The 55,901-nt window shown below is 68.9% G+C and carries 53 protein-coding genes and 1 pseudogene; 27 read left to right on the plus strand and 27 right to left on the minus strand.

Annotated features, from left to right (window positions below; genetic code table 11):
* The coding region (locus MVA01S_RS03410) for an NTP transferase domain-containing protein (protein WP_435405973.1) at positions 1 to 277 on the minus strand (277 nt) is incomplete at its 3' end.
* A gap of 314 nt (positions 278 to 591) precedes the next feature.
* On the opposite strand from MVA01S_RS03410, the gene MVA01S_RS03415 reads away from it, so the two are divergent.
* Positions 592 to 1,026 carry an STAS domain-containing protein gene (locus MVA01S_RS03415; protein WP_040540570.1) on the plus strand — a complete coding sequence of 145 codons (435 nt, stop codon included), beginning with the start codon at positions 592 to 594 and terminating at the stop codon, positions 1,024 to 1,026.
* Here the strand turns inward: MVA01S_RS03415 and MVA01S_RS03420 are convergent.
* A complete protein-coding gene (locus MVA01S_RS03420) occupies positions 997 to 1,785 on the minus strand; it encodes an RNA polymerase sigma factor SigF (RefSeq protein ID WP_040540469.1) in 789 nt (262 codons plus the stop codon). The genes MVA01S_RS03415 and MVA01S_RS03420 overlap by 30 nt on opposite strands.
* The gene (locus MVA01S_RS03425) at positions 1,782 to 2,216 is read right to left on the minus strand and encodes an ATP-binding protein (protein ID WP_003929359.1); all 435 of its coding nucleotides are present in this window, start codon (positions 2,214 to 2,216) and stop codon (positions 1,782 to 1,784) included. Before MVA01S_RS03425 ends, MVA01S_RS03420 begins: the two co-directional genes overlap by 4 nt.
* Before the next feature lie 109 nt (positions 2,217 to 2,325).
* On the opposite strand from MVA01S_RS03425, the gene MVA01S_RS31840 reads away from it, so the two are divergent.
* Positions 2,326 to 2,454 carry a hypothetical protein gene (locus tag MVA01S_RS31840; protein ID WP_003929358.1) on the plus strand — a complete coding sequence of 43 codons (129 nt, stop codon included), beginning with the start codon at positions 2,326 to 2,328 and terminating at the stop codon, positions 2,452 to 2,454.
* 266 nt (positions 2,455 to 2,720) lie between these two features.
* Complete coding sequence (gene mbp1, locus MVA01S_RS03430) at positions 2,721 to 2,957, plus strand: microaggregate-binding protein 1 (RefSeq protein ID WP_003929357.1); 237 nt, start codon at positions 2,721 to 2,723, stop codon at positions 2,955 to 2,957.
* A 150-nt stretch (positions 2,958 to 3,107) separates the two neighbouring features.
* Here the strand turns inward: mbp1 and usfY are convergent, their stop codons facing one another.
* Positions 3,108 to 3,416 carry a protein UsfY gene (gene usfY / locus MVA01S_RS03435; protein ID WP_003929356.1) on the minus strand — a complete coding sequence of 103 codons (309 nt, stop codon included), beginning with the start codon at positions 3,414 to 3,416 and terminating at the stop codon, positions 3,108 to 3,110.
* A gap of 32 nt (positions 3,417 to 3,448) precedes the next feature.
* Positions 3,449 to 3,823 (minus strand): hypothetical protein, encoded by a 375-nt coding sequence (locus tag MVA01S_RS03440; protein WP_003929355.1) that lies wholly within the window; start codon positions 3,821 to 3,823, stop codon positions 3,449 to 3,451.
* Positions 3,824 to 3,935: 112 nt separating this feature from the next.
* Here MVA01S_RS03440 and MVA01S_RS03445 point away from each other — a divergent pair, with 112 nt between their 5' ends.
* A complete protein-coding gene (locus MVA01S_RS03445; protein WP_003929354.1) occupies positions 3,936 to 4,490 on the plus strand; it encodes a restriction endonuclease in 555 nt (184 codons plus the stop codon).
* Here MVA01S_RS03445 and lat read toward each other — a convergent pair.
* Both lat and MVA01S_RS03455 read right to left on the minus strand, forming a co-directional pair.
* Positions 4,477 to 5,862: an L-lysine 6-transaminase gene (gene lat / locus MVA01S_RS03450; RefSeq protein ID WP_003929353.1), complete on the minus strand. Its 1,386-nt coding sequence runs from the start codon at positions 5,860 to 5,862 to the stop codon at positions 4,477 to 4,479. The genes MVA01S_RS03445 and lat overlap by 14 nt on opposite strands.
* A 53-nt stretch (positions 5,863 to 5,915) precedes the next feature.
* On the minus strand, positions 5,916 to 6,383 hold the full coding sequence (locus tag MVA01S_RS03455) for an Lrp/AsnC family transcriptional regulator (protein ID WP_003929352.1): 468 nt from the start codon (positions 6,381 to 6,383) through the stop codon (positions 5,916 to 5,918).
* A 90-nt stretch (positions 6,384 to 6,473) separates the two neighbouring features.
* On the opposite strand from MVA01S_RS03455, the gene amaB reads away from it, so the two are divergent.
* Both amaB and MVA01S_RS03465 read left to right on the plus strand, forming a co-directional pair.
* Positions 6,474 to 8,018 (plus strand): L-piperidine-6-carboxylate dehydrogenase, encoded by a 1,545-nt coding sequence (gene amaB, locus MVA01S_RS03460; RefSeq protein ID WP_003929351.1) that lies wholly within the window; start codon positions 6,474 to 6,476, stop codon positions 8,016 to 8,018.
* A 98-nt stretch (positions 8,019 to 8,116) separates the two neighbouring features.
* Positions 8,117 to 8,926 (plus strand): SDR family NAD(P)-dependent oxidoreductase, encoded by an 810-nt coding sequence (locus tag MVA01S_RS03465; RefSeq protein ID WP_003929350.1) that lies wholly within the window; start codon positions 8,117 to 8,119, stop codon positions 8,924 to 8,926.
* A gap of 5 nt (positions 8,927 to 8,931) precedes the next feature.
* On the opposite strand, the gene MVA01S_RS03470 is transcribed toward MVA01S_RS03465, so the two are convergent.
* A complete protein-coding gene (locus MVA01S_RS03470; RefSeq protein ID WP_003929349.1) occupies positions 8,932 to 10,305 on the minus strand; it encodes a cytochrome P450 in 1,374 nt (457 codons plus the stop codon).
* A gap of 49 nt (positions 10,306 to 10,354) precedes the next feature.
* Here MVA01S_RS03470 and MVA01S_RS03475 point away from each other — a divergent pair, with 49 nt between their 5' ends.
* Entirely contained in the window at positions 10,355 to 11,002 is a 648-nt protein-coding gene (locus tag MVA01S_RS03475) for a TetR/AcrR family transcriptional regulator (protein ID WP_003929348.1), read from the plus strand.
* Positions 11,003 to 11,004: 2 nt separating this feature from the next.
* On the opposite strand, the gene MVA01S_RS03480 is transcribed toward MVA01S_RS03475, so the two are convergent.
* The 3 genes from MVA01S_RS03480 to MVA01S_RS30170 are packed head-to-tail and all read right to left on the minus strand — an operon-like array spanning position 11,005 to position 12,087.
* Positions 11,005 to 11,301: a heme-binding protein gene (locus MVA01S_RS03480; RefSeq protein ID WP_051015229.1), complete on the minus strand. Its 297-nt coding sequence runs from the start codon at positions 11,299 to 11,301 to the stop codon at positions 11,005 to 11,007.
* 52 nt (positions 11,302 to 11,353) lie between these two features.
* Positions 11,354 to 11,710, minus strand: a complete 357-nt coding sequence (locus MVA01S_RS03485) for a heme-binding protein (RefSeq protein ID WP_040540473.1) — start codon at positions 11,708 to 11,710, stop codon at positions 11,354 to 11,356.
* Positions 11,711 to 11,727: 17 nt separating this feature from the next.
* Positions 11,728 to 12,087: a hypothetical protein gene (locus MVA01S_RS30170; RefSeq protein WP_081528988.1), complete on the minus strand. Its 360-nt coding sequence runs from the start codon at positions 12,085 to 12,087 to the stop codon at positions 11,728 to 11,730.
* A gap of 214 nt (positions 12,088 to 12,301) precedes the next feature.
* On the opposite strand from MVA01S_RS30170, the gene MVA01S_RS03490 reads away from it, so the two are divergent.
* From MVA01S_RS03490 to MVA01S_RS03500, 3 genes are read left to right on the plus strand one after another with little or no spacing between them, the layout of a single operon-like run.
* Positions 12,302 to 12,862, plus strand: a complete 561-nt coding sequence (locus MVA01S_RS03490; RefSeq protein WP_003929345.1) for a hypothetical protein — start codon at positions 12,302 to 12,304, stop codon at positions 12,860 to 12,862.
* 27 nt (positions 12,863 to 12,889) lie between these two features.
* Positions 12,890 to 14,221, plus strand: a complete 1,332-nt coding sequence (locus tag MVA01S_RS03495) for a Dyp-type peroxidase (protein ID WP_003929344.1) — start codon at positions 12,890 to 12,892, stop codon at positions 14,219 to 14,221.
* On the plus strand, positions 14,221 to 15,234 hold the full coding sequence (locus MVA01S_RS03500) for a hypothetical protein (protein ID WP_040540474.1): 1,014 nt from the start codon (positions 14,221 to 14,223) through the stop codon (positions 15,232 to 15,234). Before MVA01S_RS03495 ends, MVA01S_RS03500 begins: the two co-directional genes overlap by 1 nt.
* A gap of 1 nt (position 15,235) precedes the next feature.
* Here MVA01S_RS03500 and MVA01S_RS03505 read toward each other — a convergent pair whose 3' ends face one another.
* Positions 15,236 to 17,437 (minus strand): winged helix-turn-helix domain-containing protein, encoded by a 2,202-nt coding sequence (locus MVA01S_RS03505; RefSeq protein WP_003929342.1) that lies wholly within the window; start codon positions 17,435 to 17,437, stop codon positions 15,236 to 15,238.
* 97 nt (positions 17,438 to 17,534) lie between these two features.
* Between MVA01S_RS03505 and MVA01S_RS03510 the strand changes: the two genes are divergently transcribed.
* Together MVA01S_RS03510 and nei2 are read left to right on the plus strand one after the other, a co-directional pair.
* Positions 17,535 to 22,073: an ATP-dependent helicase gene (locus MVA01S_RS03510; protein ID WP_003929341.1), complete on the plus strand. Its 4,539-nt coding sequence runs from the start codon at positions 17,535 to 17,537 to the stop codon at positions 22,071 to 22,073.
* Positions 22,073 to 22,825 carry an endonuclease VIII Nei2 gene (gene nei2, locus MVA01S_RS03515; RefSeq protein ID WP_003929340.1) on the plus strand — a complete coding sequence of 251 codons (753 nt, stop codon included), beginning with the start codon at positions 22,073 to 22,075 and terminating at the stop codon, positions 22,823 to 22,825. Before MVA01S_RS03510 ends, nei2 begins: the two co-directional genes overlap by 1 nt.
* Positions 22,826 to 22,922: 97 nt before the next feature.
* Here the strand turns inward: nei2 and MVA01S_RS31845 are convergent, their stop codons facing one another.
* Entirely contained in the window at positions 22,923 to 23,045 is a 123-nt protein-coding gene (locus MVA01S_RS31845; protein WP_255251671.1) for a hypothetical protein, read from the minus strand.
* A gap of 23 nt (positions 23,046 to 23,068) precedes the next feature.
* On the opposite strand from MVA01S_RS31845, the gene MVA01S_RS03520 reads away from it, so the two are divergent.
* From MVA01S_RS03520 to MVA01S_RS32285, 5 genes and pseudogenes are all read left to right on the plus strand, one after another.
* Positions 23,069 to 25,291, plus strand: a complete 2,223-nt coding sequence (locus MVA01S_RS03520) for an amidase family protein (RefSeq protein WP_237024346.1) — start codon at positions 23,069 to 23,071, stop codon at positions 25,289 to 25,291.
* Positions 25,288 to 26,100: a 5-oxoprolinase subunit PxpA gene (locus MVA01S_RS03525; RefSeq protein ID WP_003929338.1), complete on the plus strand. Its 813-nt coding sequence runs from the start codon at positions 25,288 to 25,290 to the stop codon at positions 26,098 to 26,100. Before MVA01S_RS03520 ends, MVA01S_RS03525 begins: the two co-directional genes overlap by 4 nt.
* Positions 26,097 to 27,452: a cytosine permease gene (locus tag MVA01S_RS03530; protein WP_003929337.1), complete on the plus strand. Its 1,356-nt coding sequence runs from the start codon at positions 26,097 to 26,099 to the stop codon at positions 27,450 to 27,452. Before MVA01S_RS03525 ends, MVA01S_RS03530 begins: the two co-directional genes overlap by 4 nt.
* Positions 27,449 to 28,450, plus strand: a complete 1,002-nt coding sequence (locus MVA01S_RS03535) for a formamidase (protein WP_003929336.1) — start codon at positions 27,449 to 27,451, stop codon at positions 28,448 to 28,450. The genes MVA01S_RS03530 and MVA01S_RS03535 overlap by 4 nt, the downstream gene beginning before the upstream one ends.
* Positions 28,451 to 28,454: 4 nt before the next feature.
* Positions 28,455 to 28,695: pseudogene (locus MVA01S_RS32285) on the plus strand (biotin carboxylase); the annotation flags it as partial.
* 48 nt (positions 28,696 to 28,743) lie between these two features.
* Here MVA01S_RS32285 and MVA01S_RS03540 read toward each other — a convergent pair.
* Positions 28,744 to 29,166, minus strand: a complete 423-nt coding sequence (locus MVA01S_RS03540) for an MTB12 C-terminal domain-containing protein (RefSeq protein ID WP_003929335.1) — start codon at positions 29,164 to 29,166, stop codon at positions 28,744 to 28,746.
* Positions 29,167 to 29,455: 289 nt separating this feature from the next.
* Here MVA01S_RS03540 and MVA01S_RS03545 point away from each other — a divergent pair, with 289 nt between their 5' ends.
* Positions 29,456 to 30,136 (plus strand): DUF5995 family protein, encoded by a 681-nt coding sequence (locus MVA01S_RS03545; RefSeq protein ID WP_003929334.1) that lies wholly within the window; start codon positions 29,456 to 29,458, stop codon positions 30,134 to 30,136.
* 84 nt (positions 30,137 to 30,220) lie between these two features.
* On the opposite strand, the gene MVA01S_RS03550 is transcribed toward MVA01S_RS03545, so the two are convergent.
* On the minus strand, positions 30,221 to 31,348 hold the full coding sequence (locus tag MVA01S_RS03550; protein ID WP_003929333.1) for a fatty acid desaturase family protein: 1,128 nt from the start codon (positions 31,346 to 31,348) through the stop codon (positions 30,221 to 30,223).
* Positions 31,349 to 31,430: 82 nt separating this feature from the next.
* A complete protein-coding gene (locus MVA01S_RS03555; RefSeq protein ID WP_040540478.1) occupies positions 31,431 to 32,471 on the minus strand; it encodes a flavin reductase family protein in 1,041 nt (346 codons plus the stop codon).
* A 69-nt stretch (positions 32,472 to 32,540) separates the two neighbouring features.
* On the opposite strand from MVA01S_RS03555, the gene MVA01S_RS03560 reads away from it, so the two are divergent.
* A complete protein-coding gene (locus MVA01S_RS03560; protein WP_040540480.1) occupies positions 32,541 to 33,215 on the plus strand; it encodes a TetR family transcriptional regulator in 675 nt (224 codons plus the stop codon).
* 10 nt (positions 33,216 to 33,225) lie between these two features.
* Positions 33,226 to 34,005, plus strand: coding sequence for an enoyl-CoA hydratase/isomerase family protein (locus tag MVA01S_RS03565; protein ID WP_003929330.1), 780 nt, complete (start codon positions 33,226 to 33,228; stop codon positions 34,003 to 34,005).
* Positions 34,006 to 34,089: 84 nt separating this feature from the next.
* Here the strand turns inward: MVA01S_RS03565 and MVA01S_RS03570 are convergent, their stop codons facing one another.
* From MVA01S_RS03570 to MVA01S_RS03585, 4 genes are all read right to left on the minus strand, one after another.
* A complete protein-coding gene (locus tag MVA01S_RS03570) occupies positions 34,090 to 34,860 on the minus strand; it encodes an SDR family NAD(P)-dependent oxidoreductase (protein ID WP_003929329.1) in 771 nt (256 codons plus the stop codon).
* A 494-nt stretch (positions 34,861 to 35,354) separates the two neighbouring features.
* Entirely contained in the window at positions 35,355 to 36,215 is an 861-nt protein-coding gene (locus tag MVA01S_RS03575) for a pseudouridine synthase (protein WP_040540482.1), read from the minus strand.
* Positions 36,212 to 37,957 (minus strand): glycerol-3-phosphate dehydrogenase/oxidase, encoded by a 1,746-nt coding sequence (locus tag MVA01S_RS03580; protein ID WP_060941541.1) that lies wholly within the window; start codon positions 37,955 to 37,957, stop codon positions 36,212 to 36,214. Before MVA01S_RS03580 ends, MVA01S_RS03575 begins: the two co-directional genes overlap by 4 nt.
* Before the next feature lie 101 nt (positions 37,958 to 38,058).
* The gene (locus MVA01S_RS03585) at positions 38,059 to 39,474 is read right to left on the minus strand and encodes an NAD(P)H-quinone dehydrogenase (RefSeq protein ID WP_003929482.1); all 1,416 of its coding nucleotides are present in this window, start codon (positions 39,472 to 39,474) and stop codon (positions 38,059 to 38,061) included.
* 92 nt (positions 39,475 to 39,566) lie between these two features.
* Here MVA01S_RS03585 and MVA01S_RS03590 point away from each other — a divergent pair, with 92 nt between their 5' ends.
* The gene (locus tag MVA01S_RS03590; protein ID WP_003929481.1) at positions 39,567 to 40,049 is read left to right on the plus strand and encodes a gamma-glutamylcyclotransferase family protein; all 483 of its coding nucleotides are present in this window, start codon (positions 39,567 to 39,569) and stop codon (positions 40,047 to 40,049) included.
* A gap of 2 nt (positions 40,050 to 40,051) precedes the next feature.
* Here MVA01S_RS03590 and MVA01S_RS03595 read toward each other — a convergent pair whose 3' ends face one another.
* The gene (locus MVA01S_RS03595) at positions 40,052 to 40,660 is read right to left on the minus strand and encodes a TetR/AcrR family transcriptional regulator (RefSeq protein ID WP_040540483.1); all 609 of its coding nucleotides are present in this window, start codon (positions 40,658 to 40,660) and stop codon (positions 40,052 to 40,054) included.
* A 135-nt stretch (positions 40,661 to 40,795) separates the two neighbouring features.
* Here MVA01S_RS03595 and MVA01S_RS03600 point away from each other — a divergent pair, with 135 nt between their 5' ends.
* Both MVA01S_RS03600 and MVA01S_RS03605 read left to right on the plus strand, forming a co-directional pair.
* Positions 40,796 to 41,542: an SDR family NAD(P)-dependent oxidoreductase gene (locus MVA01S_RS03600; RefSeq protein WP_003929479.1), complete on the plus strand. Its 747-nt coding sequence runs from the start codon at positions 40,796 to 40,798 to the stop codon at positions 41,540 to 41,542.
* Positions 41,543 to 41,661: 119 nt separating this feature from the next.
* Entirely contained in the window at positions 41,662 to 42,273 is a 612-nt protein-coding gene (locus MVA01S_RS03605; RefSeq protein WP_003929478.1) for an SDR family oxidoreductase, read from the plus strand.
* Here MVA01S_RS03605 and MVA01S_RS03610 read toward each other — a convergent pair.
* Entirely contained in the window at positions 42,270 to 45,134 is a 2,865-nt protein-coding gene (locus MVA01S_RS03610) for an MMPL/RND family transporter (RefSeq protein WP_003929477.1), read from the minus strand. The genes MVA01S_RS03605 and MVA01S_RS03610 overlap by 4 nt on opposite strands.
* Before the next feature lie 216 nt (positions 45,135 to 45,350).
* On the opposite strand from MVA01S_RS03610, the gene MVA01S_RS03615 reads away from it, so the two are divergent.
* Positions 45,351 to 45,923, plus strand: a complete 573-nt coding sequence (locus MVA01S_RS03615) for a TetR/AcrR family transcriptional regulator (protein WP_003929476.1) — start codon at positions 45,351 to 45,353, stop codon at positions 45,921 to 45,923.
* A gap of 109 nt (positions 45,924 to 46,032) precedes the next feature.
* On the opposite strand, the gene MVA01S_RS03620 is transcribed toward MVA01S_RS03615, so the two are convergent.
* Positions 46,033 to 47,208 carry a M20 family metallopeptidase gene (locus tag MVA01S_RS03620; protein WP_003929475.1) on the minus strand — a complete coding sequence of 392 codons (1,176 nt, stop codon included), beginning with the start codon at positions 47,206 to 47,208 and terminating at the stop codon, positions 46,033 to 46,035.
* On the minus strand, positions 47,205 to 48,386 hold the full coding sequence (locus MVA01S_RS03625; RefSeq protein WP_003929474.1) for a M20 family metallopeptidase: 1,182 nt from the start codon (positions 48,384 to 48,386) through the stop codon (positions 47,205 to 47,207). Before MVA01S_RS03625 ends, MVA01S_RS03620 begins: the two co-directional genes overlap by 4 nt.
* A gap of 47 nt (positions 48,387 to 48,433) precedes the next feature.
* Between MVA01S_RS03625 and MVA01S_RS03630 the strand changes: the two genes are divergently transcribed.
* Positions 48,434 to 49,228: a purine-nucleoside phosphorylase gene (locus MVA01S_RS03630; protein ID WP_003929473.1), complete on the plus strand. Its 795-nt coding sequence runs from the start codon at positions 48,434 to 48,436 to the stop codon at positions 49,226 to 49,228.
* Here MVA01S_RS03630 and MVA01S_RS03635 read toward each other — a convergent pair.
* On the minus strand, positions 49,174 to 50,313 hold the full coding sequence (locus MVA01S_RS03635) for an AbrB family protein (RefSeq protein ID WP_003929472.1): 1,140 nt from the start codon (positions 50,311 to 50,313) through the stop codon (positions 49,174 to 49,176). The genes MVA01S_RS03630 and MVA01S_RS03635 overlap by 55 nt on opposite strands.
* Positions 50,314 to 50,401: 88 nt before the next feature.
* On the opposite strand from MVA01S_RS03635, the gene MVA01S_RS03640 reads away from it, so the two are divergent.
* Positions 50,402 to 50,866 carry a MarR family winged helix-turn-helix transcriptional regulator gene (locus tag MVA01S_RS03640; protein ID WP_003929471.1) on the plus strand — a complete coding sequence of 155 codons (465 nt, stop codon included), beginning with the start codon at positions 50,402 to 50,404 and terminating at the stop codon, positions 50,864 to 50,866.
* 53 nt (positions 50,867 to 50,919) lie between these two features.
* The gene (locus tag MVA01S_RS03645) at positions 50,920 to 52,521 is read left to right on the plus strand and encodes a phospho-sugar mutase (protein WP_040540485.1); all 1,602 of its coding nucleotides are present in this window, start codon (positions 50,920 to 50,922) and stop codon (positions 52,519 to 52,521) included.
* A gap of 44 nt (positions 52,522 to 52,565) precedes the next feature.
* Here MVA01S_RS03645 and MVA01S_RS03650 read toward each other — a convergent pair whose 3' ends face one another.
* Both MVA01S_RS03650 and MVA01S_RS03655 read right to left on the minus strand, forming a co-directional pair.
* Positions 52,566 to 54,392, minus strand: a complete 1,827-nt coding sequence (locus tag MVA01S_RS03650) for a helix-turn-helix domain-containing protein (protein ID WP_003929469.1) — start codon at positions 54,390 to 54,392, stop codon at positions 52,566 to 52,568.
* 49 nt (positions 54,393 to 54,441) lie between these two features.
* Complete coding sequence (locus MVA01S_RS03655; RefSeq protein ID WP_003929468.1) at positions 54,442 to 55,854, minus strand: glutamine synthetase family protein; 1,413 nt, start codon at positions 55,852 to 55,854, stop codon at positions 54,442 to 54,444.
* Between the last annotated feature and the right edge of the window lie 47 nt (positions 55,855 to 55,901).

Here is a 55,901-nt window from a genome sequence, read left to right on the forward strand (position 1 = left end):
CGGCCAGCACCCGCCGCACCGCGCTGGCACCCACGTCCGGGGTGTCCACTGTGGTCAGCACGACGAAATCCGCAGCATCACCGGCCGCGGACACCCCGGCACGCACCGACGCGCTCAATCCGTCGGCCCAGTCCTGCGCCACCACCGCCCGCGCGGGCGCGGGGACGTCGACGAGTGCGGCGCCGAGCACCACGACCACGTCGTCGCAGCCGCCGTCGTGCAGCGCGGCCACGCCGGCACGCAGCCAGGCGCCGTCGGCGGCGAGCACCTTGGGCATCCCGAACCGGGTGCCCGCGCCCGCGGCAAGCACCACCCCGGTTGCCGAATTACCTTGTGTCACAGTGGAACATGCCCGCTCTCGACCGGCCGGGGGCAACGGGTGCGGCCCCCCGCTGAGGATTTGGTAATAACCTGGCCCAACAGTGCCCAAGATCACCGTATGGGCGTATGGTTTCACACAGGGTTGAAGTCACAGCCCGTGGGAAACGTCATCGACACCACACGGGGCGCTTGTCCCCGTGGAGGCTTTGAGAATCTAGGGCCCCGCCTTGGCGTGAACAACAGCACTCGCGCTCCTGAATGGATTCCATCGTGCATCACGTCCCAGAACAAGATCCGGTTACCGACCACGACAGCCTCGTCTGTCACACGGCTCGCTTCGAAACCAGTTGGCCAAAACCCGCCACCGCCATCGTCGCCGGCCATGGCGAACTCGACGCCGCCAACGGCATCGAATTCGTCAACTACGCGCTGCGCAACTCCGACAAGACGCGCTACCTCGTCGCGGACCTGTCCGGGCTGACCTTCTTCTCCACCGCCGGATTCTCGGCGCTGCACACCCTCAACGTGCAGTGCGTCAGCGGCGACATCCGGTGGGCGCTGGTCCCCAGCAACGCCGTCAACCGGCTGTTGCGCATCTGCGACCCGGACTCCGCGCTGCCGATCTGCGCCGACGTCGCCGCCGCGCTGACCGCCGTGCAGGCCGATCCTCCGCGCTCACTCAAGCTGGTCGCGGAGCCGCGCTAGCGACTTCGCGAGCAGCCGGGAGACGTGCATCTGCGAGATGCCGACCCGCTCGGCGATCTGCGTCTGCGTCATCGACTCGAAGAACCGCAGCACCAGCACCGTGCGTTCCCGCTCGGGCAGCTGCGCCAGCAGCGGCCGCAGTGCCTCGCGGTTCTCGATCTGGTCCAGCGTCAGGTCCACGTCACCGAGCGTGTCGGCGATCGCGGGGGCGTCCTCGTTGCCGCTGCCGCCGGAGTCGATCGACAACGTGTTGTAGGAACTGCCCGCGACCAGGCCCTCGATCACCTCGTCGCGATCCATCTCCAGCTCGGCGGCCAGCTCGGTCGCCGTCGGTGCGCGACCCAGCCGCTGCGACAGCTCGGCCGTGGCCGCGCCCAGCCGCAGGTGCAGCTCCTTGAGCCGGCGCGGCACCTTCACCGACCAGCTGTTGTCCCGGAAATGCCGGCGGACCTCGCCCATGATGGTGGGCACCGCGAACGACACGAAGTCCGAACCGGCGTTCACGTCGAACCGGATCACGGCGTTGACCAGACCGACGCGGGCCACCTGGACCAGGTCGTCGCGCGGCTCACCGCGGCCGTCGAACCGGCGCGCGATGTGATCGGCCAACGGAAGACAACGCTCGACGATGCGGTCACGCTGGCGCTGGAAGGGCGCCGAGCCCTCCTCGAGCTCGGCCAACGCGCGGAACATCGCAGCGACGTCCGCGTATTCAGAGCTCGATCGAGACGACGAACCCTGGGACGACGACCGGGTCACTGCAACGAACTCGCTCGCCTCGTCGTCATGGAGATACCGAACACTTCACCGTCGGCGGTGGGCTGCCCGTCGGAGAACGTGGTGACCTCATCGGTCAGCGAACTCAGCACGTGCCAGCTGAAGCTGCCCGGCGCGAGGATGTCGGTGCTGTCGCACGTCGTCGACGCGTGCACGATCAGCGCCTCGGGCTGCGGATCCACCACAACAAGCAGGGTCGACTCCGGCACCGCGGACCTGATCAGCCGCGTACACGCCTCATCGACGGCCAGGCGCAGGTCCGCCACGGCGTCAAAATCGAGATCCTCGAACGTGCCGATCGCCGCCACCAGCGTGCGCAGCACAGCCAGGTTCTCCAGCGTGGCGGCCACGCGCAGTTCTACCGACTGCGCGCCGTGACGCAGTCCATTGCTGTGGCTAGCCACATCGGCCATCTGACCTCCTGGAAACTTCCCAGCGACATTACCCCAGGCTGAATCGCCATTATTCATGGACGCACCGCGCGTCCGTTAACGACAGGCCGGGCCCGGGTAACCAGCGGTTATGACTCAGCACACCAACCCGCTGCGCCGGATCCTGACGGTCGCCGGTATCGCGCTGGCCGTCCTGATATTGACGGTCGTCGCGATATACGCGGGCGCTTTCCTGATATTGGCGCCGATGATGCAGTGACGCGCACGGGGGGATGGTCTTCATGGTGCGGACTCAATACCCCACGGTCCGTGCAGACCAAACCCGTCTTCGACGTGTTCTTCCCGGCTTCTTGACGGGCGTCATCGCGGCGCGTTTGCCTGTGCCGCCCCGCAAACCCGTTGCCGCTGACAGCGGTTGGGTGTGACCCGGGCCATCTGTTTAGCCGCCGAGCGCTTCGGGAAGCCAGGGTGTGGCTCAAACGAGGGGCGCTGAGGCCCCATCCACCCAGCAAGCGGAAGGCAAGCATGACTGAGAAGAACAGTGGTCCCGAAGAAGGCATCAAGGGCGTCGTCGAGGACGTGAAGGGCAAGGCCAAGGAGACCGTCGGCACCGTCACCGGTCGCGACGACATGGTCCGCGAAGGCAAGGCCCAGCAGGACAAGGCCGAGGCCCAGCGCGACGTCGCGCAGAAGGAAGCCGAGGCCGAGTCGGCCCGCGCCGGCGCGAAGGCTGCCGAGAAGCGCCAGGAAGCCAACCAGTAAGACGCAGTAGGACCCTTGGACGGGCCTGACCGGGAAACCGGTTGGGCCCGTTCGTCATTCGCGGCTTTGGTGTGCTTTGCGGCCGACATTGCGGTCACGGTCGTGGTCGGGCGGTTCCACGGCAGTGAGCGCAATCTCGGCACACACGGCTCAGCTGTTGGGCCGCTGCCGGTATGTGCCCGGATGCTCTGCGTACCAGAGCTCTTCGAGGCGCCGGACGCGGTGATGCTCGATCAGCAGCCAGGCGCCGCCGATCACGAAGCACAGGCCGGCGATCGCGGCGAGCAGGAGCCCGGCCTCCTCGTGGGAGGTGGCGAACGCCGCCAGCGTGGCGACGAAGCTGACGATTGCGAGACCGATCACCACGAGCCCCGGCATGATCTTGTTGTCCTTCATCGACTCGCCGGCGTGCGGCCGGGTGGTACGCGAATGGTCGACCGGATCTTTGGGACCCTTCATGGGTAACTCCTTAGAACTACCCCTCCAGTCTGCTACTGCCAGGGCAGCGAGGGAAGACTCAGCACGGCGCTGAGCACCGTCAGAGCCAGAAGCGTCCAGCCGGCGCCCTGCCAGGCCCAGCGACTGGCGCCGGGCTCGACGCGGAAACTGCGGGCCAGCGACCACAGCGCCCCGACCAGCAGGATCGCCGGTGCGCCGAGCGCGAGCGCCGCGCGCTGAGGAACTCCGCAACCGGCCGCGTCGGCGAGCGACCCGGTGCACGTCCCGATCCACACCAGGGCCACGAACAGGAACGTCGCCCCGGCCGCGGCGAACCCGAAACCGGTGCGCACCGCATCCCAGACCCCCGGCGCGCTGTAGTCGGCACCGCGCCGCAGCTCCCGCGTGTGGTGGGACAGGTCCGCCATCGTGTCGTTCTCCAGTTCGAGCAGGCCGGTTGGTTTGCGCGGGATTCCCGGACGCCTGCGGCGATAAACCCGATCTGTCAGTGATGTCGGCGGCGTTGCCTACGATGCGGCCGTGACAAGGCTGAGGTGGAAGCTGTACGCGGCGCTGGGAATTGCCGCAGGAGCGACGGCGTACCTGGCCGGCGCCGACCTCGGCTGGACTGCGTTGGCCGGGTTGCTGATTCCCGCCGGCGCGGTAGCAGCCCCCCGCTTTCTGCGCGCCGCCGTGGTCGGGGTGGCCACCCCGGGCGCGCACGAGGGGCCCGCCCACACCGACATGTCGGGCACCGAGTTCGAGGACTACATCGCGCGGATCGCCCGAAGCTGCGGCGTGCCGGTGATCATGACGCCGCTGACCGGCGACTGGGGCGTCGACCTGATCGTCGGCAACCGGCCCAACCGGTTGGCGGTCCAGTGCAAGCGGCAGTCACGGCCTGTCGGCGCCGGGGCCGTGCAGGAGGTGGTCGCCGGGGCGCCGATGCAGGACTGCACCCAGACCATGGTCGTCACCAATCACGACTTCACGCCCGCGGCGCGCAAACTCGCCGAGTTACACGGCTGCGAGCTGGTCGGCGGCGCGGACCTGCCCCGGCTGCGGTCGACGATCCGCAGACTCACATCGAGCTGAGCACCGCGCGCACCGCCTCGACCGCGGCGTCGAGCTCCGCGGTCGCCACCGTCAACGCCGGCCGGAACCGCACACTGTCCGGTCCGCAGCCCAGCATGATCACCTCGCGATCCCACAGCCGCGCGATCAGCTCGTCGCGGCGGGCTCCGCTCGGCAGGCTGAACGCACACATCAGCCCGCGGCCCCGCACGTCATGCACCAGCGCGGGGAACTCGGCGGCCAGCTCGTCGAGCCGGTCGCGCAGGTGGCGGCCGCTCTCGGCAGCGCGGGCGAACAGATCGTCGACCTCGATGACCTCCAGGATCCGGCGCGCACGCACCATGTCGACGAGGTTGCCGCCCCACGTCGAGTTGATTCGCGAGCTGACCGCGAACACGTTGTCGGCGACCTCGTCGACCCTGGTCCTGAACTGCCCCTCGCGTGCGCGACCGCCCGCCATCACGCCACACACCTGGGTCTTCTTGCCGAACGCGACGACGTCGGGCGTCACGCCCAATTGCTGGTAGGCCCAAGGGGTTCCGGTGATACCGCAGCCGGTCTGCACCTCGTCGAAGATCAGCAGCGCATCGAACTCGTCGCACAGCCGGCGCATCTCGGCGAAGAACTGCGGGCGGAAGTGACGGTCGCCGCCCTCCCCCTGGATCGGCTCTGCGATGAAGCAGGCGATGTCGTGCGGGGCGGCCTCGAACGCCGCCCGGGCCTGCCGCAGCGACTCGGCCTCCAGAGCGTCCATGGCTTCATGGTCCAAGCCGGGGCTGGCCACTGGCGCGTCGATGCGGGGCCAGTCGAACTTCGGGAAGCGTGCCACCTTGGTGGGGTCGGTGTTGGTCAGCGACATCGTGTAGCCGCTGCGGCCGTGGAACGCGCCCTCAAGGTGCAGCACCTTGGTGCCGAGCTCCGGGCTGCGGCCACGCGCCTCGTTGTGCCGGCTCTTCCAGTCGAACGCGACCTTCAGCGCGTTCTCCACCGCGAGGGCGCCGCCGTCGACGAAGAACAGGTGCGGCAGCTGCGGATCGCCGAGCACGCGGGCGAACGTGTCGACGAAACGGGCCATCGGCACGCTGTAGACATCGGAGTTGCTCGGCTTGTTCAGCGCCGCGGCAGCCAGTTCGGCCCGGAAGGCGGGGTCCCCGGCGAGGCCGGGATGGTTCATCCCCAGCGCCGAGGACGCGAAGAACGTGAACATGTCCAGGTAGCCGCGGCCGGTGCGGGCGTCGACCAGGTAGGAGCCGTGGGACCGGTCGAGGTCGAGCACCAGATCGAGACCGTCGGCGAGGATGCTGCGCGCCAGCACCTCGTGCACGTCGCCCGGGACGAGGCCGGCCGGAACACGGTCGGCACCCCGGCGGTTTTCCGGAAGAACAGCAGTCATGACCGCAGATCCTATCGGAATTTTTACGGCTCTGCGTGCTGTGGGCGTACTTCCTACGGTATGTAGCGTCTGTCGCTATAAAATTTCTGTAAGATGATCGTGCTTCGCGTCTTCACGTCGGCGGCGGTGCGGATCTTCTGCAACAGGCCCTCCAGGGCCCGCGCCGACTCGACGTGGACCAGCAGCAGGTAGTTGTCCTCGCCGGCCACCGAGTAGCACGCCTCGATTTCGGGGATGTGCTCCAGCCGCGCGGGGGCATCATCGGGTTGAGACGGATCGAGAGGGGTGATGGCCACGAACGCCGACAGCTTGCTGCCGACGGCCTCCGGGTCGATGCGCGCGGCGTATCCGCTGACCACCCCGCGCGCCTCCAGCCGCCGCACCCTGGACTGCACCGCCGACACCGACAACCCCGCCGTAGACGCCAGGTGCGCCAGCGTGGCCCGGCCGTCGGCGACCAGCTCACGGGCCAGCACACGATCGATGTCGTCCAGCGGCTGCGCGTCTGCGGGCTCGGTCATGGCCGCACTGTATCGGAGCGCCCACCCGCCACATCTGATTCGCGCAGCCCTTCGCGATGCCCTCCACCTCCACCAGAAAGTCGCAGGCCCATGACCACCGTTCTGACCTCCACGCTGCCCACTGCCGATGCGTTGCGCGCCCGCGTCCGGGACGCGCTGGCGGCCGTCGGCGCCGACGTCCCGCTCGGCGACCCCGGAGCCGAAGGCCTGCCTGCGAGCACGCCGATCACCGGGGACGTGCTGTTCAGCGTGCCGGCGTCCTCGGCGGCCGACGCCGAGGCGGCGATTTCCGAAGCAGCCGAAGCGTTCTCGACATGGCGGACCACGCCTGCGCCGGTGCGCGGGGCGCTGGTGGCGCGACTGGGACAGCTGCTCGTCGAGCACAAGGAGGCGCTGGCCTCGCTGGTGACCATCGAGGCCGGAAAAATCACCTCCGAGGCGCTGGGCGAAGTGCAGGAGATGATCGACATCTGCGAGTTCGCGGTCGGGCTGTCGCGGCAGCTGTACGGCCGCACGATCGCCTCCGAACGCCCCGGCCACCGGTTGATGGAGAACTGGCATCCGCTCGGTGTGGTCGGCGTGATCACCGCGTTCAACTTCCCGGTCGCGGTGTGGTCCTGGAACACCGCGATCGCGCTCGTGTGCGGCGACACCGTGGTGTGGAAGCCCTCGGAGCTGACGCCGTTGACCGCGGTGGCCTGTCAGGCGCTGCTGGAGCGCGCGTGCGCGGACGTCGGGGCGCCGGCGTCGGTGGGTCGACTGGTGCTGGGTGAGCGTGCGGTCGGCGAGCAGCTCGTCGACGATCCGCGGGTGGCGCTGGTGTCGGCCACCGGGTCGGTGCGGATGGGTCGGGAGGTCGGCCCGCGGGTGGCCGCCCGATTCGGTCGCGCGCTGCTGGAGCTGGGCGGCAACAACGCAGCGATCGTGACCCCGGCCGCCGACCTGGACCTGGCGGTGCGCGGCATCGTGTTCTCGGCCGCGGGCACGGCCGGTCAGCGGTGCACCACGCTGCGGCGGCTGATCGTGCACTCGTCGATCGCCGACGAGCTGGTGTCCCGCATCGTCGCGGCCTACCGGCAACTGCCCGTCGGTGACCCGTTCGCCGACGGCACGCTGGTGGGGCCGCTCATTCACACCGCGTCCTACCGGGACATGGTCGGCGCGCTGCAGCAGGCCGTCGCCGAGGGTGGATCGGTGACCGGCGGCGAGCGGGTCGACGTCGGGGACGAAGGCGCGTTCTACGTGACGCCCGCGGTGGTGCGGATGCCCGCGCAGAGCGCCGTCGTGCACCAGGAGACGTTCGCGCCGATCCTCTACGTGCTGACCTACGACACCCTCGACGAGGCCATCGCGCTCAACAATGCGGTACCGCAGGGCCTTTCGTCGTCGATCTTCACGCTGGACATGCGGGAGGCGGAGCGTTTCCTGGCCGCCGACGGATCCGACTGCGGCATCGCCAACGTCAACATCGGCACCTCGGGCGCGGAGATCGGCGGCGCGTTCGGCGGCGAGAAGGAGACCGGCGGCGGCCGCGAGTCCGGCTCGGACGCGTGGAAGGCCTACATGCGGCGGGCCACCAACACCGTCAACTACTCCACCGAGCTGCCGCTGGCCCAGGGCGTCCACTTCGGCTGACCCGACCTCCCCCCTTCCCTTGGCGCGAGCGTGCGAGTCTGCGGCCGACACGCCGCGGTTACGGGCGACTTTCCGCACGCTCGCGGCAGACTCAGGGCATGGAAATTCACGGCAAGACCGCGATCGTGACCGGAGCCGCCTCCGGGATCGGGGCGGCGATCGCGACCGAACTTGCTGCGCACGGCGTCAGCGTCGTCATCGGTGACCTCGACGAGGCCGGCGCGCACACCACCGCGTCGACGATCAACGCAGCAGGCGGCGCGGCGATCGCGCTGCGGGCCGACGCGGCCGAGATCGCCGACATCGAAGGGCTCATCACGCTGGCCGCACGCGAGTTCGCCCCGGTCGACATCTACGTCGCCAACGCCGGCATCATCGGAAAGCCCGGCCTCGGCACGGAATCCGACTGGGACACCATCCTCGACGTGAACCTGCGCGCCCACGTCCGCGCGGCCCGGCTGCTGATGCCGCACTGGCAGTCCCGCGGGTCGGGGTACTTCGTGTCGGTGGCGTCGGCGGCCGGCCTGCTGACCCAGCTCGGCGCGGCGGGCTACGCGGTGACCAAGCACGCGGCGGTCGGGTTCGCCGAGTGGCTGGCGATCACCTACGGCGACGACGGTGTCGGTGTCAGCTGCGTGTGCCCGCTCGGCGTGGACACTCCGCTGCTACAGGCGGTTCGGAGCACCGAGGATCCCGACGCGCGGCTCGGCGCGGCGTCGATCGAGCAGTCGGCGGGCGTCATCGGCGCGGCCGACGTCGCAGCTGTCACGGTCGAAGCGATCCTGGCCGATCGATTCCTGGTACTGCCGCACCCCGAGTTGCTCGAGATGTACCGGCACAAGGGCGGCGACTACGACCGCTGGATCAACGGCATGCGCCGCTATCAGCGCACCCTGCGCACGCTCTGACGGTTTCACCCCCGCCGGGTGAGGGTGAGACGGAAGTCCTTGGGCATCAACGTCAGCCGCTGCGCGACCTCGAGACGGTAGTCGGGGTCAGGCGTCAGGTCGTACCGGCGCAGCAGTACAGCCAGCAACAGCACCGCCTCGTGCAGCGCGAACTGCCTGCCGATGCACGACCGCGGCCCGGTGCCGAACGGCTTGTACAGCCCCGCCGGGCGCGCCTTGACCTGCTCGGCAGCGAAGCGGTCCGGGTCGAAGGCGTCGGGGTCCTCACCCCACCGCCGGTCGCGGTGCAGCCCCATCGTCAGCGCAAGGACCCAGTCCCCCTTGCGCATCGGGTGCACCCCGGCCAGCACGGTGTCCTCGCGGGCCGCCCGGTAATACCCCGGCACCGTCGGCTGCAGCCGTAGCGCCTCGTCGAAGACCCTTCGGACGTAGCGCAACTTGGCGATCAGCTCGAAATCGGGACGGTCGTCGTCGCCCCACACCTCGGCGATCTCGGCACGTGCCCGCTCGGCGACGTGCGGATGCACCGACAAGAAGTACAACGCGAAAGACAGCGCACCCGAGGTGGTTTCGTGCCCGGCAACCAGGAAGTTGATCAACTGGTAGCGGATGTTGGCCGGCTCCAGCTCCGACACCAGCATCAGCTCGAGCAGATCGTCGTGCCGCCCCAGCCCTTCCCGCACCCGCTCGCCGATGATCTCGTCGGCGATCGCATGCAGCTGTCGGGCGTGGTAGCGCACCGCGCGCTCGGCGCGCCGCGCGACGGCGCCCGGCAGGAACGTCGCCCGCAACACCCCGAGTCGATCCGAACCCTCCAGCCCGGCGACCATGTGCTCGACGAACGGGTGCGGGTCTTCGGAGTCGAAGCACCCGAACGGGTGACCCGCCGCGCAACGGCCGATGGTCTCCAGCGTCACCCGGGTGGTGTCGGCGGGGACATCGATGAGTTCGCCGGTGTCCGCGCGGGCGTCCCAGCGCGCCAACAGTTCGTCGGCGACGTCGAACATGACCGCGTGATAATCGCGCATCGCCTGCCGGCTGAAGGCGGGCATCAGCACGTCGTGCGCGATCTGCCAGTTCGGTTCGTCGTTGTAGGCGGTGAACAGCCCGTCGCCGCCCATGATCCGCAACGCCTCGATGTCGGGGCCGATGTGCTTGCAGAACCTGCTCTCGTCGCTGAGCTCGACCACCGCTTCCGGTCCCGCCGCCACCACGTACCGTGCTCCCAGGAAACGGAACTCGAAGACCGGGCCGACCATCGCCGCCGGCGGTTGGGTCAGAATGTCCGTACTGAAGCCGAACACGTCGCCGAGGATCGGAACGCGCCGCGGCGGGTGTGGCAGCTTCGGAAACGACCGTCGGTCGCCGACGATGGCCATGTGTGCCAGCCTGCGCCGCTATTACACATGTGTCAAGTAGTATCGGTGCATGGCTGAAGGACGTCGGCGGCTGTCCCCTGAGGAACGTCGCAACGAACTACTGGCTCTCGGCGCCGAGGTGTTCGGCCAGCGGCCTTACGACGAGGTGCGCATCGACGAGATCGCCGAGCGCGCCGGCGTCTCCCGCGCGCTGATGTACCACTACTTCCCCGACAAACGGGCGTTCTTCGCCGCGGTCGTGCGCGCCGAGGGCGAGCGAATGTTCCACGCCACCAACACTCCTCCACTGCCGGGCCAGACATTGTTCGCGCAGGTTCGCACCGGTGTGCTGGCGTACCTGCGCTACGACGAACTGCATCCGCAGCGGGCGTGGACGACCTACCTCGGCATGGGGAAGTCGGATCCGGTGCTGCGCGGCATCGAGGACATCGACAACGACCGCCAGGCCGGCCGGATCATCGACCGCATCACCGATGCCGTCGGCGAGATCGACGCCAAGGTGGAACGCGACCTGCGCGCCACCGTCTACGCCTGGCTGGCCTTCACATTCGAGATGTGCCGTCAACGACTGCTGGACTCATCGCTGGACGCCGACTTCATCGCCGACCTGTGTGCCCACGCTCTGCTGGACGCGGTGCTCCGGGTCCCCGGAATCCCGCTGGAATTGACCGAGGCCGTCTCCCCCGGACAGCGCTGACCTCAGTGGTGCCCGCAGCGGTTGCGGAAGTCCACCAACGGCTGCCGGATCCCGCGCATCTCCGCGGTGATCTGCGGATTCTGGTCGGCGAATGCGGTGACGGCCGACTGCTTCTCCTCAGGCGGCATGTCCTTGATCGACGTGTAGAACTCGTTCGCCACCGGATGGGTGAACAGGTAAGCCGACGTCACCGCGCTGACCCCGGTCATCACCGCGGCCAGGTCGGCGGCCGTGCAGTTCGGCGCCGGCTGGGCGACAGCGGTCGCTGAGGACAGGACGACAGCGGTCGCGCCGAGCATGGCGGCGGCCACCCGCCGCACTGAGTTGTTTCGCACTCAACGATCGTAAGTGTCAGGCCCCGCAGCGGGCGCGGAAGTCCACCATCGGCTGACGAATACCCTGCAGTTCGGCGCGCACCTGCGGATTGGCGTCCATGAATGTCTGCAACGCCTCGGTGCGCGCCTCGGGCGGCTGTCCTTTCAAGCTGGTGAAGAAGTCGTTGACCGGCGGATGGGTGTAGAGATAGGCCGTAGTGGAGGCCGTCACCCCGGTCAGCACCCCGGTGAGGTCCGCCGACGTGCAGTTCGGCGGCGGCGGTGCCGGTGCCGGCGCCGTTGACGGTGGCTGCGCACCGGCCGGGGCAGCGCTGCCAAGCACTGCAGCGCAGGCGAACGCCGCCAGCCAGGGCGCGCGGGAAATTGCCGACATGTATCTCTCCTCAGTTGTCATCGTCCGCCTCGACCGCCGCCACCACCACCGCGACCGCCACCCCCGCCGGGCCGTCCCGGGTTCCCGATATCGGGCCGGCCCGGTTGTCCGATACCCGGCCGGCCGGGGTCGATATCGATGTCGGCGTCGAAATCGCCGCCCCACCAGTAATTGCAGTTGTAGTCGTTCATGTCGCACGGATACGGGGCGTAAGTACCGGCGCCACTCGGCCCGTCTCCCGTGTTGGCGCCCCGGGCATCACCCTGAGAACAGATGGTCGTGCCGCCCGCGCTGGTGCAGTCGGCGGCCACCGTTGGCGCGACGGCGATTCCCGTCGAACACACCGCAGGGGCGACCAGCAGGTAAACCAACCGCATCTTGCACTCCCTGCGTCGGGTCACGCACAGCCTCTTGTGGCTCGTGGCTGCGTCAGCGTAAGCATCGGTCTGCGGCCCCGCCATCCCCCACAACGGGTGAAACCGCGCTGCGGAACATCGCGTCAGGCGGCGGCGAAGGTTCCCCCAAAGAGGGGGACGACAGGGTTCCGGCACCCGCCCTACGCTCGCCACGACGATGATCCGGAGGCTGAGCATGGTTGCAGGCGAGAACGATTGGTCGCATCCGGCGGCGATGGCGATCCCACCCGAGGGCTACCTGGAACTCGAGCGGGGGCGCTACGGGCCGGTCTTCCCCCGTACCCCGGCGTGCTACGGATTCTCGATCATCGCCAAGGTCAAGGAGGGCCGCGAAGACGCCGTGCGTGCCTACGGCAAACAGATCGAGGAAGCGGTCGCCGGCACGCCAGATGTGCTGGCGCCGTTGCGGCTGCATTACCTGCGCTGGGTGCTCTTCGACGTCGGCTCGGGCCTGCACTTCCAGTATCAGGGCATCTTCGACACCGACTTCGACAAGTACACCGAGGACGCCGTTCGCCTCTTCGCCGCGACCGGAATCACCACGGTCTTCACCAATCTCGTGGACTTTCCCGAAGACTGGCGGACCAATCCCGAGGCTTTCATCAAGTTCGTCCGCGACCACCAGTGCCCGAGCTTCCTGGAGTACGGCGAGTACCCGTACGTCACCGCCGATGAGATCAAGAAGGCGCTGCGCCTCAAAGCCGCGTTCTCCGACATGCTCGACCAGATGCAGTAAGGCGCTCGCGCGAAGAAACCGATTGCCATGAACCTCGAACTCGACGACATCCAGCACATCCTGCTCACCCGGACACCGGCGATGACGGGACGATACGAGTTCCTGACGTTCGACCGCCCCGCGGGTGGGCGCCAATGGCTCACCGAGCTTCTCGACGTGGTCGCCTCGGCTGCCGAGGCCGACGCCACCATGGATGCGTCGAAACGCTGGGTCACCGTGGCGTTCACCTGGAACGGCCTACGCGCGCTCGGGGTGCCGGACGCGGCGCTGGCGACCTTTCCCGACGAGTTCCGAGAGGGCATGGTGGCGCGTGCCGGCATCCTCGGCGACACCGGCGCCAACGCGCCCCAGCACTGGGTGGGCGGGCTGGCCGGAGACGATGTGCACGCGATCGCGATCCTGTTCGCCCGCGACGACGACGAACACGCCCGCTGCGTCGGCGAGCACGACAGGCTGGTGGCGCGCTGCGACGGTGTCCGCGCACTGTCTCACCTCGATCTCAACGCCCACCCGCCGTTCAACTACGCCCACGACCACTTCGGATTCCGAGACCGGCTGTCCCAGCCGGTGATCAAGGGCTCGGGCGAGACGCCGACCCCTGGGTCCGGCGCGGCACTCGAGCCGGGCGAGTTCATCCTCGGTTATCCCGACGAGGACGGCCCTGTCGTCGGACTTCCCGAGCCTGCGGCGTTGTCCCGCAACGGAAGCTACCTGGCCTACCGCAGGCTCCAGGAGCACGTCGGAACCTTCCGCGCCTACCTCGCCGACCACGCCGGGACCGCCGAGGAGCAGGAGCTGCTGGCGGCGAAGTTCATGGGGCGCTGGCGCAGCGGGGCCCCGCTGGTGCTGGCACCCACAGCCGACGACCCGGAACTGGGCGCAGACCCGATGCGCAACAACGACTTCAACTACAAGGAGATGGACCCGTTCGGGTATGCCTGCCCGCTGGGGTCACATGCGCGACGCCTCAACCCGCGCGACACCGCGCACTACATGAACCGGCGGCGGATGATCCGCCGCGGCGCCACCTACGGGCCCGCACTGCCCGACGGCGCGCCCGAGGACGGCGTCGACCGGGGCATCGCCGCGTTCATCATCTGCGCCAGCCTGGTCCGGCAGTTCGAGTTCGCCCAGAACGTGTGGATCAACGACAAGACCTTCCACGAACTGGGCAACGAGCACGACCCGATCTGCGGCGCCCAGGACGGCACATTGGATTTCACCACTCCCCGGCGTCCAATACGCGAGGTGCACAAGGGCATTCCCGCATTCACCACGCTCCGCGGCGGCGGATACTTCTTCCTGCCCGGCCTGGGCGCGCTGCGCTACCTCACCGAACTCGACACTCGGCAGCGCTGATGACGCGCCCCGCCCGCACGTACAACCAGGACCACCAGCGGCGAGCCCGGGATGGCCGGCGGCGCATGAGCATCTACTGGACGTGGAGTTACCCCTGGGAGGCGCAACGGGATCCGGCGGCCATGAGCAACCGGTTCTCGACCGTGACCGAGGTCCGCAACGTCGGGTATCCCGCCTACGAGACACCGGAGTTCGCGGCGGCCAACTTCCTGCAGGGCATCGCCGGCACGCTCGAACTGTTCCACCGGTCGACGCTGTCGTTCCAGGACCTGGTCGGCGAAACGACCGGACATCCGGTGGCGGTGTTCCAACGGGTGGACCAGGCCGGGTACCCCCAGCCGATCGACGAGCGGATCCTCGCCGACACCGACACCCTCATGGTGTTCGGCCTGGACCACCTCAACTCCGAACTCGAAGCCGGCCGTGACGAAGTCGAAGCCCTGCGCGACTGGCTGCACCGCGAAGGCACCTGCCTGCTGCTGGCACCGCACCACGACGTCGGCTTCACCGACGACCTCACCCAACGGCAAGTCGAGTACGAACACCATGGGGACCGGCTGGTGCCCCGTCAGCAGAGGTTCAGTCGGTACACCCGCTCGCTGATGCGAGCCCTCGGCGTCCCCGTGCACAACATCTGGGGGCTCCGCCCAGCGGTGGCCCCCGGTACGCGGGAACCGCAGGCGCTCAACGCCTACCACGACCTCGACGAGCTGGGGCTGCTCACCGCCGTGCCGACCCTGAGCTTTCATCAGCATCTGCCCCATTACGAGCTGACCGCCCCGGAAGGGGCGAGCCTGCGCGTCGTGGCGCGCCAGCCCGTCGATCTGGACCGTCCCCATCCGTTCACCGACGCAGGCAATTCCGCGTTCAACGCGGTGATCTGGATGCCACCCGACGGAGACCGCGCCGGCGACATCGTGCTGATCGACTCGACGCACTTCACCACCTTGTTCGGCGGCACCCAGAGCCTGCAGAACCTGTGGCGAAACCTGGCGGCGATGCCCCTCGGTTGAGTCACTCCGGTATCAGGCCAATCCTTTTCGCCTCGGTCACCGCCTCGCCGCGCGAGAACACGCCGAGCTTGCGGTAGATCGCGGTGGCCTGACTCTTGGCCGTCTCCCGGCCGATCACCAGTTCCTCGGCGATCCGCTGCAGCGAGAGGTGGCTGGCCAGATGCGGCAGCAGGCGCAGCTCCGCGGCGGTCAACGGCCGGGCGCCGCCGACCGCCATGGCCTTGACCCGGTCCACCCTTTGCACCAGCGCCACCGCCTCGGGCTCGCGGTGACGAGTCCGCTCCGCGGCCGCCAGGTGCCGGGCCAGCAGCGCCGGGTCCTGGATCACCGCGGCGGTCCAGGCCAGCAATCCGTGCCCCAGAAGTGCTGTGCGCGCCGACAAATGACCCAGCTGCGCCAGCAACGTCTCGGTCACCACCACCGCCTGCCGGACGCCGGCCAGATCGGCCACGCGCGCGGCCATCACCGCACTCGTCGCGTACACGACGATCATCGGCACGACGTCGCACAGGTCGTACTTGTCCACCAGCGTCTGCGCCGCCTCGCTGCGTTCCACCGCCGCTTCGTCGTCACCGTCGGCCAGATCGAGCAGCGCCAGATGTGCCAGTGCCGCGGCATGGAAACCCGGCAGGTCGTCGATGACCGGCAGCGCGGCGTCGAGGAGCGCGCGGGCGCGTGTCGGATACCCGCGCATGGCCTCGGCGGTGCCCTTCATCACCGTGGCCGCTCCCCACCACGGGTTCACCAGATGGTCCCCGGCCGCGCGGACCACGTCGGCCTGACGCACCACATCGCCGACCCCGCCCGCGCCGAGCAGCGAACTGATGAGCGCCACTGCGACTTTGACCGACGGTGTGCCGTCCGAGAGTCTGTGCCCGCGATCAGCGCGCACCGCCAGCATCAGTGACCGCTGGATCAGCTCGGCGTCGGCGGTCGTGACGCCCAGCCACGCGCGCGCCACCGCCGCGTCCGGGTACTCGGCGAACGTGCGCGCGTCCAGCATCGCCAGCCGGCGGGCCAGCACCCCGGCACGGCCGTCGAAGCCCAGCCGGACCGCTTCGCGGCACACCAGCGCCGCCGCGCGCCCGCGGTCCCCGGCGTCGAGAGCCTGCAGCAGCGCGCCGTCGATGTCGCCGTCGCGTTCCAGCAGATCAGCTGCGCGCCTGGCCAACTCGCGGAAGCGGGCGGGGTCGGTGTCGCGCAGCCGGCCACGCAGCACATCGCCGAACAGATGGTGGTAGCGGTACCACACCCGATGGTGGTCCAGAGCGATCAGGAACGGATTGCCCGAGGCCGCGACAACGGCCAGCATGGGGCCGGCATCGTCGCGCCCGAGCACCGTGTCGAGCTGCTCGGCGGTAAACCGCCCGAGCACCGCCGACTCGACCAGGAACGTCGCGGTCTCGGCATCAAGCCGGTCGAGGACCTCCTCGACCACATAGTCGACCACCAGATTGTCGCGTTCGGCCAGCGCTTCCAGCGCGGTGCCGTCCCGCAGCGCCATCGCCGTCAGGATCACCCCGGCGGGCCAGCCTTCGCACAGTTCGACCACCGACGTGACGGTCGCATGGTCACACCGGCCACGGATGGAGGTGAGCACCTCGTCGGCTTCCTTCGCCGAGAACCGCAACACCTCCTGGTCGATCGCCACCACGGCGTGCTCCTGGAGTCGGCGCCGAGCCAGGCCCAATGGCAGCATGTGCCGGCCCAGCAACGCGGTGACGGTCGTCGCCGGCGCCTCGGCGATGAGCAACTGCAGCGCGGCGGCCGCCGCGGGAGCCGACAGCTTGTGCACGTCGTCGAGCAGGATCACCAGTGGCCCGCGGGCCTCGAGTTCCTGCACCACGGCCGGCACCAGGTGGGTCAGCGGATCACGGCCGGGTCCGCGCAGGTAGCGCAGCAGTTCGCTGTCGTCGTCGGTGAGGTGGACGACGGCGGTCGCGATGTGCAACAGCAGGTGCGCGGGATCGTCGTCGAGGTGGTCGAGGCGCGCCCAGGCGAACGGACGCTCGTCGGCGGCGTCCCACAGCGCCGCGGCGGTGGTTTTGCCGTAGCCGGCCGGCCCCGAGACGACCACGACGTCACCCCCGGCCGAGGCTTCCAGCCGCGCGAGGACCTCCGGCCGGTCGACGACCCGGTCGGCGATCCTGGGCCGGCCGATCGTCGCTGCCGGAATCCTGGGACGCCAGTCCCCCGCGATCACCTCCCGAGCGTATGCCGGATACCACGTGACGTGCCGGTTTTCGCATATTGGCCAGTTGAGCGGAGGACATGTCGGTATCTGGGGGCACCATGGACGCATGTCCGTGCCGACCGATCCGCTGGGGCGCTTCTCCGCGCTGACGCGCGAATGGTTCGCAGGCACCTTCGTCGAGCCCACTCCGGCGCAGGCCCAAGCGTGGAAGGCGATCGCCGACGGGGACAACACTCTGGTCATCGCGCCGACCGGGTCCGGCAAGACGCTGGCGGCGTTCCTGTGGGCGATCGACGGGCTGGTCCGCGAACCGCAGACCGAACGCGGCACCCGGGTCCTGTACGTCTCGCCGCTCAAAGCGCTGGCCGTCGACGTCGAACGCAATCTGCGCACCCCGCTGACCGGGATCTCGCGCATCGCCGAGCGCACCGGGCAGCCGCCGCCGGCCATCAGCGTCGGCGTCCGCTCCGGCGACACCACGCCGAGCGCGCGGCGCGCGCTGATCGCCACCCCACCCGACATCCTGATCACCACGCCCGAGTCGCTGTTCCTGATGCTGACCTCCGCGGCCCGGGACACCCTGAGCCAGGTGCAGACGGTGATCGTCGACGAGGTACACGCCGTCGCGGCCACCAAGCGCGGCGCGCACCTGGCGGTGTCGCTGGAGCGACTGGACGCGATGCTGCAGCGGCCGGCCCAACGGATCGGGCTGTCGGCGACCGTGCGCCCGCCCGAGGAGGTGGCGCGGTTCCTGTCCGGCACCGCCCGCACGACGATCGTCGCGCCGCCGGCGGCCAAGACGTTCGACCTGACCGTGCAGGTGCCGGTGCCCGACATGGCTTCGCCGGACACCCAGTCCATCTGGCCCGCGGTGGAGGAACGCATCGTCGACCTGATCGAGGCGCACAACTCCTCGATCGTGTTCGCCAACTCACGCCGGCTGGCCGAGCGGCTGACCGCCCGGATCAACGAGATCCACGCCGAACGCGCCGGCGTCGAGCTCGGCGCGCACAACCCCGGAGTGGCGGGCGGCGCACCGGCGCACATGATGGGCAGCGGGCAGACGTTGGGCGCGGAGCCGGTACTGGCCCGGGCCCACCACGGCTCGGTCAGCAAAGAGGCCCGCGCCGACGTCGAGGACGCGCTCAAGAGCGGGCGGCTCAAAGCCGTGGTCGCGACGTCCAGCCTGGAACTCGGCATCGACATGGGCGCGGTCGACCTGGTGATCCAGGTGGAGACGCCGCCGTCGGTGGCCAGCGGACTCCAGCGCATCGGCCGGGCCGGCCACCAGGTCGGCGAGATCAGCCAGGGCGTGCTGCTGCCCAAACACCGCACCGACCTGATCGGGTGTGCGGTCAGCGTGCAGCGGATGCTGGCCGGCCAGATCGAGACGATGCGGGTGCCGGCCAACCCGCTGGACGTGCTCGCCCAGCACACCGTGGCGGCCTGCGCGCTGGAGCCGATCAACGCCGAGGCCTGGTTCGACACCGTGCGGCGCAGCGCGCCGTTCGCCACTCTGCCGCGCAGCGCGTTCGAGGCGACGCTCGATCTGCTCTCGGGTAAGTACCCGTCCACGCAGTTCGCCGAGCTGCGGCCGCGCATCGTCTACGACCGCGACGCCGGCACCCTGACGTCTCGGCCCGGCGCGCAGCGGCTGGCCGTCACCTCCGGCGGCGCGATCCCCGACCGCGGCCTGTTCACCGTGTACCTGGCCACCAACGCCGACTCCGACAAACCCTCGCGCGTGGGTGAACTCGACGAGGAGATGGTCTACGAGTCCCGCCCCGGCGACGTGATCTCGCTGGGCGCGACCAGCTGGCGGATCACCGAGATCACCCACGATCGGGTGCTCGTCATCCCCGCCCCGGGCGAGCCGGCCCGGCTGCCGTTCTGGCGCGGCGACGGTGTGGGGCGGCCCGCCGAGCTGGGCGCGGCGATCGGCGCGTTCACCGGAGAGCTGGCCCGGCTGGACCGGGGGAAGTTCGAACAACGCTGCCAGACAGTGGGATTCGATGCTTTCGCGACCGACAACCTGTGGCAGCTGATCTCCGAGCAGCGGGAGGCCACCTCCACCGTTCCGTCGGACACCACACTCGTGGTGGAGCGGTTCCGCGACGAGCTCGGCGACTGGCGCGTCATCCTGCACTCGCCCTACGGTCTACGCGTGCACGGCCCGCTGGCGCTGGCCGTCGGCAAACGCCTCTACGAGCGTTACGGCATCGACGAGAAGCCGACCGCCTCCGACGACGGCATCATCGTGCGGCTACCCGACACCGACGACACCGCCCCCGGCGCAGACATCTTCGTGTTCGACCCCGACGAGATCGAACCCCTGGTCACCACGGAAGTCAGTTCGTCGGCGCTGTTCGCGTCCCGGTTCCGGGAGTGCGCCGCCCGCGCGCTGCTGCTGCCACGCCGCCATCCCGGCAAGCGGTCCCCCCTGTGGCACCAGCGCCAGCGCGCGGCCCAGCTGCTCGACGTCGCCCGCGGCTACCCGGACTTCCCGATCGTGCTCGAAGCCGTCCGCGAATGCCTGCAGGACGTCTACGACGTGCCGATGCTGACCCAGCTGATGTCGCGTGTCGCGCAGCGACGGGTGCGCCTGCTCGAGGTCGAGACGTCGACCCCGTCACCGTTCGCGGCGTCGCTGCTGTTCGGCTACGTGGGCGCATTCATGTACGAGGGCGACAGCCCGCTGGCCGAACGCCGCGCCGCCGCACTGTCTCTGGATCCCACGCTGCTGGCCGAACTGCTCGGCCGGGTGGAGCTGCGCGAACTGCTCGACGGCGACGTGGTGGCCAACACCGCGCGCCAGCTGCAGCACCTGGCGTCGGACCGGCAGGCCCGCGACGCCGAGGGCGTGGCCGATCTGCTGCGCCTGCTCGGCCCGCTGACCACCGAGGAGATCGCCGCCCGGTGCACCTCCGACGACATCGGCGGCTGGCTGGAAGGACTGCTGAGCACCAAACGCGTGTTGCAGGTGTCGTTCGCCGGGCAGACGTGGTGGGCCGCCGTCGAGGACATCGGACGGCTACGCGACGGCGTCGGCGTGGCGGTGCCGGTCGGGGTCCCGATGGCGTTCCTGGAACCGGTCGTCGACCCGCTGGGCGAACTGCTGTCGCGTTACGCCCGCACCCGCGGACCCTTCACCACCGCCGACGCGGCGACGCGGTTCGGGCTCGGCCTGCGGGTGGCCGCCGACGTGCTGGGCCGGCTGGCCGCCGACGGAAAACTGGTGCGTGGCGAGTTCACCGATGTGCCAATCGATTCCGGTGATCAGTGGTGTGACGCCGAAGTGCTGCGCATACTGCGGCGCCGCTCGCTGGCCGCGCTGCGCGCGCAGATCGAGCCGGTCAGCACCGCGGCGTTCGGCCGTTTCCTGCCGTCGTGGCAGATGCTGGGCAGCGACACGGTGTCGGGCGTCGACGGGCTGGCCGCCGTCATCGACCAACTCGCCGGTGTGCCGATGCCGGCCTCGGCCGTCGAGCCGCTGATCTTCGGGCAGCGGGTGCGCGACTACCAGCCCGGCATGCTCGACGAACTGCTGGCCTCCGGCGAGGTGCTGTGGTCGGGTGCCGGGTCGCTGTCGGCGGCCGACGGCTGGGTGGCGTTCCACCTCGCCGAGACCGCGCCGTTGTCGCTGGCGCCGCCCGGCGAGCTCGACCTCACCGACGTCCACCACACGATCCTGGGCGCGCTGTCCGGCGGCGGGGCCTACTTCTTCCGGCAGCTCTCGGTCGACGGCGTTACCACGGAATCACTGAAAGAAGCCCTGTGGCAGTTGATCTGGGCCGGGTACGTGGGAGGTGACACCTTCGCTCCGGTGCGGGCCCTGCTGGCGGGCACCCGCGGGTCGGGGCAGCGCCGCTCGGCCACCCCCTCGCACCGGCACCGGCGGGCCCCGCGGTTGAGCCGCTACAGCCTGAGCACGTCGAGCCTGAGCGCGCACCGCGACTCCGACCCGACGGTGGCCGGACGCTGGTCGGCGCTGCCGATCGCCGAGGTCGACACCACGCTGCGGGCGCACTATCAGGCCGAGCAGCTCCTGACCCGGCACGGCGTGCTGACCCGGGGCGCGGTGGCGGCCGAGAACGTGCCCGGCGGGTTCGCCTCGATGTACAAGGTGCTGACCACGATGGAGGAGGCAGGCCGGTGCCAGCGCGGGTACTTCGTCGAATCACTGGGGGGCGCCCAGTTCGCGACGGCCAGCACCGTCGACAGGCTGCGCAGTTACGCCGACAGCATCGACGACAAACAACACACCCTGCGCGCGATCGCATTGGCGGCCACCGACCCGGCCAATCCGTACGGCGCTGCGCTGCCCTGGCCGGCGCGCGGCGGCGAGGGTGACACCGCGCACCGGCCCGGGCGCAAGGCCGGCGCGCTGGTGGTGCTCGTCGACGGCGAGCTGGCATGGTTCGTCGAGCGGGGTGGCCGGTCGCTGCTGAGCTTCACCGCCGACGCCGAAACCGCCAACGCCGCCGCCGCGGTCCTGGCCGAACTGGTGTCACGGCAACGGGTTCCGGGTCTGCTGGTGGAGCGCGTCGACGGGATCCCGGTGCTGGAGAGCCGGGAGTCGGTGGTAGTGGAGGCGCTGGCGACAGCGGGCTTTTCGCGCACCCCCCGCGGCCTGCGGCTGCGCTGATGCCCGAGGGAGACACCGTCTTTCGCGCGGCCGTGAAACTGCGTGAGGCGCTGGAGGGTCGGGAGCTGACCCGCTGCGACGTCCGGGTGCCCCGGTATGCGGCGGTCGACCTCAGCGGTCAGGTCGTCGACGAAGTGCTCAGCCGCGGCAAGCACCTGTTCATCCGGGTCGGGCAGGCCAGTATCCACTCGCACCTGAAGATGGACGGCGCCTGGGTGATCGGCCGGGTCCGGGTGCCGGCGTACAAAATCCGCATCGTGCTGGAGACCGTGCAGTCGCGGGCGTTCGGCGTCGACCTGGGGGTGCTGGAGGTCCTGGACCGGGCCACCGACATGGACGCCGTCGCCCACCTCGGCCCGGACCTGCTCGGCCCCGACTGGTCGGCGTCCGTGGCGGCGGAGAACCTGATGGCCGACCCGTCACGCCCTCTGGCCGAGACGCTGCTGGACCAACGCGTGATGGCCGGCGTCGGCAACGTCTACGCCAACGAGCTTTCCTTCGTGTTCGGGCTGCGGCCCGGCACCGCCGTCGGTGAGGTGTCCGACCCGCTGCGCCTGGTCAACCGTGCACAGCAGATGTTGTGGCTCAACCGAACCCGTATCAACCGCACCACGACCGGCAACACCCGGCCTGGCCAGGACGTGTGGGTGTACGGCCGGGCCGGCCTGCCGTGTCGCCGCTGCGGTACGCGGATCGAGACGGACAAGGGCGGCGACCGCGTCACCTACTGGTGCCCCACCTGCCAACGGTAGGAAAGAGTCATCCAATGCACCAATCGCACGGGTGTAGCTGCTCCTGTTATCGCTGGTGACGCGGTTCGACGACCTGGTATCTCAAGGTGCGCGACCGCTACACCCGGCGCAGGGCGGTCTCGTCGGCCGGCACCCCCGCGACGATCACGTTCCACACCAACACGGTTCCGACCGTCAACGATGTCACATCCTCGAAACTCAGCCACAACATCCGGGTCATCAACAGAGCTCACGATCTAGCGTGTGATCACAGCTAGTGAACCGCGGCAGTTGATATCACAAAGAACCGACCGCTCAGCCTCGCCGACACTGGCCGAGAGCGTCTATCAGCAGATCCGCCGCAGCATCCTCGAAGGCCGCATTGCCCCGGGCACACGGGTGTCGATTCGTTCCCTCGCCGAGTCGGTCGGGGTGTCGACGATGCCCACTCGCGAAGCGTTGAAGCGTCTGGGCGTCGAGGGGCTCGTCGAGTTCGACCGCAGGTCGGTCACCATCACGATGTTGTCCCCTAATGCAATTCGTGAACTCTTCACCATCCGACTTCGACTCGAGTCGCTGGCGACTGAATGGGCGCTACCGCAATTAGACGCCGAGACGAGCGTCGCGCTGCGATCGATCCTGGATCGGATGGCGGTTCCCGGCACCGGTGCGCACGCGTGGCGGGAGCTCAATCGTGAGTTTCATCAGACCTTCTACGCCTGCGGCAACAGCCGGTACCTGCTCGAACTGATCCACAACATCTGGGACCGCATCCAGCCGTACATGGCGATCTACGCGTCAGCAATGCACGACTTCACCGAAGCCGATCGACAGCACGAGCAGATGTACCAGCTGATGCTCGAACGCGACCTCGACGGTCTTCTCGACGCCACGAGTAAGCACCTCGAACACACCGCAGAAACCATTATCGGCGCGCTTGGTGACGGCGCCACCGACAAGGGAGAAAACGTGAACTACGAAGAGCTGTCGATCAGTTCATTTCATCGACTGATCGAGACCGGTGCGAGCACGAGCGCTGACCTCACCGCGTGGTACCTCAAGCGCATCACGGCACTCGATGCAATCGACAACCCCGAAGGACCACAACTGAACTCGGTCGTCACCCTCAATCCCACAGCACTCGACGACGCGCGCTCCATCGACGAACGATATGCCCGCACCGGCACCCTTGTCGGTCCGCTGCACGGTGTGCCCATCCTCGTCAAGGATCAGGGCGAGACCAAGGGCATCCCCACGGCATTCGGTTCCAAGGCATTCGCCGACTACATCCCGGAGGCCGACGCCACCGTGATCGAGCGGCTGCGCAATGCCGGAGCGGTCATCCTGGGCAAGACCGCCATGTGTGACTTCGCCGCGGGATGGTTCTCCTTCTCCTCACGCACCGAACACACCAAGAACCCCTACGACCTCGATCGTGAGACCGGCGGCTCCAGTGCAGGCACCGCCGCGGCAGTGGCTGCGAACCTCTGCCTGGTGGGCATCGGCGAAGACACCGGCGGGTCGATCCGCCTGCCCGCTTCGTTCAACAACCTGTTCGGTCTGCGCGTGACCACCGGCCTCATATCGCGGACCGGCTTCTCACCGCTCCTGCACTTTCAGGACACGCCAGGTCCAATGGCCCGCAACTTATCCGACCTCGCCGCTGTCCTCGACGTCATCGTCGGCTACGACCCCACTGACTCCTACACCGCACTCGCAACCGCCAGCTCGGACGTGGGCAACTACGTCAAGGCGATAGACGGCGTAGGCGCCGAGACGTTGTCCGGCTTTCGTGTGGGTGTGTTGTCCGACGCCTTCGGTTCCGGCGACGACCAGGAACTGACCAACGGAGTTGTGCGCTCCGCCCTCGAGAAACTGCAGCAGCACGGGACCGCTGTCGTCGACGACCTCGTTCTCGGCGACCTCGAGTCCTGGGTCGCCGGCACGTCGCTGTACACCATTCAGTCCAAGACCGACCTCGAGACCTTCCTTTCGTCGCGCACGCACAACGGACCGACGTCGATCCGCGACATCGTCGACTCCGGGGACTGGCACCCTCTCACCGATCTCCTGGCCGACATCGCCGACGGTCCGGACCGACCCGAAGACGACCCGGAATACTTCAAAAAGCGTCTGCAGCAGGAAGAATGGCGACGCACGCTATTGGCGATGATGGCCGACGCGGAAGTCGACTTCCTCGTCTATCCGACAGTCCAGGTGCCGGCACCCACCCGCGCGGACCTCGCCGCCAAGCGGTGGACAGCGCTGGATTTCCCGACGAACACCGTCATCGCCTCACAGACGTCACTGCCTGCGATCAGCATCCCGGTGGGCTTCACCGACACCGGCTTGCCCGTCGGACTCGAGGTGGTGGGGCGGCCACTGTCCGAACAAGCGCTCCTTCGTTTCGCCCGCGCCTGGGAACTGGCCGAATCTCCCCGCCGCCAGCCGAGCATCGGCCTCCTGCGCACAGGTGTGACCGCGTGACGGCCGTCGATCTCAACGCCGACCTGGGCGAGAGCTTCGGCGTGTACGCCTACGGCGCCGACGACGAGATGATGCCGATGATCACCTCGGCGAATATCGCCTGCGGCGCCCACGGCGGCGACCCGGCGGTCATGCGGCGCAGCGTCGACCTCGCCCGTACGCACGGCGTCGCCATCGGCGCGCATGTGGGCCTGCCGGACCGACTCGGGTTCGGCAGGCGGGAGATCCCCACCACGCCGCAGGAGGCATACGACCTCTGCCTCTATCAGGTGGGGGCGCTGCAAAGCTTCGTCCGCGCGCGGGGATCCGTGATGCAGCATCTGAAACTGCACGGGTCTCTCTACATGATGGCCAACCGCGATCCCGGTCTCGCCGAGGCGGTCTGTCAGGCCGTCGCCGATCTCGATCCCGCGTTGTACATCTACGTTCTCCCCGGATCGGCGCTGCGCACCGCGGCGGTTGAGTGCGGGATCGCGCCGGTGATCGAAGTGTTCGCCGACCGCCCGTACCATAACGGGATCGTCCAGATGTACGACCGCACAACCGAACTCATTGGTGGCCCGGATGAGGTGATTGCGCGCACGCTGTCACAACTGGAGACGCTCGACGAGTCCGATACGCGGTCCGTGTGCCTGCACAGCGACACCCCCGGCGCTCCGGCTCTTCTCGCCGCACTACGTCACGCCCTCGTCGACGCGGGCTACACCTTTCGTTCGCCACGAGCGACCACGCCCGCGTCAGTGACGACGCGAGAACCCATCCTGGCCGCCGCCTCGGCGGTGCCGACCATTTCGGAGAGTGCCTCATGACCAACTCCACCCGCAGTACGTCAACCGATGCCGCATCGCAGGACACCCGACCAGCTGAGGGTCCGCTACACCTGGAATCGGAGTTCGAGGACCGTCCGGTCCCGCAGTCGCACCGCAGATCGACCCTGTCGGTATCCGCAGTGTGGTTCGGATTCCCGATGGTTCTCACGTGCGCCATCTTCGGTGGCACCATCGTCTACGGCCTGGGCTTCTGGAAGGGGGTTCTGGCCATCGTCGTCGGCAATGCGGTGTTGTTCGGCTACGTCGGGGCGCTGTCCTACCTAGCTGGGAAGACCGGCAAGAACTTCGCGCTCAGTGCCGCCGAGACCTTCGGACGCTACGGGTCCAAGATCGTCACCGGATTCCTTGCGACCGTCGTCATCGGGTGGTTCGCCTTCCAGACCGGCCTGACCGGCGCGACGCTCAATGTGTCGCTGGGCTGGAACGAGACCCTGATCGTGCTCATCGCCGGACTGCTCTACATCGGCGTGACCTTCATCGGAATTCGTGCACTGACCGTCATCGGCATGATCGCTGCGCCCTTGTTCGTCATCCTCGGGCTCGTAGCGGTCATCCTCGTCACCCGCGACAACGGCTGGAGCGGGGTCACCTCGTACGAAGGCGGCGCAAGTAGCGCGACCGTCCTGTCGATCGGCGCCGCGGTGACAATCGTCGTCGCCAGCTTCATCGACTCCGGCACCATGACCGCCGACTTCACCCGCTGGTCCAAAGGTGGCAAAGAGGCGGTCATCGCCACCTTCAGCGCATTCCCGATCGCCAACATGATCGCCATGCTCACCGGTGCGGTGATCGTCGCTGCGGGCGGCGCACTCAATCCCGCCACCGACGGTGGCGACTTCCTTCCGATCCTCGTCGACCACGGCGCGGTGCTGGCCGTCCTCGCCGTGATCTTCGTCTTCGTCAACCTCGGCTCGGTGTGCGCGCACTGCCTGTACAACGGTGCGGTCGGGTGGAGCCAGCTGGTCGGTTCCAAGATGCGCGTCCTGACGCTGGTGCTGGGCGCCGCCGGTCTGGCGATCGCATTGGCCGGCGTCTGGAGCCACTTCCCCACCTGGCTGAACCTGCTGGGCATCTTCGTGCCGTCGATCGGTGCGGTGGTGATCGTCGATCAGCTCCTCACCCGGCGCGCCACCTCCCGTGAGCTGACGACGTTCCGGACACAGCCGTTCGCCGCCTGGATCATCGGCGCAGCCTGCGCCTACGCGGTGCATCACTGGGCGCCCCAGCTCAGCGAGGCCGTCGTCGGGATGGTCTGCGCCGCAGCTGCGTACTTCCTGATCGACATGGTCTCGCACCGCAGGGCCACGCGGGCAGAGGCGGCCGTCGCATGAGCGGACTCGACGGACTGAACCCGACGCCCGGCGCGCTCGTCCTGGGACTGGTGCAGGCTCGGGTCCCCACCATCAGGGAACCGTCCGACCTGAAAATAACCGCTGAACGCCTGGCCGGAATCGTGAGAGGTGCCAAGAAGGGCATGAGCTCACTTGACCTCGTGGTGATGCCGGAATACAGCATCAACGGATTGGACCCCGACACCTGGCTTGACGACACGCTGCTGTGCGATCGGGACGGACCGGAGATGACGCTGCTGGCCGACGCCTGCCGCGACGCCGGTGTCTGGGGCTGCTTCTCCATCATGGAGCGCAACCCCTCAGGTGCCCCGTGGAACTCCGGCATCATCGTCGACGACCAGGGCCGGGAACAGCTCTACTACCGCAAGATGCATCCGTGGGTGCCAGCGGAACCGTGGGCGCCGGGCGACCTCGGCATCCCGGTATGCGACGGGCCCTCCGGTTCACGGCTGGCGCTCATCATCTGCCACGACGGAATGCTGCCCGAGATGGCGCGCGAAGCAGCGTACAAGGGCGCCAACGTAATTCTGCGTACGGCCGGATACACCTATCCGATTCAGCACTCGTGGCGGATCACGAACCAGACCAACGCCTTTCACAACCTCGCCTACACCGCATCGGTCGCGCTCGCCGGACCCGACCAGAACCACATCTGGTCGCAGGGCGAGGCCATGGTCTGCGACGTCGACGGGACCATCCTCGTGTCCGGCGACGGCACCCCCGACCGCATCGTCACCGCGGAGGTTATCCCGTCCCGCGCAGACGAGGCCCGACGCACCTGGGGTGTGGAGAACAACATCTACCAACTCGGTCACCGTGGCTACACGGCAGTACCGGGCGGTGCCCGCGACTGCCCTTACACCTTCATGCAGGACCTCGTCGCCGGCGAGTATCGGGTGCCGTGGGAGGACCAGATACACCACGTGGACGGCACGGGAGCCGGCTGGGGTCCGCCGGAATCGGTGCGGGCAGTCTGAGACACCACGGCGCGACGACCATTCGCACGTGGAACGCGTCGACCTCCGATCCGTGGGCGATGCCTGAAACCACCTCCAGCGCGATCCCGAGACCCTTGACTTCATCGCGCAACGAGGCGGGGATGGAAGGTGATGCACCCGCAGGCGGAACTGCGCCACCGGCTGTACTCCAAGCGGTCATGACCCGTTTGGCCCATGAGGCGGCCGGGCTCAGCGTCCCCCACGTCACGGGCCGGGCCGGCTCGGCCTGACGGCCGCGTGGAATGCGGTTTCGGCGCTAGGCGGTGCAGGCGCTAGACGGTGCAGTCGACGCCGGCGACGTCGCGGGCGATCACGCACGCCGACGGATTGGACAGCTTCCACGCGCCGTCCTGCTCGACCCAGTAGATGTCGTGGGTCTTGGTGCCGAAGATCGGGATGGTCACCGCGATCTGCGCGTCGAGCCGGTCGCCGTTGAGCACCGGGTTCTGCACCTGCCAGTTCACCATGCCGCCGTAGGTGTTCAGGCGGTTGGCGATGTTGTCGGCGGTCGGCACCGCGGCGTCGCCGCCTGCCAGCTTCGCCGCCCGCTCGCTCGCCGGAGCCCCGGTGTTGAGCACCTGGCGCAGCTCGGCGGTCAGCTGACCGGCGTCCGGGACCGGCTGGGCCCACGCCACCCCCATGCCGCCCACGGCACCTGCAGCCACCACCGACATCGCCGCCAACGCAGCACGCATAAAAAGCTTCCTTCCGCACAGAGGGTCCGACCCAGCCCACACCCCACCACGGGGCGGCCCTTGCCACAAGACCTACGTCCCGGAGCCGGAAAGCGAGTAGCGCACTACTCAAGCCGCTTAGCACCAAGACATCAAGACTGCATTTGTCATCGATCCCGCAGATGCACTACCGGGAAGGAGATCCCATGAAGGTCGCCAGGGTGCCCTTCTCGACGACGCACCACACTTGGTTAGCTCCAATGCGATCAGACGTCGCAACTGCCGCCAAAGTGGCTGATGGGATGACGCAATGAGCGCCTCCACCGTTGCCGACGTCGTCGCGCGCATGCGCGTCATCGCCGCCGAGAACGCCGCCGACGACGGCGCGGCCGTGTTCAACAGTGTCTATCTGCGTGTCACCGAGAGCATGTCCGACCGCCTCAGCGCAGGAGGATTCTTCAGCGACGGCGACTTCATGACCGAGCTGACAGTGCGATTCGCCAACTACTGGTTCGCCGCCTACGATGCCGTCGACACCGTGCCGAAGGCCTGGGAACCACTGCTCGCCATGCGATCTCGCCGCCAGATACTGCCGATCCAGTTCGCCCTGGCCGGCATGAACGCACACATCGAAAACGATCTTCCCCTGGCCGTCCTCGGCGCGTGCACGGCGCGCGACCGCACGCCTGACAGTCCCGGTGTGCGATCGGACTACGACAAGGTCAACGACCTGTTGGCCGACGCCGAGGCCGAGATCCGCCGCTCGTTTCTCAACGAACTCGAGCGAAGCGTCGATGACCGCCTCGCCCCGGTCGCTCACCTGGTGAGTGCGTGGAGCATCGACAAGGCACGCGATTTCGCGTGGATGACGACACTGACACTGTGGGAGCTGCAGCCGCTGAAACACCTGTACCGCGCGTTCCTGACCGGCATCGGGCACACCGTCGGCATGGGGTCTCGTCTGCTGTTGACGACGGTCGTCCCGGAGTGACGGCCCCCCACCTCGCCGAGACTGCACCCACCGCGGTCATACGACCCGCGGCGCCGCATGGAATGCGGTTTCGGCGGAGAGGGTCTAGAAAGGCAGCGCGAACTTCACGATCTTGCGCACCACGGTCGCGAACTGCCGCGGCAGCGGGCCGGTGTTGTAGGGCACGCCGTAGCGCTCGCAGATCTCGCGGACTTTCGGCGCGATCTCGGCATGCCGGAACGCCGGGATGTCCGGGAACAGGTGATGCTCGATCTGGAAGGACAGGTTGCCGGACAGGATGTGGAACAGCTTGCCGCCGTCGAGGTTGGCCGAGCCGAGCACCTGCCGGAAGTACCACTGCCCACGCGTCTCGGCCTTGGTCTCCTCGATGGAGAACTCCTGCACGTCCTCGGGGAAGTGCCCGCAGAAGATGATCATGTAGGACCACACGTTGCGCATCAGGTTGGCGGTCAGGTTGCCTGCGAACACCCACGGCGCGAACGGCCCGGCCAGCAGCGGGAACGCGACGTAGTCCTTGAGCGTCTGCCGCTTCGTCTTGTCCCAGATGCCACGCAGGATCTCGCGCTTGTCGGTCAACGTGATCTCACCGGAGGCGATCTTCTCGCTCTCCATCTCGTGCAACGCCACGCCGTACTGGAACAGCACCATCAGCAGGAACGCGTACACCGGGTTGCCCAGGTAGTACGGCCGCCACCTCTGGTCCGAGCTCATCCGCAGGATGCCGTAGCCGATATCGCGGTCCAGGCCGACGATGTTGGTGTACGTGTGGTGCATGTAATTGTGCGAGTGCCGCCACTGATCGGCCGGGCACGCGGTGTCCCATTCGAAGTTGCGGCTGGAGATCGCCGGGTCGCCCATCCAGTCGTACTGGCCGTGCATGACGTTGTGGCCGATCTCCATGTTGTCGATGATCTTGCTCAGCCCGAGCATCGCGGTGCCGGCCAGCCAGAACGGCGGGAAGATCCCGCCGAACAGCAGCGCCCGTCCGCCCACTTCGAGGCTGCGCTGCGCCTTGATCATCCGCCGGATGTAGGTGGCGTCGCGCTCGCCCAGGTCGGCGATGACGGCCTCCTTCAGCGCATCGAGCTCACGGCCGAACGCCTCGGCCTGCTCGGGGGTCAGGGTGATGGCCTTGCCCGCGACCGTCTTGGTGATGGTCTGCTGTTGCGGGGTGGTCGTGGTCGTGGTCGTGGTGTCCAGAAGGTCAGTCATGGTGCTCCCTCTCGTTGTCGCCGAGATTGCATCCGTTGCGGCCTTTCGGCGAAAAGCAGCGCGTGGAATGCGGTTTCGGCGGTTACAGGTTGATGTCGACGTCGCCGACGGGTGCGGTGACGCAGAGCTGCACGTCTTCTTCTTCGGCGGTCGAGACCACCCCGGTGATCACGTTGCGCACCACACCGCTGGTCTTGCGGCGCGTGCAGGAGAAGCAGATGCCCATCCGGCACCCGCTCTCGGGTGTCAGACCGGCCGACTCGGCCTGATCCAGCAGCGGTCGGCCGTCATCGGTGATCGCGACCGCACTCTCGGCGAAAGTCACTTGCCCACCGCTGGATTCGCCGGTGAACACCGGCGGGACGAAACTCTCCGACCGCGCGTCCGGATGGACGGCCCGCACCGCGTCGACGAGTGCCGACGGCCCGCACACGAAGACGGCGTCGGCCTCGAATGCGTGGTCCTCGAATCGCGGCGGCAGGTCGGATCCGCTCCGGTTGCGGGTAAAGCCGTGTCGCACCGTCACATTCGGCATCGTCCGGGCGATGTCGGCGAGCTCTGCGCGGTAGCAGGCCTCCTGCGCGGAGCGGGCGTAGTGGACGAACGTGATCTGCCCGCTGTGCCGCCGGTCCCGCAGCGTGCGCAGCATCGACATCACCGGCGTGATGCCACTGCCGCCGGAGACGAACAGCAGCCGGCCCGGGCCGTGCGGCAGCGTGAAGTCACCGCCGACGGAGTCCAGTCCGACGACCATGCCCGGCCGGGCGTGTTCGAACAGATACGTGGAGACCAGTCCGCCGTCGTGACGGCCGACGGTCAGTTCGATGTGCGCGTCACCCTCGGCGTTGGCCGGCGAGTACGGCCGGGTCCGCCGGCGTCCGTCGATCTCGACAGACAGGTTGATGTGCTGGCCGGCCCGGAACCCGGCGAAGGCCCGGTTCGGTGCCAGCGTCAACGTCACACTGCGCGGCGTGCTGCGTCGCACGGCCACCACCCGGGCCCGGGCGTCGCCGCGGGTCCAGGTCGGATCGACCAGTTCGGTGTAACGGTCGACCCCGTGCGGACCCGTCAGCAGGTCCAACAGGGACGACCGTCGCGCCCGAGTCAACGTTTCAGTGAACATGTGTACACCGTGCGCGCCATACTGCGAGCTCGTCAAGGGTTTGCTGCAGCTTGTGGTAGTTTTCACACAGTGAACAGTCGTACGCCCAGCTCGCGAACGGGACGTTCCAGGTCCCGGGAGAAGAGCGGGGAGACCCTGTCGCGCGAGGAACGTAAGGAAGCCACCCGCCGGGCGATCGTGGCCGCGGCGCTGCAGCTGCTCGCCGAACGCAGCTTCAGCGGGCTGAGCCTGCGCGAGGTCACCCGCGAGGCCGGCATCGTGCCGGCAGCGTTCTACCGGCATTTCGAATCCATGGAGGCCCTCGGCCTCGTGCTGATCGACGAGTCGTTCCGCGCGCTGCGCGAGATGCTGCGCGGGGCGCGGGCCGGCAAACTCGACCCGAACCGGGTGATCGAGTCCTCGGTGGACATCCTGATCGACGGGGTTCAGCAACGCCGCGAGCACTGGCGCTTCATCGGCCGCGAACGCTCCACCGGCGTCGCCGTGCTGCGGTACGCGATCCGCACCGAAATCCGTTTGATCACTTCGGAACTGGCGATCGACCTGGCCCGCTTCCCGAACCTCAACACATGGAGCAGCGAGGACCTCAACATCCTGGCCAGCGTGTTCGTCAACTCGATGATCGTGATCGCCGAGTCGCTCGAGGACACCACCGACCCTGCCGGGGTCGCCGAGATCCGCCGGATTGCGATCAAACAACTGCGGATGATCACTGTCGGCGTGGCGGGCTGGCGCAGCAGTTAACGTGACGGGCATGTCGTCCGTCGTCGAAATCAGCCATCCGCGGCCGGAGATCACCGTCGTGACCCTCAACCGGCCCGACAAGCTCAACGCGTTGTCCTACGAGCTGGTCGAGGAGCTGCACCGGTGCCTCGACACGCTCGCCGCCGACAACACCTGCCGCGTGGTGGTGCTGACCGGCGCCGGGCGCGGCTTCTGCGCCGGCCTCGACCTGAGCGCGCCCAACCCGGAGCAGACCGGCGGCGGCACCGAGTTCCCGCGCTCGGGCATGCGCTGGCAGGAACGCATCGCCGACCTCACCGCCAAGCTGCACCGGTTACGGCAGCCGGTGATCGCGGCGGTCAACGGCGTGGCCTACGGCGGCGGACTCGGCCTCGCCGCCGCGTGCGACATCCGGGTCGCGGCGCCGTCGGCGCGGTTCTGCACGCAGTTCATCAAGCTCGGGCTCGGCGGGTGCGACATCGGGGTGAGCTACACGCTGCCGCGCATCATCGGCGCCGGCCCGGCCTTCGACCTGATCCTGACCGCCCGCGCGGTCGACGCCGACGAGGCGTTGCGGCTCGGGCTGGTCTCGCGGGTGGCCGACCCGGTCCTCGACGAGGCGCTGGCGATCGCCGAGACCCTCTGCGGCTACGGCAAATTCGGGCTGGAATCGACCAAGCAGGTGCTGTGGGCCAACCTGGACGCGGGCAGCCTGGAGGCCGCGTTGCACCTGGAGAACCGCAGCCAGATCGTGGCGTCGACCAGCGGCGAGATGCGCGAGATGGCCGCCAAGATCCTGCGCAAGCCCTGACCCTCTCGCCGAGATTGCATCCCGTGCGGCCAGAATGCGGAAACGGCCGCGTGGAATGCGGTTTCGGCGAAAGAGAGGGGTAGGTCAGCGGGGGGTGCCGCCACCGTCGGCGATGATCACCTGGCCGGTGATGTAGCTTCCCGCATCCGAGGTGAGAAGCAAAGCGGGGCCGACCATTTCGTCAGCGCCGGCCAGACGTCCCAGCAACGTGCCGCCGACCATCCCGTCGATGGCCGCCTGCGGGTTCTTGCGCATCATGTCGGTGTCCACCGGTCCGGGGGCCAGCGCGTTGACCCGGATGCCGTGGTGCACGAACTCCGCGGCCATCGACCGGGTGAACGACATCATCGCGGCCTTCATCGACGCGTAGATCGACAGCATCGGCGCGAAGATGAACGCACCGACCGACACCATGTTCAGCACCGCGGCGTGCTCACTGGCCTTCAGATGCGGCAACGCCTCCTGCACCAGCAGCACCGGACCGCGCAGGTTGACCTCGAACGATTTGGTCAGCGCGTCGCCGGTCATCTGCCCGAACGGCTGCGCCAGCGGGTTCGCGGCATTGTTGACGACGACGTCCACCCCGCCGAACTCGGCGACGGTGCGTTCCACGAGCGTCCCGAGATCGTCGACCTCGCCGAGATGGGTGGGCACCCCGATCGCCGAACCGCCCAGTTCGCGCAGGTGCTGCGCGGCCCGCTCACATGCGTCGGCCTTGCGACTGGCGACCACGACGCGGGCGCCGGCGAGCACATAGCCCTCGGCCAGCGCCAGCCCGATCCCGCGGGTGCCGCCGGTGACGATCACAGTCCGGTCCGTCATGTCGAAAAGCCGGTCGAAGGAAGCCCGATCCATCAGAGGCACCCACCTTCGACGAGGCCGGAGTCACTGTCGTGCGCCGCTGTAATCCACATCACGCGATTGTGACAGCCCGGCCACACTCGCCCGCGACGAGGCCGACTTCGGCGCGGCGCCCTGCCGCCGCCGGACAGCCGCTCCGGATTTGCCCCTTTCCCGGCGCCCGGACAATTTGAATACATCTGCACAGGACGCCGCGGGTCCGTCGCCCGGCTCGCCCTCCGGGCAAGGATTGCCGAAAGCGAACCCTCGTCGCGCAAAGTCGGCAGGCCCCTCCATCGCATGAGCAATGCCTAGTCAAGACACTGCCGACGGCCCAAACCACCTCGGGCAGCGAATTATTGACAGATGAAGTACATTTCGAAGTGTGCGACGCCGGGGCGCCGGGCGACGCACGAAACGCGGGAGCGCAGTCCGCTACCGCCGGCGCCCGTGTGCGCTCAGATCGCGATGGAGCGATCTTCGAGGGGAGTCGCGATCTGAGCGCACGCTCACAGCGACCGCGCACTGGTGAACCGCCGGTGCAGGCCGGTGATCGGATCCGTGAACTCCAACGTCTGGGCGAGCAGCCGCAGTGGCGCCGAGAAATCCCCGGCGGCCACCTCGACGACGTCGGGGTAGAGCGGGTCCCCGTCGATCGGCAACCCCAGCGAGTTCATGTGCACCCGCAACTGGTGGGTGCGTCCGGTTCTGGGCGTGAGCCGATACCGGCCGTCGCCCATGTGCTCCACCACCGTCTCCGCGTTCGGCTCCCCCGGCTCCTCACAGGCCTGCAACGAGCCTCGCCGCTTGACGATCCGGCTTCGCACCGTCACCGGGAACTCGTGCCCGGTGTGCGGCGCCGACGACCGCGCGAGGTAGGTCTTGGCCACCTCCCCGCGCGCGAACAACGTCTGATACGCGCCGCGGACCGCGCGCCGGGTGGTGAACACCAGCACCCCCGCGGTCAACCGGTCCAGCCGGTGCGCGGGGCTGAGTTCGGGCACATCGAGCTCACGGCGCAGACGCACCAGGGCGGTCTCGGCGACGTGGCTGCCGCGCGGCATCGTCGCCAGGAAGTGCGGCTTGTCCACGACGACGACGTTCTCGTCCCGGTACACGATCGGCATGTCGAACGGCACCGGTACCTCGTCGGGCAGGTCACGGTACAGATACACCACCGAATTCGGTTGCAGCACAGTGGCCGCACCCACCACCTCACCGTCGGCGGTGAACACCTCGCCGTCGAGCACCTTCTGCGCGGCGGCTTCGCCGAACCGGTCGGCGAACTCCACCAGCACCGCGCCTCCACGCAGCCGCACCCGCGCGGGACCGAGTCCGTCACGCACCGGAAGCGGTGCGGGCCGCCTCAATTGAGCGGCACCGGCTCGAGGATCTCCGCACGCGCCTCCGGAGCGGCCGCGCGCAACGCGTCGGCGGACTCGTCGTCGGGCTGGGTCTGCGACAACACCTCGGCCTCGACGCGGGCCAGGTACGTCGCGACCTCGCGGTCGACGTCCTCGGCGCTCCAACCCAGCAGGGGCGCAACCACTTCGGCGACCTCACGGGCACAGTCCACCCCGCGGTGCGGGTACTCGATGGAGATCCGCATCCGGCGCGCCAGGATGTCCTCCAGGTGCAGTGCGCCCTCCGCAACCGCGGCGTAGGCCGCCTCCACCTTCAGGTACACCGGCGCCTCGGTGATCGGCTCCAGCAGTTCGGGCCGGTCGTCAGCCAACGAGAGCACCTCGCCGATCAGCGAACCGTACCGGTCCAGCAGATGCCGGACCCGGTACGGATGCAGACCGTAATACGCACCAACGCTTTGGGTCTGGTTGATCATCGCGAAGTACCCGTCGGCCCCGAGCAGCGGCACCTTCTCGGTGATCGACGGCGCCACCCGGGTCGGGATGAACTCCGCGGCCGCGTCGATCGCGTCCTGGGCCATCACCCGGTAGGTGGTGTACTTGCCGCCGGCAATGGCCACCAGGCCGGGCGCCGGCACCGCCACCGCGTGCTCGCGGGACAGCTTCGAGGTCTCCTCGCTCTCACCGGCCAGCAGTGGGCGCAACCCGGCGTACACGCCGTCGATGTCTTCGTGGCTCACCGGAGTGGCCAGCACCTTGTTGACCTCTCCCAGGATGTAGTCGATGTCGGCCTTGGTCGCCGCCGGGTGCGCGAGGTCGAGATTCCAGTCGGTGTCGGTGGTGCCGATGATCCAGTGCGTACCCCACGGGATGACGAACAGCACCGACTTCTCGGTGCGCAGGATGATCGCGACCTCGCTCACGATGCGGTCGCGCGGCACCACGATGTGCACGCCCTTGGACGCCCGCACCCGAAACCGGCCGCGCTGCTTGGACAATGCCTGGATCTCGTCGGTCCACACCCCGGTCGCGTTGACCACCACGTGGCCGCGCACCTCGGTGACCGCACCGTCCTCGGAGTCGCGTACCCGCACACCGGTGACCCGGTCCCCCTCCCGCAGCAGCGCCACCACCTGCGTCGAGGTCCGCACCACCGCGCCGTAGTGGGCGGCGGTGCGCGCCACGGTCATCGTGTGCCGGGCGTCGTCGACGACGGTGTCGTAGTACCGGATTCCGCCGATCAGCGAGCTGCGCTTGAGCCCGGGAGACAGCCGAAGCGCCCCCGCCCGCGTCAGATGCTTCTGCGGCGGAACCGATTTCGCGCCGCCGAGCTGGTCGTAGAGAAAGATCCCGGCCGCGATGTAGGGCCGCTCCCACCATCGGTTGGTCAACGGGAACAGGAACGGCAGCGGCTTGACCAGATGCGGGGCCAGTGTGGTCAGCGACAGCTCGCGTTCGTGCAGGGCCTCGCGCACCAGCCCGAACTCCAGCTGCTCCAGATACCGCAGGCCGCCGTGGAACATCTTGCTGCTGCGGCTGGACGTGCCGGAGGCGAAGTCGCGTGCTTCGACCAGTGCGACCTTCAGGCCGCGGGTGGCCGCGTCCAGCGCGGCCCCTGCCCCGACGATGCCGCCGCCGATGACGATCACGTCGAACTGCTCGCTGCCGAGCCGGTCCCAGGCGCGCTCCCGCTGCCGGGGGCTCAGAAACGTCTGGCCGTTGCCTGGAGCGGGGATCGGGTCACTCACGTTGACCGGCTCCTCGTTACTCGTCAGTACGGATGGTCGCCCCCAGGCTAGCCCGATGACGGGCACCCGGCGAGGAACGAGCCGCAACCCGCGAACGCAGATCAGTCCAGATCGTCGTGCGCCATCAGCCGGCGGGCGGCCTCGACGATCGACCCCGACAGCGACGGATACACCGACAGGGTCTGGGCCAGGTCGGTCACCGAGATGCGGTTCTGCACGGCCAGCGCGATCGGCAGGATCAGCTCCGAGGCGATCGGCGCGACCACCACCCCGCCGATCACCACGCCGGTGGCCGGCCGGCAGAAGATCTTGACGAAGCCGTGCCGCAGCAGCGACATCTTCGCGCGGGCGTTGGTGCTCAGCGGCAGCATCAACGTACGGGCCGGCACGCTGCCGTCGTCGATCGCCGACTGCGGGATGCCGACCGCGGCGATCTCGGGACGGGTGAACGTCGCCGAAGCCACTGTGCGCAGCCGGATCGGCGAGACGCCCTCCCCCAGCGCGTGGTACATCGCGATGCGGCCCTGCATGGCGGCCACCGAGGCCAGCGGCAGCAGACCGGTGCAGTCCCCTGCGGCGTACACACCGGGGGCGGGGGTGCGCGACACCCGGTCGACGGGGATGTAGCCGCCCGGCTTGAGTTCGATACCGACCCGCTCCAGGCCCAGGTGCTCGGTGTTCGGCACAGAACCGACCGTCATCAGTGCGTGGCTGCCCTCGACGACGCGGCCATCGGCGATCGCCACCCGGACACCGGTGTCGGTGCGGGTGACCGAGTCGGCGCGGGCGTTCTTGATCAGCGTCACGCCGCGCTCGTTGAACACCTCCTCCAGCACCGCCGCGGCGTCGGAGTCCTCGTGCGGCAGGATCTGGTCGCGGCTGGCCACCACCGTCACCCGCACGCCGAGTTCGGTGTAGGCGTTGCAGAACTCCGCGCCCGTCACCCCGGAGCCGACGATGATCAGGTGGCTGGGCAGCTCGGTCAGGTCGTAGACCTGGCGCCAGGTCAGGATCCGCTCGCCGTCGGGCACCGCGTTGGGCAGCACCCGCGGGCTGGCGCCGGTGGCGATCAGCACGACGTCGGCCTTGAGCACCCCCACTTTGCCGTCGTCGGTGGTGACCTTGACCCGGTGGTGGGCCATGCCGGCGATGTCGTCGACCAGCTCGCCGCGACCGCCGATGATGGTGACGCCCTGGTTGAGCAGTTGGCTGCCGATGTCGGCCGACTGCGATGCGGCCAGCGTCTTGACGCGGTTGTTGATCAACGGCAGCGAGATCTTCGCGTCCTCGATGCCGATGTCATAGCCCAGCCCCTCGGCGCGGCGCAGTTCGGTGCGCACCCCGGTCGCCGCGATCAGCGTCTTCGACGGCACACAGTCATAGAGCACGCATGCCCCGCCGAGACCGTCCTGGTCGATCACCGTCACCTGGGTGACGTCGCGGCCCCTGGCGGCTGCCACCAGGGCCGCCTCGTATCCCGCTGGCCCTCCGCCGATGATCACGATGCGCGTTACCACGGTTTCAACCTAGGCCACCGAGGTAGCCACGTCGTGGACAGCAGGGCCGTCCAGGTCCCGCCGGATGCCGACAGGGCGTCTAAGCTTCTCGCGTGCCGATCTACGCCGCCTACGGATCGAATATGCATCCCGAGCAGATGCTGCAGCGCGCCCCACACTCCCCGATGGCAGGGACGGGCTGGTTGCACGGGTGGCGGCTGACGTTCGGCGGCGCGGACATCACCTGGGAGGGCGCGCTGGCCACCATCGTCGAGGATCCGACGTCGAGGGTGTTCGTCGTGCTCTACGACGTGACCAAGGAGGACGAGGAGAACCTCGACCGCTGGGAGGGTTCGGAACTCGGCTTCCACAAGAAGATCCGGTGCCGGGTGGAGCGCACCTCCGGGTTCTCCTCGGACACCTCGCTGGAACCGGTGCTGGCGTGGCTGTATGTGCTCGACGCGTGGGAGGGCGGCATCCCGTCGGCGCGCTATCTCGGGGTGATGGCCGACGCAGCCGAAATCGCCGGAGCCCCAGCGGAATACGTGCATGATCTGCGGACCCGGCCGGCCGGCAACGTGGGTCCCGGCGCGTAGCGTCAGATCAGCGGCCAGTGCCGCAGCGCCATGTCGGCCAGCCGCTGCAGTTCTCGACGGCCGACGCCGTTGGCGGCCTGGACCGCGATCCCGTTCGCCACGGTCATCACATAGCGGGCCAGCAGCCCCGGATCGGCCTCCTGCGGCAGATCACCGTCCTTGACCGCCTCGCGGAAGCGCTCACGCAGGTGTGACACCGCGTCTTCGCGGCACTCGATCAGCACATCGCGGGCCGGCACCCCGGCCGTCCCCGCGGCCAACGAGCCCTGCACGACCAGACATCCCGCGGGGCCGCCGGGACGTGTGGTGGCGCGCACCGCACCGCGCAGGAACGCCTCGGCCACGGCGCGCGCCGTCGGCTCGGCCAGCGCGCCGGTGAGATAGCCACCGGGCCCGTCGAGGTAGCGGCGCAGGGCCGCCCGGAACAGCTCCTCCTTGTTGCCGAACGCCGCGTACATGCTGGTGCGGGTGATGCCCATGGCTTCGGTCAGGTCGGTCAGCGAGGCGCCTTCGAAGCCGCGCTCCCAGAACACCACCATGGCCCTGTCCAGTGCTTCGTCGATGTCGAAGCTTCTGGGCCGGCCGACCGAAGACGTTCTGGGCGCTCCCATTTCGCCGCGATCCTACCCCTTCTGCACCGATCGGTAGGGAGTGTTCGCCGCCGAACCGGCAATTCAGTACCGATCAGTGCAGAAGTGATACATTGATATTGCACCGATCGGTACAGAAAAGGATGGGGTCAACACATGGGCACACTTGAGAACAAGACCGCGGTCGTCACCGGCGGCAGCACCGGAATCGGACTGGCTGCGGCACAACGGCTCGCCGCCGAAGGCGCCCACGTCTTCATCACCGGCCGGCAACAGGCGGCACTCGACGACGCCGCCGCCTCCATCGGCTCCGCGGCCACCCCCGTGGCGGGCGACATCGCGCGCGCGGCCGATCTGGACCGGCTCTACGACGCGGTCCGGGAGCGCGGCCGGGGCCTCGACGTGCTCTTCGCCAACGCCGGGCTGGCCGTCCTCGGGCCACTGAGCCACGCCACCGAGCAGGACTACGAGCAGAACTTCGACGTCAACGTGCGCGGGACCTGGCTCACCGTGCAGAAGGCGGTGCCGCTGCTCAACGACGGTGCAGCCGTGATCGTGAACTCGTCCATCCGCGCCGACGACGGCTGGCCGAACTTCGGGCTCTACTCGGCGTCCAAGGCCGCCGTCCGGTCGCTGGTACGCAGCTGGGCCAATGAACTCAAGGACCGCGGCATCCGGGTCAACACGGTCTCGCCGGGCTCGATCGACACCCCGGCGCCCGAGAAACTCGTCGGACCGGAGGAAGCGGCGGCGTTCAAGGCAGAGCTGGCCAAGGGCGTGCCGATCGGACGGCTGGGCCTCCCGCAGGAAGTGGCGGGCGCGGTGGCGTTCCTGGCGTCGGCCGATAGCAGCTTCATCTACGGCGCGAACATCGACATTGACGGCGGTGAGCACCAGTTCTGAGCATTCGTGTCCGTCGGTCCACCAATTCATCGCCTTACGGTGACCTTATTGTTCCCTTAACTTTCTTAGAGTGCGTGTAGGGTGACGCCCAAGCGACCGTCGCAACGGAAGGAACCCGCATGCTGCAGTCTCCTGAGCGGATCATCCTGGTCACCGGCGCATCGAGCGGCGTCGGCGCCGACGTGGCCCGCCGCGTCGCAGGGCCGGACACCCACGTCGTCGTCCACCACCACGGAAGATCCGAGCGCGCCGAAGACGTCGCCCGGTCGATCCGCGCCGAGGGCGGGCACGCGTCGACGATCGCCGCCGACGTCCACGACGAGTTCGCCGTCTCGGCGATGCTCGACACCGTCCGGGCCCGTTTCGGCCGGCTGGACGCGCTGATCCTCGCCGCATCCGGCAGCCTGGTCGACGGCGGAGCCGCACGGCGGCTCGCGAAACTGGCGATGCCGCTGATGCCGTCCGGCGCCCGGATCGTGTTCGTCACCAGCCATCAGGCCCACTTCTACCCGCACAAGGCGGTGCCGAAGGGCTACGCCGGGATCGCGGCGAGCCAGCGGGCCGGCGAGACCGCGCTCTACGGCATGCGGTCGGAGTTCGCCCACGCCGGCATCGGTGTCACCGTGGTCTCCGCGGAGATGACCGACGACACCGTGATGGTGCCCGCCGTCGCCACCGCCGCGACCACCGCGCAGCCGTCCGGCATCGTCTACGTGGGCAGCGCCGGCTAGCTTTCGCGCTGTGCCGGCCGCGCTGCCGGGGTGGGCCACGGCGAGGGCACCGGCCGGTACCGGATCTTCTGGGGCCACCAGAACCAGCGGCCCAGCAAGGCCGCGATCGACGGCGTCATGAACGACCGGATCACCAGGGTGTCGAAGATCAGGCCCATGCCGATCGTGGTGCCGACCTGCCCGATGATCGTCAGGTCGCTGACCGCCATCGTCATCATGGTCAGCGCGAAGACCATGCCGGCCGCGGTGACCACCGACCCGCTGCCGCCCATCGTCCGGATCAGGCCGGTCTGCAGACCCGCGTGGACCTCTTCCTTGAGCCGGGCCACCACCAGCAGGTTGTAGTCCGCCCCCACCGCCAGCAGGATGATCACCGCCATCGGCAGCACCATCCAGTGCAGTTCGATGCCGATGATGTGCTGCCACACCAGCACCGACAGCCCGAACGATGCACCCAGGGACAGGACCACCGTGCCGACGATCACCGCGGCGGCGATGATCGCCCGGGTCAGGATCAGCATGATGATGAAGATCAGTCCGATCGCGGCGATTCCAGCGATCAACAGGTCGTACTTGGTGCCGTCGGCCATGTCCTTGAACGTCGCCGCGGTACCGCCGAGGTAGATCCTCGACCCCTCCAGCGGGGTGCCCTTGACCGCCTCCTTGGCCGCGACCTTCAGCGCGTCGATCTTCTCGATGCCGTCGGGCGAGAGCGGGTCACCCTCGTGGGCGATGATGAACCGCACGGCCTTGCCGTCGGGCGAGATGAACTGCTCGATGCCGCTCTGGAAGTCGGCGTTGTCGAAGGCCTCCGGCGGTAGATAGAACGAGTCGGCGTTCCAGGCGTCGTTGAACGCATCGCCCATCGCCCCGGCATCGACCTGCATCTCGGCGCCGGCCTCCAGCTGCCCCTTCTGGGTCTGGTACTGCGTGAGCATGTTGATGCGCTGGGATTTCATCGACTCGATCTGCGACGGCATCAGCGCGATCAGGTCGGGCATGATCGCGGCCATCCGCTCCAGATCCGGCAACAGTTCCTGAGTGTTCTCGGTAAGCAGGTTGGTGCCGTCGATCATGTCGAACAACGAGCGCATCGAGGTGCAGACCGGGATGTTGTAGCAGTGCGGTTCCCAGTAGAAGTAGTTGCGGATCGGCCGGATGAAGTCCTCCAGATCGGCGATGTGGTCCCGCAGCTCGGTGATGTCGGCGGTCATCGTCCTGGTCTTGGCCACCATGCTGGTGGTGATCTCCGACATCTGCGTCATGAGGCTCTGCATCTTCTCCATCGTGTTGATGGTGGTTTGCAGCGACTCCGCCTGAACGAGCATGTCGTCCATCCGGTCCAGCATGTACTTCTCGTTGAGCTGCTGGGTCGTGCCCTGGCGGCTCATGGCGTACGGGATCGTGGTGCTCTTGATCGGTTTGCCGTCCGGACGGGTGATCGTCTGCACCCGGCCGATGCCCTCGACGGCGAACAACCTCTTCGCGATCTTCTCGATGACGATGAAGTCGGCCGAGTTGCGCAGGTCGTGGTCGGTCTCGATCATCAGCACCTCGGGATTGAGGCGCGCCGGGGAGAAGTGCCGCTCGGCCGCGGCGTAACCGATGTTGGACTGGATGTCGTCCGGCAGGTAATTGCGGTCGTTGTAGCTGGTCTGGTAGCCGGGCAGGGCCAACAGGCCGATCAGCGACACCGCGACGCTGGCCACCAGGATGGCGGCAGGCCAGCGCACGGTGACCGCGCCGATCTTGCGCCAGCCGCGCACCCTCATGGCGCGCTTGGGTTCCAGCAACCCGAACTTGCTCGCGATCGTCACCACGGCAGGCCCGAACGTCATCGCCACCGCGATCAGCACCAGCATGCCCAGGGCCAACGGCACCCCGAGGCTCTGGAAGTACGGCAGCCGGGTGAAGCTCAGGCAGAACGTGGCCCCGGCGATGGTCAGGCCGGAGCCGACGATGACGTGCGCGGTGCCCCCGAACATCGTGTAGTACGCCGATTCCGCGCTCTCGCCGGACGACCTGGCCTCCTGGTAACGGCCGATCAGGAAGATCGCGTAGTCCACCGCGATCGCGATGGCCAGCGTCACCAGCAGGCTGGTCGCGAAGGTCGACAGCCCGATGATGTCGTGGAAGCCCAGGAACGCCACCGCGCCGCGCACGGTCATCAGGCTCAGCCCGACCATCACCAGGATCAGCAGCGTGGTGACGATCGAGCGGAAGAACAGCACCAGCATGATCGTGATGACCAGGAAGGTCAGCGCCTCGACCATCCGCATGCTGCTGTGGCCGGCCTCCTCCTGCTCGGCCGCCAGCGCCGACGCGCCGGTGACGTAGGCCTGCACCCCGGCGGGCGGCTGGCTCTCGGCCACCAGTTCCTGCACCGCGCGCACTGACTCGTTGGCCAGCGCCTCGCCCTGGTTACCCGCGAGATAGACCTGGAAGTAGGTGGATTTGCCGTCCGCGCTCTGCGCGCCTGCCGCGGTCAGCGGGTCGCTCCAGAGGTCCTGGACGTGCTCGACGTGTCTGGTGTCGGATTCCAGCGCGCTGATCAGGTCCGCGTAGTAGCTGCGCGTGTCGTCGCCGAGGGTCTGCTCCCCCTCCAGCACGATCATCACCGAACTGTTGGACTCGTACTCCTGGAACACCTTGCCGATGTGTTCCATCGAGATGACCGCGGGCGCGTCGTCGGGACTCATCGACACCGACCGCTGCTTGCCGACCTCTTCGAGCTGCGGCACCGAGACGTTCAGGAACGCGGCGAGCGCGACCCAGACCAGGATGATCGGGACCGAGGCGAGCCGGATGAGCCGGGCGATGCCGTAGAAGTGCGGCCTCGCCTCTTCGTCCAGGCGGCTCATCGGGTCCCGTCCACCGGCGACTCCTCCAGAAGAGTTAATCGAAAGTCGTTACGGCGCAGCCGCCTTCGACAGGAAGTGTGCAAACTACCGAGTTACACTAACCAACCGGCTAACTTCAGACAAGCCGGTTGGCTAACCGGTGACCTGCAGCGGGATCGAACGACGAAGTGATCTGGGATACAGTCGCCCAGATCCGGTGGTGCAGGAGGGGGGACGATGGCCAAGGCGGTTGCCACCCGGGGCTTCGCGCGCGAGCGGGTGCTCGAGGCCGCGCTGGAGCTCTTCGCCGACCACGGGGTCAGCGGCACCTCGCTGCAGATGATCGCCGACCGGCTCGGCGTGACCAAGGCCGCCGTCTACTACCAGTTCCACTCCAAGGACGACATCACGCTGGCCGTGGTCCGACCGGTCTACGACGACATCGAACATCTGCTGCGCATCGCCGAGACGCTGCCGGCCGCCGCGACCCGGCGCAACGTGGCGACCGCGGGCATGGTGGAGCTGATCATCCGGCACCGCCGCATCTCCAGCGTGTTCTACGGCGACCCGACCGTGCACCGGCTGCTCGAGGACAACGCCGAGTTCCGCGGCCTTGGCGACCGGCTCGCCGCCCTGCTGCTCGGCCCTGACCCCGACACCGCCACCCGGGTGGCGATCTCCGTGCTCATCGCCGGCATCCACGGCTGTGTCACCGACCCCACGGTCGCCGACCTCGACGACGCCGAACTGCAGCAGGTGCTGCTGGCGCTGACCAAGACGTTTCTCGACGTGTGCGTGCCGATCGACTGAGCGTGCGCATCGCGCTGCGCGAGCGTGCGCAAACTTCCCGAATTGCTCGGCGTGGCGCCCGCAGACACGCACGCTCGCGGGAATGGGGCTGGGCGGGAATGGGGCTGGGCTACAGCGCGGCGGCGCTCTGCTCGACCAGGTTGACCATCAGGCGCACGCCGACACCGAGGGCGCGCTCGTCGAGGTCGAAGGTGGGCTGGTGCAGATCCAGCTGCGGGCCGCGGCCGCTCCACACCCCCAGCCGCGCCATCGCGCCGGGCACCTCCTCCAGATACCAGGAGAAGTCCTCGCCGCCGCCGGACTGCTTGGTGTCGGCGAGCACGCCGGGACCGATCTCCTCGATCGCGTGGGTCATGATCCGGGTGGAGATCTCTTCGTTGACCACCGGTGGCACCCCGCGGCGGTACTGCACCACATGCTCGACACCCAGCGGCGCCAACAACGACGAAATCGTCTCCTGCACAATGTCTTCGAGTGTCAGCCAGGTCTGGCGGCTGGCCGTGCGGATGGTGCCGGTCAGCGTGCCGGTCTGCGGGATCGCGTTCGCGGCCATCCCCGCGTGCACCGCGCCCCACACCATCACCGTGCTGTTACGCGGATCGATGCGCCGCGACAGCACCCCCGGCACCCCGGTGATCAGCGTGCCGAGCGCATAGACCAGATCGCCGGTCAGATGCGGACGCGAGGTGTGCCCGCCCGGTGAGTGCAGCGTCACCTCGATGTGGTCGGCCGCCGAGGTGATCGGCCCCGGTTTCACCGCGACCCGGCCTACCGGCAGGTGCGGATCGCAGTGCAACGCGAAGATCCGCGACACCCCGGTGAGCGCGCCCGCGGCGATCGCGTCGAGCGCACCGCCGGGCATCAGCTCCTCGGCAGCCTGGAAGACCAACCGCACCCCGACGGGCAGCTCGGTCTCCGACGCCATCGCCAGCGCCGCGCCGAGCAGCACCGCGGTGTGGCCGTCGTGGCCGCAGGCGTGCGCGACGTTGGGCACCTCCGAGGAGAACGGCAGACCGGTGCGCTCAGCCATCGGCAACGCGTCCATGTCGGCGCGCAGCGCCACCCGCGGCGCATCCTCGGGGCCGAAGTCGCACGTCAGGCCCGTCCCGCCGGGCAGCACCTTCGGGCTGAGGCCGGCCTCGGCCAGCACTGAGGCCACGAACTGCGTCGTCTTGAACTCCTGGCGCCCGAGCTCGGGGTGGCGGTGCAGGTGCCGACGCCACCCGACCAGGTCGTCGTGGTGCTCGCTGAGCCAGCGCGCCGCCGCATGCTTCAACACGCTCATGCCGCCCGCCTCTGCCAGTGCTCCAGCACCCGGTCCCGTTCGGTGTCGGATTCGGCCAACGCGACCACGGTGCGCGCCAGCATGATCGCGCCCTCGACGACCGCGGTGTCGGCGCTGGCGTTCACCGCCGCGGCGGCGAAGGCGGGCTGGTGGATCGACGCGCCCCCCGCGTCGACGCCGACGACCGGATGGATGCCGGGCATCACCTGGGTGACGTTGCCCATGTCGGTGCTGCCCAGCGGTACCGACGCCTCCAGCTCCGCGGGCAGCGGGGTGCGGCCCACCCGCGTCATCTCGGCGCGGAACGTCTCGGCCATCCAGGGGTCGGGGGTCAGCTCGGCGTAAGCCGGTGCCGTCTCGGCGACCAGGTGCTCGCAGCCGGTGGCCAGGGCGCCCGCGGCGAAGCAGCCGGCCATCCGGGATTCCAACGCGCGCAACGACTCCGAGTCGGTCGCCCGCATCGTGTAGCGCATCTCGGTGTGCCCGGGGATGACGTTGGAGGCCTGACCGCCGTCGGTGACGATGCCGTGCACCATCTGCCCGGGCGCGAGCTGCTGGCGCAGCAACCCGATGGCCACCTGCGCGACGGTGACGGCGTCGCCGGCGTTGACGCCCAGATACGGGGCGACCGCGGCGTGCGCTTCGCGACCGGTGTAGCCGATCGTCATCTCCGAGAGCGCCAGCGACCGCGCCGCCGCGATGTCGACGGGTCCGGGGTGCAGCATCACCGCAGCGGCGATGTCGTCGAACACCCCCGCTTGCAGCATCAGCGCCTTGCCGCCGCCCAACTCCTCGGCGGGGGTCCCCAGCAGCACGACCGTCAGACCGAGCGCGTCGGCGACCTCGGCCAGCGCCAGCGCGGTGCCGACCGCCGAGGCCGCGATGATGTTGTGCCCGCAGGCGTGCCCGAGGTCGGGCAGCGCGTCGTACTCGGCGCAGACCCCGACCACCAGCGGCCCACTGCCGTACACGGCACGGAACGCGGTCTCCAGGCCGGCGACACCCGTGGTGATCGCGAAGCCGCGCTCGGCCACCAGCGCCTGGGTCTTGGCGCAGCTGCGGTGCTCGGCGAACGCGAGTTCAGGTTCGGCGTGGATGGCGTGGGAGAGCTCGACCAGGTCACCCCGACGCCGCCGGACCACGTCCTCGACGCAGGTCGACGCGGCAACGGTGGGCATGCAGGCAAGTATCTCACTGCACAAACACCCCTACTAAGCTGCGGTCTGTGGAAGACCCGGCGACAGCTGCCGCGCGCGCGGCCGACGCGCTGCGCACACGCACCGGCAGCGACGCCCATGACGTTGCGGTGGTGCTCGGATCCGGCTGGGCGCCGGCCGCCGCGCAGCTCGGCGATCCGACCGCCGCCGTGCCGATGGCCGAACTGCCCGGCTTCACCCCGCCCAGCGCGCAGGGCCACGGCGGCCAGGTGCTGTCGCTGCGGGTCGGTGCGCACCGCGTGCTGGTGCTGCTCGGCCGCATCCATGCCTACGAGGGCCACGACCTGCGGCACGTGGTGCACCCGGTGCGGACCGCGTGTGCGGCCGGCGTGCATACCGTGGTGCTGACCAACGCCGCGGGCGGGCTGCGCGCGGACTTCTCCGTCGGCGAGCCGGTGCTGATCAGCGACCACCTGAACCTGACCGCACGCTCACCGCTGGTGGGCGCGCAGTTCGTGGACCTGGTCGACGCGTACTCGCCTCGCCTGCGTGCCCTGGCCCGCGAGATCGAACCCGACCTCGCCGACGGCGTGTACGCCGGACTGCCCGGCCCGCACTACGAGACGCCGGCCGAGATCCGGATGCTGCGCACGCTCGGCGCGGACCTGGTGGGCATGTCGACGGTGCACGAGACGATCGCGGCCCGGGCCGCGGGCGCGGACGTGCTGGGCATCTCCCTGGTGACGAACCTGGCGGCGGGAATGACGGGCCAGCCGCTGAGCCACGACGAGGTGTTGGAGGCGGGCCGTCAGTCGGCCACCCGGATGGGTTCCCTGCTCTCGTCGGTGATCGCCCGGCTCTGATCGCGGTCACGGCCGAACCGGCGGGTCGCCCACAGCACCGCGTGTGCCAGCAGCGGTGCCGCGAAGAGCATCAGCAGGATCCGCACCACCTGCGCGGCGATGACGAACGTGACGTTGGAGCCGGTCTCCACGGCGGTGGCCAGCACCGCGTACACCCCACCGGGGCTGGTCGCCAGATAACCCTCCAGCGGGGTCAGCCCGGCGACGCGGGCCAGCAGCACGCCCAGCCCGGCCGTCGCGACCCCGAGGAACACGATCAGTGCCACCGCGGCGGGCAACAGCCGACCGATCTCACGCAGCGACTCCCGGGTGAACGCCAGCCCGGCCTGCCACCCGATCAGCATGTAACCGGCCTGCACCAGCAGCTCCGGCACGGTCAACCCGAACGACAGCCCGCTGATCTCCAGCACGACCGTCAACGCCAGTGGACCCAGCAGCCCGGCGCCCGGGAGCCTGATCAACCGGCCTCCGGTCGCCCCGACGAGCACCAACGCGGTCATCAGCGCCACGCTCAGATACCAGGGCGCCGCATCGGCCCGGGCGACGTCGACCACGCTGTGGGAGCGGTCGGCGTGATAAATCAAGGTGACCACGACCGGCATGGACGCGGTGACCAGAGCGACCCGCAGGTACTGCACGACCGCCACCACGCGGTCGTCGCCGCCGAGTTCGCGCGCGATCGCGACCAGACCGGACGCGCCGCCGGCGACCAGAGCCAGTGAGCCGGTCAGCGGGGTGACGTCACGGCGCACGCCCAGCAACGCACCGGCGATCACACTGAGCACCAGCGTGCCGAGGACGACGGCGAGCACGATCGCCCAGTCGTCCTTCAGCGCGGGCAGCGCGTCCTGCTGGACCATCGTGCCGATGTAGACGCCGAGCACGCCCTGTGCCGCGACGCCGAGCCGGCGCGGAACCGCTTTGGGACCCCGGGACCACAACGCCACCGCGATCCCGACCACCAGCGCGGCGAACAGCGCCGCCGACGGCACCCCCACCAGGGTCAGCGGAACGGTCACCGCGACGGTGAGCGCGAGAAGCAGCGCCCAGCCCGGGAGGTGTCGCCAGAATGCCCACTTCGTCATTGACGCCAAGTATCCTCTTGCCATAACAAGATCTCAACTAGGGGTGATCACCTATGACACACACCAAATACCAAGGTTTATCTTGGCAATGAATGGAAAACCCGAACGCGCGTTCTCGGCCGCGACCGAACTGCGGGAATCGCTGATGGCGGTGGCGCGGCAGCTACGCAGGCACCGTCCGGACAACGACCTGACCCTGAGCCAGATGCAGCTGCTCGGCGAGATCAGCCGCGCCGGGGTGACCACCCCCGCGGAGCTCGGCATCCGGATGCACGTCCGCGTGCAGTCGTTGACCGACTCGCTCAACGAGCTGGAGTCGCGGCGACTGATCGCGCGCCGGCCCGACGAGCACGACCGCCGCCGCCAGCTCGTCGAGATCACCGCCGACGGGGTCACGCTGCTGGAGGCCGACCGCGCCGAGCGCGACGCCTGGCTGCACCAGACCATGCGCGACACCCTGTCCGAGTTGGAGTTCGACCTGCTGATGCTGGTGGCGCCGATCCTGCGCAAGGTCGCGGAGTCCGAGCCCGCCGCGGTGAATCCGGCGCGTTAGGCGACCCCGGTGGCACATTTGCGCGCCCGATTCGCCTCTGGTGGGGTGATGGGGTGACTGCACCGTTGCCTGCTGCCGTGCAGGAGTGGTTGGCCCACGACCCCGATCCCGGCGCGGCCGACGAGCTGGCCGCGTGTACTCCCGACGAACTCGCCGAGCGCTTCGCCGGGTCGCTGACGTTCGGCACCGCGGGCCTGCGCGGCCCGCTGCGCGCCGGCCCCAACGGCATGAATCTCGCTGTGGTGCTGCGCGCGACGTGGGCGGTGGCCCGGGTGCTGGCCGAGCGCGCACTGGGCGGCGCGCCGGTGGTGGTCGGCTACGACGCGCGCCACCGCTCGGCCGAGTTCGGCCGGGCGGCCGCTGAAGTGTTTGCCGCGCAGGGCTTTTCCGTGACCCTGATGCCGTGTCCGGCGCCCACGCCCGCGGTGGCGTTCGCGGTGCGCACCACCGGCGCCGCGGCCGGAGTGCAGATCACCGCGTCGCACAACCCGCCGGGCGACAACGGCTACAAGGTGTACTTCCCCGGCGGCATGCAGATCATCTCCCCCACCGACCGCGACATCGAGCACGCGATCGCGTCCGCTCCGCCGGCCGACGAGATCCCCCGCCGGGCTGTCGACGCGTCGGGCACGGAGTTGTTGCGGGCGTACGTCGAACGCGCCGCGACCGTGCGGCGCACCGCAGGCACCGCCCGCATCGCCCTGACCCCGATGCACGGCGTGGGCGGCGAGTTCGCGCTCGACGCACTGGCTCTGGCCGGATTCGACGACGTACACGCCGTCGAATCCCAGTTCGCGCCGGACCCGGACTTCCCGACCGTGGCGTTCCCGAACCCCGAGGAGCCGGGCGCCTCAGCGCTGTTGACCGCCCTGGCCGACGAGGTCGGCGCCGACATCGCGATCGCACTCGATCCGGACGCGGACCGGTGCGCGATCGGCGTGCCCACCCCGGAGGGCTGGCGGATGCTTTCCGGCGACGAGACCGGTTGGCTGCTCGGCGATTACCTGCTCACCGGCCGAGACAACACCGATGCCGTGGTGGCCAGCACCGTGGTGTCCTCACGGATGCTGGCTGCCATCGCCGCCGAGCACGGGGCGCGCCATGTGGAGACCCTGACCGGGTTCAAATGGCTGGCCCGCGCCGACGAGGGCCTGGACGCGACATTGGTGTACGCCTACGAGGAGGCCATCGGGCACTGCGTGGACCCTGACGCCGTGCGGGACAAGGACGGCATCAGCGCTGCGGTGCTCGCGGCCGACCTGGTGGTGGCGCTGCGGCATCGGGGCCTGACCGTGCTCGACGCACTCGACGAACTGGCCCGCCGACACGGTGTGCACAGCACCGCCGCGGTGACCCGCCGGGTCGACACCCCGCAGCAGGCCTCAGCGCTGATGGCACGGCTGCGCGCCACCCCACCCGTTGCGGTGGCCGGATTCGCGTTCCGCGCAACCGATCTGGCGCCACGCACCGACGCGCTGGTGTTCACCGGCGGCGACGACGCGACGTCGGTGCGGGTGGTGGTCCGCCCCTCCGGCACCGAACCGAAACTCAAGTGCTACATCGAGATCCGGTGCGCCGGAGAGGTGGCCGCGGCCCGGGCCCGGGCCGCGCAGGTGCAGGACGCCGTCGCCGCCGCGGTGCGGGACTGGGCTTAGCCGCACGGGGTCAATGGACGGTGGCGCAGCTCGCCCCGCGATACTCAGCGACCGGGCTGCAACGTCGGCTGGTCCGGGCGGGACTGGTGCACCTTCAACGCCAACTGCAGCGGGAACCACTCCGCCGGCTCCAGCACGTCGATGCCGCTGAGATTGGCGGCCCGGGTCAGACGCTGGTTCAGGGTATTGCGGTGCACGTAGAGTTCCCGGCTGGCGGCGCTCTGGCTGCGATAGTGCAGGAACACCGACAGCGTCTCGAGCAGCTCGGTGCCCTTCACCCGGTCGTACTCGGCGATCCGCGTGATCGCCACGGCATAGCGGTCGCGGATCGCCTCCACTCCCGATACCCGCATCAGCAACAGGTGGTGCCCGACGTCGTCGAGGGTGAAGACACCGTTCGGATTATCCAGGCGGCTGCCGATCGCCATCGCCTCGCGAGCCTCGGCAAGAGCGCCACCGAGCTCCGTGATCGACGAAACCGGCTGCGACAGACCGAAGGTGACAGCACGCCCGGCGGACCTGAGCCGGGAGCACAACTCCAGCAGAGGTATCCGCAGGGCGTCGACCGACTCGGCGTCACCCTGCCACGGCACCACCGCCACGGTCTGATGCGGTGTCGACGCGTACATGGTGTCCGCCGGCAACACCGATCCCTTCACCAGCAGATCCCCGAGCGCCACACTGACCGGGCCGGTCTCGCCGCGCGGCATCGACGGTGTCGACACGCTGCCGACGACGAGGACGTGGCGGGCGGCGGAGTCCAACCCGACCGCCGCGGCGCGGGACCGCAACTCGTCGGCGCCGAGCCTGCCCGCCGAAAGGTCGCGCAGGAACCAGTTCAGCCGGTTGCGTGACGCCAGTTCGTCGGTCAGGACCGCCAACCTGATCGCGACCGCCCCCTGCTGAGCCACCGCAGCGACCAGCGCGGTCTCCCGGGCGCAGAACCGCTGCGGGCGGATTCGACAGCAGGTGAGCACGCCGTACTCCTCCGCCCCCACCCGCACCGCGGCGCTGGACACCGCACCGGTGATGCCGTCGAACACCCGGTTGACCTGTTGGGAGGCGGTCCGCCAGTCGGTCACCCCGTGTCGGACATCCTTGTCGACGGTCAGCAACTCCTGGCGGAGCGCGTCGAGTTCGGGCCGGCCGGAATCAGCGGCGGAGCGGACCTTGAGGTACACCCGGTCCGCGCCCGACGGATCCGTCACGATCATCACCGCGACGTCGGCATCGGCTGCCTCGGTCAGGAACTCGACCGCATGATCCAGGGTGGGGCCTGTCGGCGTCCCCGACGAGACCATCGAGGCCAGCTCGGTCAGTCCGTCGGCCACCTGGAACAGCCTGCTGCCGGTCTGACGTGCCCGCGCGGTGTCGAACACCGGCGCCACCAGTGCCGCCATCCGTTCGACGAAAGCCACCTCGCCCGGATCGAAGTGGTGACCGGTCGTGGCCCACACCGTGATACACCCCAGCGGCTCCTCCTCCGGGGACATGATCGGCACCGAGAAGATGGCGCCGTAACGTTCCTCGCCGATGCCCGGGTAGGGCAGGAACCTCGGATCATGGGCGGGCTCGCCGGGCACCAGACAGCTCTGCTTCATCGCCGCCACCCACCCGGTGACGCCGTCCCCGAAGGCGACGCGGAGGTCGCCCACATGGTCGGCGGCCGGGCTCTCGGTCGCCCCGGTCAGCACCAGTTCCTTCGCCGCGGTGTCGTAGACGTAGGAGTACACGTCACGGTTGCCCCGGCCCGCCTGGATCGCGTCCGCGACGCCCTGCGCGACAACCACGACGTCGGTGGTGGACGCCAGCACCCCGGCCAAATGCTGCACGGCCCGCAACTCCACCTGGGACAGCGGTTCGTCGGGCATGGCCCATCGTAATTCGGCAGCGCCCGCGCCGGGACATATCGCGCCGTTTCTAGACACGGCTGAAGTAGCGCCCGTTCTCCCAGTCGCTCACCGCTTCGCGGTGGCGATCGCGCTCCCACTGCCGCGACGCGAGATAGTGCTCCACGAAGGTGTCGCCGAACGCGGCGCGGGCCAGGCCGCTGCGCCCGAACGCGTCGACCGCCTCGGCCAGCGAACAGGGAAGCGCCGCTTCGGCTCCCTCGTAGGCGTTGCCGACGACCGGTGCAGGCGGCTGGAGGTCGTTGTCGATGCCGTGCAGAATCCCCGCCACGCACGCCGACAACGCGAGGTACGGATTGGCGTCGGCGCCGGGCAGCCGGTTCTCCATCCGGCAGGTCGGCTCGTCGGCGGCGATGACGCGCAGCGCGGCGGTGCGGTTGTCGGTGCCCCACGCCGCAGACACCGGCGACCAGGACCCCGGCACCCGCCGCTTGTAGGAGTTGACCGTCGGGCAGTAGAGCACGGTGAAATCGCGCATCGACGCCAATTGCCCGGCCACCGCGTGACGCATCAGCGCCGAGGGCCCGTCACCGTCCCACATCGCGTTGCGCGCGGGGCTGTCGATCCGCTGCATGCTCTGGTGGATGTGCGCGCTCGAACCGGCCGACTCCGTGGCGACCTTGGCCATGAACGTGGCCAGATAGCCGTGCTGCTCGGCGATGCGGCGGACACCGTTTTTGTAGATCGCCACCCGGTCGGCGGTGGTGAGCACGTCGGCGTGCTCGATGTTGATCTCGAGCTGGCCCGCGCCGTACTCGGCGTTCGACGCCAGGATCGGAACGTCGCAGGCGCGCATGCCTTCTCGGATCGCGCCGATGACCTCTTCGAGGGCACTGTGCCGGTTGAGGCTGAACGTCGCGTGGCCGGGGGCGGCCGGGGTCAGATTCCGGTACCCCTTCGCTGCGGCCGACTCGGGGGTCTCCCGGAACAGATAGAACTCGAGCTCGTAGCCGGCGGTGACCCGGTAGCCGAGGGCTGCTGCGCGCGCAGCCTGCTCGACGAGCACAGTCCGCGGCGAGACCGCCACCTGGGACCCGTCGGTGTTCACCACGTCGCAGAGCACCAGCGCGTGGCCGGGTTCCCACGGAACGGGCCGCAGCGTCGCCAGGTCCGGCACCAGGACGACGTCGGAGTAACCTGTCTGCCAACCGGATACGGTGTAGCAGTCCATCAGCGTGTCCTCGATGTCCCAGCCGAACACGATGTTGGGGATCGTGGAGCCCCGCCGCACGATCGAGTCGAGGAACACCTCGGCGGGCACGAACTTGCCGCGCAGTTGGCCGTCGATGTCGGTCATCCCGAACTGCACGGTGGTGATCCTGTGTTGGTCGAACAGGGCGCGTGCCGCCGCCACCGCGGCGTGGGCTTCGTCGTTCGTGACCCTGCCGTTGGTGACCCCGGTCGTGGTCCAGGTATCGGTCATCGCCGAACTCCCTCCGTCGGCACCGCGTCAGCTACCGGCAAAACTAG

Source organism: Mycolicibacterium vaccae NBRC 14118 = CIP 105934, from assembly GCF_001552715.1.
GTDB lineage: Bacteria > Actinomycetota > Actinomycetes > Mycobacteriales > Mycobacteriaceae > Mycobacterium > Mycobacterium vaccae.

What these genes read in the sequence shown, in the direction of transcription:
- MVA01S_RS03425 (WP_003929359.1), bottom strand. Translation starts at nt 2,216, where the DNA reads ATGGCCGATGTGGCTAGCCACAGCAATGGACTGCGTCACGGCGCGCAG.
- MVA01S_RS31840 (WP_003929358.1), top strand. Translation starts at nt 2,326, where the DNA reads ATGACTCAGCACACCAACCCGCTGCGCCGGATCCTGACGGTCGCCGGT.
- mbp1 (WP_003929357.1), top strand. Translation starts at nt 2,721, where the DNA reads ATGACTGAGAAGAACAGTGGTCCCGAAGAAGGCATCAAGGGCGTCGTC.
- usfY (WP_003929356.1), bottom strand. Translation starts at nt 3,416, where the DNA reads ATGAAGGGTCCCAAAGATCCGGTCGACCATTCGCGTACCACCCGGCCG.
- MVA01S_RS03440 (WP_003929355.1), bottom strand. Translation starts at nt 3,823, where the DNA reads ATGGCGGACCTGTCCCACCACACGCGGGAGCTGCGGCGCGGTGCCGAC.
- lat (WP_003929353.1), bottom strand. Translation starts at nt 5,862, where the DNA reads ATGACTGCTGTTCTTCCGGAAAACCGCCGGGGTGCCGACCGTGTTCCG.
- MVA01S_RS03455 (WP_003929352.1), bottom strand. Translation starts at nt 6,383, where the DNA reads ATGACCGAGCCCGCAGACGCGCAGCCGCTGGACGACATCGATCGTGTG.
- amaB (WP_003929351.1), top strand. Translation starts at nt 6,474, where the DNA reads ATGACCACCGTTCTGACCTCCACGCTGCCCACTGCCGATGCGTTGCGC.
- MVA01S_RS03465 (WP_003929350.1), top strand. Translation starts at nt 8,117, where the DNA reads ATGGAAATTCACGGCAAGACCGCGATCGTGACCGGAGCCGCCTCCGGG.
- MVA01S_RS03470 (WP_003929349.1), bottom strand. Translation starts at nt 10,305, where the DNA reads ATGGCCATCGTCGGCGACCGACGGTCGTTTCCGAAGCTGCCACACCCG.
- MVA01S_RS03475 (WP_003929348.1), top strand. Translation starts at nt 10,355, where the DNA reads ATGGCTGAAGGACGTCGGCGGCTGTCCCCTGAGGAACGTCGCAACGAA.
- MVA01S_RS03480 (WP_051015229.1), bottom strand. Translation starts at nt 11,301, where the DNA reads ATGCTCGGCGCGACCGCTGTCGTCCTGTCCTCAGCGACCGCTGTCGCC.
- MVA01S_RS03485 (WP_040540473.1), bottom strand. Translation starts at nt 11,710, where the DNA reads ATGTCGGCAATTTCCCGCGCGCCCTGGCTGGCGGCGTTCGCCTGCGCT.
- MVA01S_RS30170 (WP_081528988.1), bottom strand. Translation starts at nt 12,087, where the DNA reads ATGCGGTTGGTTTACCTGCTGGTCGCCCCTGCGGTGTGTTCGACGGGA.
- MVA01S_RS03490 (WP_003929345.1), top strand. Translation starts at nt 12,302, where the DNA reads ATGGTTGCAGGCGAGAACGATTGGTCGCATCCGGCGGCGATGGCGATC.
- MVA01S_RS03495 (WP_003929344.1), top strand. Translation starts at nt 12,890, where the DNA reads ATGAACCTCGAACTCGACGACATCCAGCACATCCTGCTCACCCGGACA.
- MVA01S_RS03500 (WP_040540474.1), top strand. Translation starts at nt 14,221, where the DNA reads ATGACGCGCCCCGCCCGCACGTACAACCAGGACCACCAGCGGCGAGCC.
- MVA01S_RS03510 (WP_003929341.1), top strand. Translation starts at nt 17,535, where the DNA reads ATGTCCGTGCCGACCGATCCGCTGGGGCGCTTCTCCGCGCTGACGCGC.
- nei2 (WP_003929340.1), top strand. Translation starts at nt 22,073, where the DNA reads ATGCCCGAGGGAGACACCGTCTTTCGCGCGGCCGTGAAACTGCGTGAG.
- MVA01S_RS31845 (WP_255251671.1), bottom strand. Translation starts at nt 23,045, where the DNA reads ATGACCCGGATGTTGTGGCTGAGTTTCGAGGATGTGACATCGTTGACG.
- MVA01S_RS03530 (WP_003929337.1), top strand. Translation starts at nt 26,097, where the DNA reads ATGACCAACTCCACCCGCAGTACGTCAACCGATGCCGCATCGCAGGAC.
- MVA01S_RS03535 (WP_003929336.1), top strand. Translation starts at nt 27,449, where the DNA reads ATGAGCGGACTCGACGGACTGAACCCGACGCCCGGCGCGCTCGTCCTG.
- MVA01S_RS03540 (WP_003929335.1), bottom strand. Translation starts at nt 29,166, where the DNA reads ATGCGTGCTGCGTTGGCGGCGATGTCGGTGGTGGCTGCAGGTGCCGTG.
- MVA01S_RS03545 (WP_003929334.1), top strand. Translation starts at nt 29,456, where the DNA reads ATGAGCGCCTCCACCGTTGCCGACGTCGTCGCGCGCATGCGCGTCATC.
- MVA01S_RS03550 (WP_003929333.1), bottom strand. Translation starts at nt 31,348, where the DNA reads ATGACTGACCTTCTGGACACCACGACCACGACCACGACCACCCCGCAA.
- MVA01S_RS03555 (WP_040540478.1), bottom strand. Translation starts at nt 32,471, where the DNA reads ATGTTCACTGAAACGTTGACTCGGGCGCGACGGTCGTCCCTGTTGGAC.
- MVA01S_RS03565 (WP_003929330.1), top strand. Translation starts at nt 33,226, where the DNA reads ATGTCGTCCGTCGTCGAAATCAGCCATCCGCGGCCGGAGATCACCGTC.
- MVA01S_RS03570 (WP_003929329.1), bottom strand. Translation starts at nt 34,860, where the DNA reads ATGGATCGGGCTTCCTTCGACCGGCTTTTCGACATGACGGACCGGACT.
- MVA01S_RS03595 (WP_040540483.1), bottom strand. Translation starts at nt 40,660, where the DNA reads ATGGGAGCGCCCAGAACGTCTTCGGTCGGCCGGCCCAGAAGCTTCGAC.
- MVA01S_RS03600 (WP_003929479.1), top strand. Translation starts at nt 40,796, where the DNA reads ATGGGCACACTTGAGAACAAGACCGCGGTCGTCACCGGCGGCAGCACC.
- MVA01S_RS03605 (WP_003929478.1), top strand. Translation starts at nt 41,662, where the DNA reads ATGCTGCAGTCTCCTGAGCGGATCATCCTGGTCACCGGCGCATCGAGC.
- MVA01S_RS03610 (WP_003929477.1), bottom strand. Translation starts at nt 45,134, where the DNA reads ATGAGCCGCCTGGACGAAGAGGCGAGGCCGCACTTCTACGGCATCGCC.
- MVA01S_RS03615 (WP_003929476.1), top strand. Translation starts at nt 45,351, where the DNA reads ATGGCCAAGGCGGTTGCCACCCGGGGCTTCGCGCGCGAGCGGGTGCTC.
- MVA01S_RS03620 (WP_003929475.1), bottom strand. Translation starts at nt 47,208, where the DNA reads ATGAGCGTGTTGAAGCATGCGGCGGCGCGCTGGCTCAGCGAGCACCAC.
- MVA01S_RS03625 (WP_003929474.1), bottom strand. Translation starts at nt 48,386, where the DNA reads ATGCCCACCGTTGCCGCGTCGACCTGCGTCGAGGACGTGGTCCGGCGG.
- MVA01S_RS03635 (WP_003929472.1), bottom strand. Translation starts at nt 50,313, where the DNA reads ATGACGAAGTGGGCATTCTGGCGACACCTCCCGGGCTGGGCGCTGCTT.
- MVA01S_RS03640 (WP_003929471.1), top strand. Translation starts at nt 50,402, where the DNA reads ATGAATGGAAAACCCGAACGCGCGTTCTCGGCCGCGACCGAACTGCGG.
- MVA01S_RS03650 (WP_003929469.1), bottom strand. Translation starts at nt 54,392, where the DNA reads ATGCCCGACGAACCGCTGTCCCAGGTGGAGTTGCGGGCCGTGCAGCAT.
- MVA01S_RS03655 (WP_003929468.1), bottom strand. Translation starts at nt 55,854, where the DNA reads ATGACCGATACCTGGACCACGACCGGGGTCACCAACGGCAGGGTCACG.